We start from the raw sequence: 57,671 nt of genomic DNA on the forward strand, positions 1-57,671 counted from the left end.
TCGACACCGGCTCCTCGCCCGCCCAGGGCGAGCAGATCCGCCGCAGCGCCGAGGAGGTGGCCGGGGTGCCGGTGGTCACGGTGGCGCTGACCCACGCGCACTACGACCACGTCGGCGGACTGGGCGCCTTCGCCGACCTGCCGATCCACGCCCACCTGGACCTGGCCCGGCACCTGGCGGACCCCGCGCTCGCGGCCGACCTGGCACCGTACGGGGTCGACCCGGCCGACCTGCCGCGGCCCGACCGCACGTTCGGGGTGGTCCGGGCGGTGTCCCTGGGCGACCGCGTGGTGGAGCTGATCAGCGTCGGGGCCGCGCACACCGACCATGACGTGATCGCGGTGGTCGCGGATGTGAAGTGCATCTTCGCCGGGGACGTGGTCGAGCCGGCCGGACCCGAGTTCGGGCCCGACGCCGATCCGGAGCGCTGGCCGGCCTCGCTGGACAACCTGATCGGGCTGATGCTGCGCCCCGGCTGGACAGCGCTGCCGGGCCACGGGGAGGCGATGACGATGTCCGAGATCACCCTGCAGCGCGGCTGGATCGCCTCGATCCTGGGCGAGGTCACCAACCTGGTCTCCGACGGGGTCCGGTACGAGGACGCCGAGCAGCGCGGGGACTGGCCGTTCCCGTGGGAGCGGATCGCGCCCGGTGTCCGGACCGCCTACGACCGACTGGCCGAACGCGGGTTCGCCCCGCGCGACCAGCTGCCGATCATCCGCAAGGACCTGCGCCAGGACTGAGCGGACTCACTCCGCCTGGGCGGGGGTGGGCCGGATCCCGAGCCGGTCACCCAGCGCCGTACGGACCGCCGCGGTGACCTGCGGGGTGGCGCCGACCACCATCCCGAAGCCGTCCATGCCGGGGACGTAGGGCGAACCGTCGGTCAGGACCGCCGAACCGCCCTGCTCCTCCACCATCAGGATCCCCGGCACGTGGTCCCAGGGGCGCGGGCGCCCGTACACCAGGAAGTCGGCCGCTCCGGTCGCCATCCGCGGGTAGTCGATGCCGCAGCACAGGGCGCTGATCGAGATCGCCCCGAGGGCCGCGTCGGCCGGGCGCTGGCGGACCACGATCCGGGCCGAGTGGCCGGTCCAGTCGGCCGGGTCCGCAGCAGGCTCGCGGCGGCTGAGCCGGACGCCGTTGTGCGTGACACCGGCGCCGCGCTCGGCCACGTACGCACTGCCGTACTCGGGCTGCCAGATCCAGCCCCGGACCGTACGCCCGTCGCGGACCTCGCCGACCATGACGGCGTAGTCCTCCTTGCCGTTCACGAAATTCTTGGTGCCGTCGACCGGGTCGATGGTGAAGCCGTGGGCCGCCCCCAGCAACATGTCCGGCAGGGCCGGGTTGGCGGCGGTGGCCTCCTCGCCGATGATCACGGCATCGGGGTAGGCCTGCCCGAGGATCTCGGTGAGCAGCAGCTCCGACTCCCGGTCGGCGATGGTGACCAGGTCACCGGGCCCCTTCTCGGAGATCTCATCGCGAGCAAGTGCCCGGAAGCGCGGACGTATCACCTCGTCGGCGACCTCCTGGATGATCTCGAGGACCCGGTCGGTGGACAGCTCTCGTGCGGCCATGGGCCAACTCTTGCACATCGGTCCGGATCGGCGCCTCACCCCGGTCCGTCGGGGCGGCTCAGTCCTCGGGCACGATGTGGTCCTGGGTGACGAAGTCGATCAGCCGCTCGACCTCGCGCAGCAGGCCCGGGTCCAGGTCGTTCCAGTTGCCGACCCGGGACAGGATGTGCTGCCAGGCCCGGGCGATGTCGGCCTGGTCCTTGTGCGGCCACCCCAGCGCGGCGCAGACCCCGTGCTTCCAGTCGGTGCCCTTGGGGATCCTCGGCCACTCCTTGAGGCCGACCCGGGCCGGTTTCACGGCCTCCCAGATGTCGATGTACTGGTGGCCGGTGACCAGCACGTGGTCGCCCCACGGGCCGGCGGCGACCTTCTCCACGATCCGGGACTCCTTGGTACCGGGGATCAGGTGGTCGACGAGCACGCCGAGCCGGCGGCCCTTCTCCGGACCGAACTCCTCCACGATCGCGGGCAGGTCATCCATGCCGCCCATGAACTCCACCACGACGCCGACGTGGCGCAGGTCGTCGCCCCAGACCTTCTCCACCAGCTCGGCATCGTGGCGGCCCTCCACGTAGATCCGGCTGGGCAGCGCGACCTTGGCCGGTTCGACCGGCCCGACCCGCGAGCCCGACCGGGTGTGGGTCTGCCGGGTGGTACGCGCCGGGACCTTCAGGGTGACCGGTTCGCCCTCGAGCAGGAATCCCGGCCCGAGCGGGAAGGACCGGCGCCGACCCTTGCGGTCCTCCAGGATCACCAGGCCGTTCTCCCAGCGGATGATCGCACCGACGAAGCCGCTGGCGGGATCCTCGACCACCAGCCCTACTTTCACCACCTCGTCGCGAGTGACCTTCTTGTTCCCGCGCTGCCAGCCCGGGGAGAGGACATCGTTGGAATATCTGCTGGGGGGCATGGCCCCGACGATAGGACGCGCGGTCCGTGGTCGCGGGGCGCGACACGCCCTCAGTCGAGCAGGTCGCGGACGATCCCGTCGGTCAGCAGCCGGCCCCGCAGGGTCAGCACCAGGCGGTCGCCGGTCACCTCGGCCAGGCCCCGCACCACAAGGTCGGGCACCCGACGCTGCTCGGTGGCGGTCAGCACCTCCAGCGCCAACCCCTCGGACAGCCGCAACTCCAATAGCACCCGTTCCACCCGGATCTGGTCGTCGGTCAGCACCTCCCGACCCTGGGCGGGCGTGATCCCCGTCGCCAAGGCGCGGGCGTACGCGGCGGGGTGCTTGCGGTTCCAGAACCTCACGCCGCCGACGTGGCTGTGCGCCCCGGGCCCGATGCCCCACCAGTTCGCGGCCTGCCAGTAGCCCAGGTTGTGCCGGCACCGGTCGCCCGGCGTACGGGCCCAGTTGCTCACCTCGTACCAGGACAGGCCTGCGGCGGTCAGCTCCTCCTCGGCGACCAGGTACTTGTCGGCCAGGTCGTCGTCATCGGTCATCGCAATCTCCCCGCGCCGCACCCGCGCAGCGAACCGGGTGCCCTCCTCCACGATCAGCGCGTACGCCGACACGTGGTCCGGCCCGGCCGCCAGCGCCGTCCGCAGGCTCCTCCGCCACGAGTCGACGCTCTCCCCCGGCGTGCCGTAGATCAGGTCCAGCGACACATGCTCAAACCCAGCCGACCGGGCCAGCCCAACCATCTGTCCGGCCCGGCCCGGGGTGTGCACCCGGTCCAGCAGCGCCAGCACCGACTCGTCGGCGGACTGCATCCCGAACGAGATCCGATTGAACCCCCCGGCGGCGAGCTCGGCCAGGCCGTCGGCGTCGATCGACTCCGGGTTGGACTCGGTGGTCACCTCGGCATCCGGCGCCAGGCCAAAGCGGTCGCGCACCCGGTCGAGGAAGCGGACCAGGTCACCGGGTGGCAGCAGGGTCGGGGTCCCGCCGCCGACGAAGACGGTCGAGACTTCCGGCGCGTCGGACCCGAGCACGCGGGCGGCCAGGTCCAGCTCGGCCAGCGCCGCGTCGACGTACGTGTCACGGCCGGCGCCCGGATCGGGACCGAGCTGGTCGGCGGTGTAGGTGTTGAAGTCGCAGTAACCGCAGCGAGTGGTACAGAACGGCACGTGCAGGTATATCTCGAGGGGGCGGGAGGCTACGTCGGCCAGGGCCGACGCGGGCAGGGCGCCGTCAGCCGGCACGGGCTCGCCGTCCGGGAGGGTCGATGGCATGGATTCAGCGTCCTTTCCTCATCGCGGACTATTGTGCCCCGGGAGTCCGCCTCGTGGGATATTTGACCGTTGGAGCACCCATCCCACTGAGCGCTCCCACCCCGTCAACCAAGGAGAAACGTGTCCGATCACCCGATCCGCGTCGCTATCGTCGGCGTCGGCAACTGTGCTTCGTCACTGGTCCAGGGCGTGCACTTCTACCGAGATGCCGATCCGAACGAGAGCGTCCCCGGCCTCATGCACGTCAAGTTCGGCGACTACCACGTCAACGACGTGGAGTTCGTCGCCGCCTTCGACGTCGATGCCGAGAAGGTGGGTCTCGACCTGGCCGAGGCGATCAGCGCCGGCCAGAACAACACCCTGCAGTTCGCCGAGGTCCCCACCAGCGGAGTCACCGTCCAGCGCGGCCACACCCTGGACGGTCTGGGCAAGTACTACCGCGAGACCATCACCGAGTCCGACGCCGAGCCGGTCGACGTGGTCGCCGCGCTCAAGGCCGCCAAGGTCGACGTGCTGGTGTCCTACCTGCCGGTCGGCTCGGAGGAGGCGGACCGCTTCTACGCACAGTGCGCCATTGACGCTCGGTGTGCGTTCGTCAACGCGCTGCCGGTCTTCATCGCCGGTACCCCCGAATGGGCCAAGAAGTTCGAGGACGCCGGCCTGCCGATCATCGGTGACGACATCAAGTCCCAGGTCGGCGCGACGATCACCCACCGCGTGATGGCCCGCCTGTTCGAGGAGCGTGGCTACACCGTCGACCGTACGTACCAGCTGAACGTCGGCGGCAACATGGACTTCAAGAACATGCTCGAGCGCGACCGCCTGGAGTCCAAGAAGATCTCCAAGACCCAGGCCGTGACCTCCAACGTCGACCACGTGTTCGCCGCCAAGGACGTGCACATCGGCCCGTCCGACTACGTCGGCTGGCTGGAGGACCGCAAGTTCGCGTTCGTCCGCCTGGAGGGCCACGGCTTCGGCAACGCGCCGATCAGCCTGGAGTACAAGCTCGAGGTGTGGGACTCCCCCAACTCGGCAGGCGTGATCATCGATGCCATCCGTGCGGCGAAGATCGGGCTGGACCGCGGCATCGGCGGCCCGCTGCTGTCGGCGGCGAGCTACCTGATGAAGTCCCCGCCGGAGCAGCGCCCCGACGACATCGCCCGGGCCAACCTCGAGGCGTACATCATCGGCGAGTTCGAGCGCTGAGCCAGCACCACCCAAGGCAGCAGGAGGCGGTCATCCGTTAGGTCCGGGTGGCCGCCTCCTGGCGTTCCGGACGGGCTCAGTGCCGCGTGAGGACCTCGGCGTACAACTCGGCCGTACGGTCGGCGGTGGTGGCCCAGGTCATCGCCCCGGCCCGCTCCGCAGCGGCCCGACCGAGCCTGCGCCGCAGCGCCGGGTCGCGGACCAGACCGCCCAGGGCGCGGGCCCAGGCCTCGGGGGTGCGGTCGGCGACGAGGACCCCGGTTGTCCCGTCCAGGACGGCCTCGGTCAGGCCGTCGATCCGGCTGGCCACCACCGGGGTGGCGCAGCCCTGGGCCTCGAGGGCCACCAGCCCGAAGGTCTCCGAGGACGAGGGCACCGCGACGATGTCGGCGGCACCCATCCGCGCGGCGAGCTCCCCGGCGGGCTGGGCGTGCACGAACCGGATCCGGGACTCCAGCCCGTACTGGCTGACCCGGGACCGCAGCCGGCCCAGGTAGTCGGGGTCGCCGTTGCCGATGATGGTGGCGTGCACCGGGAGACCCTCGCGGACCAGCAGCCGGATCGCCTCGACCAGGAGCCCGGGACCCTTCAGCGGCTGCAGGCGCGCGGCCATCAGGACCTCGACCGGCCGAGGATCGACCGGCTCGGCGCCCTCGGCACCCTGCGCCAGATCCGTCGCTGCTGCGTCACGGGGATCGGGCATCGGCGGGTGGTGGACGGTGGGGTCGATGCCCGGGGTGATCACGCGCAGCTGCTCGGGGCGGGCACCGTACAGCTCGACCATCTGCCGGGCCTCGGTCGCCGTGTTGACCACGACGGCGTCGGATCCCTCGACGACCTGGTGCTCCCCGTCGATCCGGAAGTCCGGCTCGGGGTCCTCCCCGACCGAGGCGCGCAGGTTCTTGACGTGGGCGGTGGTGTGCAGGCTGGTCACCAGCGGGGCGCCCAGCCCTTCGGCGACCTGCAGCCCGGCCAGCCCGGACAGCCAGTAGTGCGCATGGACCAGTTGCCCCTCGGCGCCGCCGGCCGCCGCGACCACGGCCTCGGCGAAGGCATCGATGTGGTGGCGCAGGTCGTTCTTGCCGACCGCCCCCGGCCGGGTACCAGGCAGGGCCACGTGGCGTACGTCCAGGCCCTCGGCCACGTTGACGTGGTCCGGTTCGTTCCCGGTGCGCCGCGCGGTCCAAACGGTCACCGGGATGCCGGCCCCGGCGAGTTCACGGGAGAGGTGGGCGACGTAGACGTTCATCCCGCCCGCATCACCGACCCCCGGCTGGGCCAGCGGCGAGGTGTGCATCGACAGCAGGTGGACGTGCTGCGGGCGGGCAGGCATGTAGGCATGGTAGCCGGGGCGTCTGGCGCCCCGGCTCCATGCCGACATCCGCGGTCAGGGGGTGGTGGACCCTGTCGTACCGCCGGGAGTGGTGCCGCCGGTCGTCGTACCGCCGGTGGTCGTGCCGCCGGTAGTGGTGCCGCCGATGGTCCCGGTCGAGCCGGAGCTCGTGCCGGTCGACCCGGAGCTGGTGCCGGTGGACGCTGCCGGGGCAGGCGCCGTGGAGCTGGTGCCGGTACCGGGGCCGGTGCTGGCGGCGACGCTCGGGCTCGGGACGCTGGTCGGGATCGCGCTCAGCGCGGGGCTGGGCGTGGCCTCCCCTGCGGTGGTGGTTCCGCCGGTGGTGTCCGTGCCGGTCGTGGCGGTACCGCCCGGGGTCGTGCCGGTGCCACCGTTGCTGGTGGTGGTGTCCGTACGGGTGGCGTTGCGCTGGGAGGTGCCGGCCAGCTCACTCGTGCCGGGGGTGATCGCGGCAGCCGTGCTGCGCTCGATGCCCACCATGATGCCGAGGCCGAGCACGGTCCCGATCAGGGCGGTGACCATGGTCCAGCCGATCAGCTTGCGGCTGACCTTGACCCTGGTCCACAGCGGACCGGTCGAGTCGGGGCCACCGGGGGCCACGGTCGCGCCGGTACGGATCCCCGCAGCTACCTTCGGGTTCCGTACCCGGACCGCGACGTACTTCAGCCGGTGGGTGGCCCGGCGCAGCGCGTTGTCGTACAGGTTCAGCGCCAGGGTGGTGATGATGCTGGCGAGGGCGGCGCCGATCACCGTCCCGGCGACACCGAGCTGGCCACCGAGCAGGGTCGAGGTCGCCGCGGCGCCGGCACCCGCCAGCACCGTCGCCATCTGCGGCAGCGTCCAGCGGGGAGTGTCGGGCTTGTCGTCGCCGCCGGGGTCGGACGCGTTGTCGGCGTGCTTCTTGCCGGCGTCAGGGCCTGCGTACGACTTCCCGTCGCGTGCCGGGAAGGGGCGATCGGCAGGGACCTCGCCGAACGCCGCGAGGGCGGGCAGGGAGACCGAGGTCTGGTCGGGGTCATCAGAGGAACGTTGGTGCGTGGTGAGGGGTGAGGAAATGGTGCGCTCCGTCCGTCACGGGGGAAGAAAGGGGACAGGACCGCCCTTGGCCCTGTCTCCACCGTGCCACGAGAAGGCCCAGGAACGAAGTCGTGTGCCTCTAATTTCACCCCTGCCTCAGGGCAGCGCCGGGCCTACTTGTCCTTCTTGTCGGCCTCGGTGGTGGAGAGCGCGGCGACGAAGGCCTCCTGCGGGACCTCGACCCGACCGATGGTCTTCATCCGCTTCTTGCCCTCCTTCTGCTTCTCCAGCAGCTTGCGCTTGCGGCTGATGTCGCCGCCGTAGCACTTGGCGAGCACGTCCTTGCGGATCGCGCGGATGGTCTCGCGGGCGATGACGCGCGCCCCGATGGCGGCCTGGATCGGCACCTCGAACTGCTGGCGAGGGATGAGCTCCTTGAGCTTGGAGGACATCATCGTGCCGTACGAGTAGGCATTGTCCTTGTGCACGATCGCGGAGAACGCGTCGACGGGCTCACCCTGAAGGAGGATGTCGACCTTGACCAGGTCGGCGTCCTGTTCGCCCGACTCGTGGTAGTCCAGCGAGGCGTAGCCCTTGGTCCGCGACTTCAGCTGGTCGAAGAAGTCGAAGACGATCTCGGCCAGCGGCATCGTGTAGCGGATCTCGACGCGGTCCGAGGACAGGTAGTCCATCGCCTGCTGGATCCCGCGCTTGGCCTGGCACAGCTCCAGGATGGTGCCGATGAACTCGGCCGGCGCCAGGATCGTCGCGTCGACGATGGGCTCGAACACCTGGGCGATCTTCCCGCCGGTCGGGTACTCCGACGGGTTGGTCACGGTGAGCTCCTCACCGTTCTCCATCACCACTCGGTAGACGACGTTGGGGGCGGTCGAGATCAGGTCCAGGCCGAACTCCCGCTCGAGGCGCTCGCGGACGATCTCCATGTGCAGCAGGCCGAGGAACCCGACCCTGAAGCCGAACCCGAGGGCGGTGGACGTCTCCGGCTCGTAGACCAGCGCCGCGTCGTTGAGCTGCAGCTTGTCCAGCGCCTCGCGCAGCTCCGGGTAGTCGGATGCGTCGATCGGGTAGAGGCCCGAGTAGACCATCGGGTTGGGGTGGGCGTAGCCCGACAGCGCCTCGGTCGCCGGCCGGATGGCCGCGGTCACGGTGTCACCGACGCGGGACTGGCGGACGTCCTTCACCCCGGTGATCAGGTAGCCGACCTCTCCGACGCCCAGGGCGGTGCCCTTGGTCGGCTCGGGGGCGATCACGCCGATCTCCAGCAGCTCGTGGGTCGTCCCGTTGGACATCATCTGGATCTTGTCGCGGGCGCGCAGCTCGCCGTCGACGACTCGTACGTACGTGACGACACCGCGGTAGACGTCGTAGACGGAGTCGAAGATCAGGGCCCGGGCGGGGGCGTCGGCGACGCCCTTCGGAGCGGGGACGTGCTGGACGATGTGGTCGAGCAGTTCGGGGACACCGACGCCGGTCTTCGCCGAGACGCGCAGCACGTCGCCGGGATCGCAGCCGATGATGCCGGCCAGCTCCTCGGCGTACTTGTCCGGCTCGGCGCCGGGCAGGTCGATCTTGTTCAGCACCGGGATGATCTCGAGGTCGGCGTTGAGCGCCAGGTAGAGGTTCGCCAGGGTCTGGGCCTCGATCCCCTGCGCGGCGTCGACCAGCAGCAGGGCACCCTCGCAGGCCTCCAGGGACCGGGACACCTCGTAGGTGAAGTCGACGTGGCCGGGGGTGTCGATCATGTTCAGGGCGTACATCTGCCCGTCCACGACCCACGGCAGGCGTACGGCCTGGGACTTGATCGTGATGCCGCGCTCGCGCTCGATGTCCATCCGGTCCAGGTACTGCGCGCGCATGTTGCGGTCGTCCACCAGCTTGGTGAGCTGCAGCATCCGGTCGGCGAGGGTGGACTTGCCGTGGTCGATGTGCGCGATGATGGAGAAGTTGCGCAGCAGGGACGGATCGGTCCGGCCGGGCTCGAGAACGCTGTCTGACACGGTGTGGTGGGCTCTCCTGGGCGAGGTACGTACGGGCGACGCCCAGTCTCTCACGCCCGGACGTCCGGCAGCGATTCCCGACCGGATCCGGCTCGAGCGCGGAGCCGTCGAGGCCCGGTCGAGCCATCGATGGGGCTTCGGAATCACTCCGGCGTGGCCCCACCGGGGGCCGTCCGCCGCTGTTTTTGCGGATTGTCGGGTCACTGCTAACATATTTGCTTGCGTTGTGTTCCGGAAGTTCGGGACACCCACACAGATCCTAAACGTCCGAGAGTACAGAGGCCTGCCCCGTGGCAAACATCAAGTCCCAGCAGAAGCGCATCAAGACGAACGAGAAGTCGCGTCAGCGCAACAAGGCGGTCAAGTCCGCTCTGCGCACCTACACCCGTCGCTTCAATGAGGCTCTCGAGGCCGGCGAGACCGACAAGGCCCAGACCGCCGCTCGCGTCGCGCTGCGCCACCTGGACAAGGCTGTGTCCAAGGGCGTCATCCACAAGAACCAGGCCGCCAACCGCAAGTCCTCGATCGCCAAGAAGGTCGCTGCCCTGGTCTGATGCCGTCGCCGCTCTCCGAGCGCGACCCGGCACGTCGTGGCCCCTCTCGCCCGACTGACCAAGACACACCGACGCCTGGCGTCAACCGTTCGACATACGCCGCAGCGCCCCGATCCTCGGAGGTCGGGGCGCTCGTCGTCGTTCTCGGGGACATCCCCCTCTTGCCCCTTATTGGCAGACTGGACCGCATGAGCATGCCCGGCGGTTACCAACCAGTCCCCCGTACGCGCACCACGGTCGCCAGGCGACCGGACGTGACGCCGGTCGGTGCGGCCAAGTTCATGACTGCTGCCCTCGCCCTGCTGTGGCTGCTGGAACTGGTCGACATGATGAGCGCCGGCTACCTGGACAACTTCGCGATCCATGCCCGGGATCCCCAGGGGCTGGTCTACATCTTCACCGCTCCCCTGCTGCACTTCGGCTGGCAGCACCTGGTCTCGAACTCGGTGCCCTTCTTCGTCCTCGGCTGGCTGGTGCTGATCTCGGGCCGGACCCGCTTCATCGTCGCGACGCTGCTCAGCGTGGTCGTCTCCGGCCTGTTCGCCTGGGGCCTCACCCCGTACGGCGCGTACGTCGCCGGCGCGAGCGGGCTGATCTTCGGCTGGTTCGCCTATCTGCTGGTCCGCGGGCTGTGGACCCGCGACTGGCGCCAGATCCTGATCGCCGTCGCACTCGTCGTGGTCTACGGCGGCATGGTGTGGGGCGTCCTGCCGACCGATTCGGGCATCTCCTGGCAGGCCCACCTCGGCGGTGCTGTCGGCGGCGTGACCGCCGCCGGACTGATGCACCGGCGCGACTGAGCCCGGCCCCCGGGCCCCTACCGTGCCCGCCCCGGGAGCGGCCGAAAAGCATGATTCCGGCGTCGTGGCGCGGTATTCTTGGTAGTTACCCAGCGCAAACTCAGCGGAGGATTCGATGTCCGTCACGCAGACGCAGCCAGCCGCCCCCAGGAATCCGAGTAGGCACGAGGCCCGCAAGGTCGCCGAGGCCGCCCGCGAGACCGAATGGACAAAGCCCAGCTTCGGTAAGGAACTCTTCCTCGGTCGGCTCCGTCTCGACCTGATCGACCCGTGGCCGGCCCCCGATCCGCAGGCTGCCGCGAAGGGCGAGGCCTTCCTGGCCAGGGCGGCCGAGCTGGTCGAGCGGATCGACGGCCGCCGGATCGAGCGCGAGGCGAAGATCCCCGACGAGTTGTTCGCCGAACTCGCCGAGCTCGGGGCGTTCGGGATGAAGGTTTCCGAGAAGTACGGCGGCGTGGGTCTCAACCAGCTCTACTACAACCGGGCCCTGATGCTGTTCTCCTCGGCCAGCCCGGCAGTCGCCGCGCTGCTGTCCGCCCACCAGTCGATCGGGGTGCCCGAACCGGTGAAGCAGTTTGGCACCCCCGAGCAGAAGGAGCGGTTCCTTCCCCGGGTGGCCGCCGGTGAGGTGTCGGCGTTCCTGCTGACCGAGCCCGACGTCGGCTCCGACCCGGCCCGGCTCGCCACGTCGGCCGAGCCCACCTCGGAGGGGAACTACCGGATCAACGGCATCAAGCTGTGGGCGACCAACGGGACCATCGCGGGACTGTTCGTGGTGATGGCCCGAGTCCCGGCGACGGCCGTCACCAAGGGCGGTATCACTGCCTTCGTGGTGGAGTCCGAGACCCCAGGCATCACCATCGAGAACCGCAACATGTTCATGGGCCTGCGCGGCCTGGAGAACGCCGTGATCCGCTTCGACAACGTCGAGGTCCCCGCCGAGAACATCCTCGGGGCCGTCGGACGGGGCCTGAAGATCTCGTTGACCACGCTGAACACCGGCCGGCTCTCGCTGCCCGCCACCTGCGTGGGCGCCGCCAAGTGGTCCCTCAACGTCGCCCGCGGCTGGTCCACCGACCGGGTCCAGTGGGGGCAGCGGATCGGCGACCACGAGGCGATCGCCACCAAGCTGGCCTACATCACCGCCACCACGTACGCGCTGGAGTCCATGCTCGACCTGGCCTGCATGCTCGCCGACGACAACCGTAACGACATCCGGATCGAGGCGGCGCTGCTGAAGCTGTACGCCTCCGAGACCGCCTGGCGGGTGTGCGACGAGGTGGTCCAGATCCGCGGCGGGCGCGGCTACGAGACCGCCGAGTCGCTGGAGGCCCGCGGTGAGCGGGCCGCGGAGGTGGAGCAGCTGCTCCGCGACATCCGGATCAACCGGATCTTCGAGGGCTCCTCGCAGATCATGCACCTGCTGATCGCCCGCGAGGCCGTCGACGCCCACCTGGAGGTCGCCGGCGACATCATCGACCCGGAGGCCGACACCGCCGCCAAGGCGCGGGCGGTGGCCCGGGCCGCGGGCTTCTACGCCGCCTGGCTCCCCACCCTCGCTGTCGGGGCGGGCACCATGCCCGGGTCGTACGCCGACTTCGGTCCGCTGGCCGAGCACGTCCGCTGGATCGAGCGGGCCTCGCGGCGCCTGGCCCGGTCGATCTTCGCCGGGATGGCCCGCTGGCAGGGAGGAATGGAGCACCGGGAGGCGTTCCTGGGCCGCGCGGTCGACATCGGCGCCGAACTGTTCGCCATGTCCGCGTGCTGCGTCCGTGCCAAGGCCGAGCGCGAGATCTTCCCCGAAGGGGTCGAACTGGCCGATGCGTTCTGTGACCAGGCCCGGGTGCGGGTGGATGCCCTGTTCACCTCCCTGTGGCACAACTCGGACGCTGTGGACCGGCGGCTGGCCAAGCGCATGCTGGACGGTCGCTACACCGAGCTCGAGCGGGGCGTCCGCCACATCAAGCAGGACCTGCCCTGGGTCAGCCCGTGGCGGCTGGGACCGTCCCAGCGCCCGGATGTCCGCCGCCGTATCCCGCGGCCCGGAGCGGCGGCCAAGCCCACCGCATCGACACCGGTGGAGTGATCGGCACCGACCACGGAGCTGCCGACCCCGGAGCTGGTGGGTGGTCGGTGCATACGGTGGGCGGCGCCGTGGTCAGGGCCGGCTGGCGAGCCGGCTGATCTGCAGCACCATCGTCTCGAGGGCGTGGTCGGGGTCGTCGGCGGCGCCCTTGACGTCGGCATCGGCACGGGCGACGATCCGGACCGCCCGAGCCAGCCGGAGGTCGTCCCATCGCTGCAGCTGCTGACGCAGCGTCCGCAACTTCCAGGGGGGCACCCCGATATCGGCGGCGACCTCGCCGTCGTTCCCCCGCCCGCGGATCGAGCTGAGCCGGCCCAGGCCGCGGATACCGGATGCCATCGCGCTGGTGATCAGCACCGGCGCGGTGCCCGAGGAGAGCGCCCAGCGCAGCTCGGTCAGGGCCTTGGAGGTCTGTCCCTCCAGCGCGGCGTCGGCGATGGTGAAGCCCTTCACCTCGGCGCGTCCCTGGAAGAATCCCTGTACCAGCTCGGCCCGGATCGTCCCGTCCTCGGAGTCCTCGGCGAGCTGGCGGACCGCCCCGGCGAGCGCTCGCAGGTCGACGCCGACGGCATCCACCAGCTGCTGGGCCACGAACCGGTCCAGTCGCGCCGAGCACAGCCGTGCCTCGTGCTCGACGAAACCGACCAGCTCCCGGGGCTTGAGCGGCGTCGCCGGGAAGATCGGGACCCTGGCCTTCTTGAGCTTGTCGACCAGTCCCTTGCCCTTGTTCCCGCCGCGGTGCACCAGGACGAGGGCGATCTCGGGGGCCGGGTCGGCGGCAGCGGAGGCCACCGCCCTTGCCAGTGAGTCGGAGGCGTCGGCGAGGTCATCGACGACCAGCACCGACCGGGTGGCGAACAGCGATCCCGAGGTCATCTGCAGCAGGTCACCGCCGTCCAGGGTCGTCGCGGACGTCTGGGCCACCTCGACCGTCGGGTCCTCGGCACGACACGCAGCCACCAGGTCCTCGATCGCCCGATCGGCGAGCAGACCCTCGGACCCGTGGACCAGCACGACCTTCCCGTACGGGGAGCCGATGTCCTTGATCTGGGGTTGTCCGGAAGTGGCCACGCCCCCACTATGGCAGGCGGCACCGACACCGCGCCGGGCGTCCGCCGGCCGTCACCGGGTTCCATGGGCGCCGGGTTCCATGGGCGCCGGGTTCCATGGGCACCGGGTTCCATGGGCACCGCGGTCAATGGGCACCGGTCGTCCGGCACCGCTGCTCAGTGCAGCTGACGACCAGGTCGCCCCGCTCGTCGGTCCGCACTATTGCCATCCCGAGCCCGGTGAGCGTCTGCAGCGTCTGGCGGTGCGGGTGGCCGTACGTGTTGTCCCGTCCGACGCTGACCAGGGCCATCCGGGCCCCGGTGGCGCGCAGGAAGGCCTCCGACTGGTCGCGGGAGCCGTGGTGCGGGACGACCAGGAACGTGGCTGCGACGTCCGCGCCCGAGCGCAGCAGCCGGTCCTGCCCCTCGGCCTGCAGGTCCCCGGGCAGCAGCACGGTCGCGCCGTCCACCGTCGCGCGCCCGACCAGGCTGCCGTCGTTCTCGTCGGCGGTGTCCTTTGACGCGGGCGCCCCGGGACGTGGCGCCAGGGTCTGCCAGGTAACCGCGCCCACCCGGATGACGTCGCCCTCGGCGCTGGTCAGCTGCGGTACGCCATCGGTGTCGGGACGGTGGCCGGGGGCAGTCAGCACCGCATCGACCGGGAGCCGCTGCAGGACGTCGCCGAGGGCCCCGGCATGGTCGGCGTGCAGGTGGCTGAGGACCAGCAGGGGGATCCGGTGGATGCCCAGTCCGCGCAGGCACCGCAGCACGGCGGCCGGGTCGCCCCCGGTGTCGACCAGGACCGCCTGGCCCGGTGCTGCAGCCAGCACGATCACGTTGCCCTGGCCGACGTCGCAGACGGCGAGGTCCCAGTCCCGTGGCGGCCAGCCGGGCTGGGCCGGCCCGCGCAGGACCAGTGCCAGCAGCACCAGCCCGAGGGCCACGGAGAGCCAGCGGCGGGCCAGCACCGCCGGGACGGCGATCACCCCTGCCGCTGTCGCCGCCACCAGCAGCACCACCCCGGCCGTTCCGGGGGGCCACCAGAGGGTGGCTCCGGGTGCCGCGGCGGAGACCTCGGCGACCGCCACGATCCCCCGGGCTGCGAGGGCGGCCGGGAAGGCGACGAGTTCGGCGCCCAGCGGCCAGAGGGTGCCCAGTCCGGCGGCGGCGAACCCGCAGACCGTGGCGGGGCCGACCAGCGGGCCGACGGCCATGTTGGCGAGCAGGCCGACGGCGCTGATGTCTCCCGACAGCACCACCGCGACCGGGCCGGTCGCGAGCTGCGCCGCCAGCGGGACGGTGACGGCCTCGGCCAACCACCGCGGCGCCCACCGGCCCATCGCCTCGGACCACCGGGTCGCCCACAGTACGATCCCCGCGGTCGCCGAGGTGGACAGCACAAACCCGGCCGAGCGGGCCAGCCACGGATCCAGCATCAGCAGCACGATGACGGCGACGGCGAGCGAGCGCAGCCCCTTGCGCCGGCCGTCCGAGGCCCCGGCCATCAGCGCGGTCAGCCCGACCACGCCCATGGCGGTGGCCCGCAGCACGCTCGGCTCGGTGCTGCACAGGGCGACGAACACGATGACCCCGGACGCGGTCACGGCGTGCAGCACCCGTCCTCGTACGCCGAGGAGCTTCGCCGCGGTCAGCAGGAAGGCGAGCAGCAGGGTGAGGTTGCTGCCCGAGACCGCCATCACGTGCAGCAGCCCGGAGGCCCGGAAAGCCTCCTCCATCTCCTGGTCCACCCCGCTGGTGTCGCCGACGACCAGCGCCGGCACCAGGGCGCGCGCGGGTGGGGCCCGGTCCGCGACGGCGTCGCGCAGGCCCTGGTGGGTCGCCTCCACCACCCGCTGGTCCCACCGCGGGCCGTCGACCAGCTGCGGTGGACCGGTCGCACGCAGGATGGCGGCGAGATCCGAGCCCGGGTCAGCGGCTGCCAGGGTGCCGCGGACGGCGACCCTGGCACCCGCTATCGCCTCCTGCCAGCCCGGTGCGTCGGTGGCAGACACGGTGACCAGCACCGGTGCCCTGGTGGTGGTGCGCCGGCCCTCCGCGGAGACCTGCTCGACCCGGGCCCGGACCCACAGTTGTCCCCCGCGGGTGTCGGTGCCGTCACTGGGGCCGTACGGGGCGACGGTGACCGGATCGTTGAGCAGGACCATCTCGACCCCGACACGGGCGCGGTCCTCGGCCAGCCGGTGGACGGTGCCGGAGGTGACCGGCACCGCGTGCAGGACACCGACCAGCAGGGCGCCGAGCAGCGCCACGCAGCCGGGGAGCCAGGCCCAGCGCCGACGCCGCAGCGCGGCGCCCACCACCAGGAGCGCCACGGTCGCGGCCACCAGCACCGCCCGCTGGTCGCCGCCGGTACCGAGCCAGGCCCCGGCCCAGGCCGCCAGGGCCGGGACGACCAGCCGCAGGTCAGTCGGGCCGGGGTGATCAGAGGCCGGCACGGGGAGCGATCTCGGCATAGGTCTTCGGGCCGATCCCCGGTACGTCCATCAACTGATCGACGGTGGCGAATCCCCCGTTCTGCTCCCGCCAGGTGATGATCTTCTGGGCGGTGGCCGGACCGACACCCGGCAGTTCCTCCAGCTCCAGCGCCGAGGCGGTGTTGAGGTTGATGGTTCCCCCGGACGCGGCGGCCCCGGACGCCGGTCCGGGTCGAGGCCCGCTCGGCCCGGGCGTCGCGCTCCCGCCGCCGGTACCGGGGCCTCCCCCGGCCGCGGTTGCGTCCGGCCCGCGGACCTGGCCGCCGGGCTTCGAGGTGGAGCCGATCACGACCTGCTGTCCGTCCAGGAGCGGCTGGGCGAGGTTCAGGTCACCGGTGTCCGCCTTGGAGGTGAGTCCGCCGGCGGCGATGATGGCGTCGTCGACCCTCGCACCGGAGGCGAGGGTGACCAGGCCCGGTCGCTGCACCGGGCCGACCACGTGCACGGCCAGGGTCGCGGGTGCCGGCGTGCCCGAGGCGGGTCCCGGTGCCGGGGTTCCCGCGGCGGTCCACGGAGAGGCGGAGGCGCCCGGAGAAGCCTGACCGCCCGGAGAAGCCGGGGCACTCGGAGAAGCCGGGGCACTCGGAGAAGCCGGGCCGATCGGTGTTCCGCCGACGACTGCCGGGGTCGTCACCCCGGTGCCTGTCATCGCGGCGTCGCCGGCGATCTCCAGCGGCGAGGAGCGCAGCAGGACGAGTCCGGCAACCACCACGCCGACCAGGACGACCGCGCACAGCACCAACACCGTCTCGCGTCGCCAGGGTGTGGTGCCCAGGCGGGGCCCGGAGGCGTGCTCCCGGCCGGGATCACGACCACGCTCGGCGGGGTCGTCGATGTCTTCGGTGTCCTCGACGTCCTCCCAAGGCTCACCGGGGGTCGCGTCGAGCAGGCTGGCGAGCCGTCGGCGGGTGGCCTCGGGCGAGGGCTGGGGCAGCTGGCGAGCGCTCATGCTCGGAGCGTGGGACATCCGCCGTTCCCGGTGACTGCCCCGGGCGCCGGCTGTGGACAGTTCCTCGGCAGTCGGCTCGGGCTGTGGACGGACGAGGGCTGCGCGGCCCGTTCAATCAGGAAGCGGCGCGCTCGTCCTTCTCGGTCTCCGCCGGGGTGGTGGAGGAGGTCGGGCGGGAGGAGGTGGGGCGGGCAGAGATCCGGCAGGCGCCCGGCTCGCTGAACGGGAAGATCGAGACCTCGGAGGGCTCGCCGAGCCCGTCCAGCAGCGAGGCCACCACCCCGCGGTGCACGTTGCAGACCACGTCCGGGTGTAGGCGGGCGGCGGTGAGGAGCGGGCAACGCACCAGCCGCCACTCACCGTCCCCCGTATGCTCCGGAGCGAATCCCACCTCGGCGAGCTGTCGGTCCACCACCTGCTGGGCGGACAGGTCGGCCGGGGCGTCGGCCAACAGCTTGCGGCCCCAGCGCTCCCCCGCCCGGAAGGCGGCGGCCTGCGGGTCGTCGACAGACTCCAGCACCTGCTCGACCAGCACGTCCGCCAGGGCTGCGTACTGGCGCCCGATGGGCCACATCGGGCCGCCGGGCATGCAGCGGTACAACGTGGCCGGTCGGCCGCGGCCACGCGGGGCCTCCGTCGTCGCCTCGGCCAGGTGATCGGCCACCAGCCCCTCAAGGTGCTCACGCGTGGTGTTCACGTGCTGCCCGAGGGCGTTGGCGATCTGCTGGGCTCGCAGGGGCTGCCCATCCGCCTCGGCGAGCTGCGCCAGGACAGCCGCCCGGGCGCTCGACAACGGTGTTGCGACCGCTGCGGGCAGCGGCCCCATACGCGTATCCCCGTCGGGTTCCGGATTACTCACGTGATCATCGTACAAAACATGGCGAAATCCCGGTGAATCCTCCGCGAATCGAGGGTCGATCACGCCGGGACGATGCTGACCAGCTTGGGTGCCCGGACGATGACCTTCCGGACGCCGCGGCCGTCGAGCGTGCGCTGGACGTTCGGGTCGGCCAGCGCCAACGCCTCCAGGTCGGCATCGGTGATGTCGGGGGCGACCTCGAGCTTGGCCCGTACCTTGCCCTGGACCTGCACGACACACGTGACGGAGCTCACGACCAGCAGCGACGGGTCGGCGGTCGGCCAGGTCGACGAGGCGACCGACGGGGCGTGGCCCAGCGCGGCCCACATCTCCTCGGCGACGTACGGGGCGACCGTGCTGAGCGCCTGTGCGACGAACTCGGTGGCCTCCCGGACCGCCGGATCAGCGGCGCCGGCCCCGGAGTCGACGACTCGGCGGGTGGCGTTCACCAGCTCCATGACACGGGCCACGACCACGTTGAACCGCTGGTCGTCCAGCAGCTGGGTGACGTCCTGGATGGTCCGATGCGTGACGTGGCGCAGCCCGGCGTCACCGTCGGCCGGGTCGGTGCCCGGGGCGGAGGTGACGTCGTCGGCCAGCCGGAAGGCGCGGTGCAGGAACTTCAGGGAGCTGGCCGGGGACATGTCCGCCCAGTCGATGTCCTCATCGGGCGGCCCGGCAAAGACGACGGTCAGCCGGATCGCGTCGACGCCGAAGCGGTCGATCTGCTCGCCGAGGTCGACCCCGTTGCCGAGCGACTTCGACATCGCCTTGCCCTCGTTGATGACCTGGCCCTGGTTCAGCAGCCGCTTGAACGGCTCGGTGAAGGTGATCAGCCCCATGTCGTACAGCACCTTGGTGAAGAAGCGCGAGTACAGCAGGTGCAGGGTGGCATGCTCGACACCGCCGACGTACTGGTCGACGGGCATCCACCGGGCGACCTCGGCCTTGTCGAACGGGGCCTCGGTGTTGCCCGGGGAGCAGTACCGGAAGAAGTACCAGGACGAGTCGACGAAGGTGTCCATCGTGTCGGTGTCGCGCTCGGCGGGGCCACCGCAGGACGGGCAGGCGACCTCGCGCCACGCGGTGGCGGCCGGGCCGGCCAGCGGCGAGGTGCCCTTGTGGGCCAGGTCCTCACCGCGCAGGTCCGGGAGCTCGACCGGCAGCTGGTCGTCGGGCACGGCGACGTCGCCACAGACCGGGCAGTGGATGATCGGGATCGGTGCGCCCCAGAAGCGCTGGCGGCTGAGCAGCCAGTCGCGCAGCCGGTAGGTGATCGCGCGCTTGCCGCGGCCCGCCGCCTCGAGGCGGTCGATCATCGTCGAGACGCCGGAGACCTTGTCGGCCAGGCCGTCCAGGTCGCCGGAGTTGACGTACGTGCCGTCACCGCTGGTCGCCACGCCGGTCTCGGCGGGGTCGGCCTCGCCGGTGTCGACGACCATCCGTACCGGGATGTCGTAGGTGCGGGCGAAGTCGAGGTCGCGCTGGTCGTGTGCCGGCACCGCCATCACGGCGCCGGTGCCGTAGTCGGCCAGGACGTAGTCGGCGGCGTAGACGGGCAGCTTCACGTCGTTGACCGGGTTGGTCGCGTAGCGGCCCAGGAAGACGCCGGTCTTGGGGCGCTCGGTGGACTGGCGCTCGATGTCGGAGACGCGCTTGGTCGCCTCGAGGTACTCCTCGAAGGCGGCGCGCTGCTCCGGGGCGCAGATCCGGTCGGCCAGGTCGGACTCGGGAGCCACGACGAAGAAGGTGGCACCGAACAGCGTGTCGGGGCGGGTGGTGAAGACGGTCACGGGACCGTCATGCCCCTCGATGTCGAAGTCGACGTAGGCACCCTCGGAGCGACCGATCCAGTTGCGCTGCATCGCCAGCACCCGGTCGGGCCAGTGGCCCTCGAGCTGGCCCATGTCGTCCAGCAGGCGCTGGGCGTACTCGGTGGTCCGGAAGTACCACTGGTTCAGCTTGCGCTTGGTGACGGCCGCGCCGCACCGCTCGCAGTGGCCCTGGACGACCTGCTCGTTGGCCAGCACGGTCTGGTCGTTGGGGCACCAGTTGACCAGCGAGTCCTTGCGGTAGGCCAGGCCCCGCTCGAAGAAGCGCAGGAACAGCCACTGGGTCCAGCGGTAGTACTCGGCGTCCGAGGTGTGCAGCCGCCGGCTCCAGTCGATGCTGAGCCCGTAGCGCTTGAACGAGCGGGCCTGGGTCTCGATGTTGGTGTACGTCCACTCCGCCGGGTGGGCGTTGCGCTTGATCGCGGCGTTCTCGGCGGGCAGCCCGAAGGAGTCCCAGCCGATCGGGTGCATGACGTCGTAGCCGCGCATCTTCCAGTAGCGCGCCACGACGTCACCCATCACGAACGCCTCGGCGTGGCCCATGTGCAGGTCACCGGAGGGATAGGGGAACATGTCGAGGACGTAGCGACGCTCCTGCGAACCGTCGTCACGCGGGACGAAGGTCCGGTCCTGCTCCCAGAACGCCTGCCAGCGTTCCTGGGCGGCTACCGCATCGTACAAAGTTGTCTCCTCAGGCACCCGGCGATTCTAGCCCACCGACTGTTCCTCCTCGTCCTCCTGCCCGAGCTGGGACGCCGGCCCGAGCGGACCGAAGTCGTCCAGGCTCTCCCGTCGCATCCGGTGCCATTCGTCCGGGTGTAGCCCCAGCTCCACCACCCCGTCGAGCAGGCGGACCAGCCCGTGCTCGGGGCAGCGCCGTTCGGCCTCCTCCAGGCACAGGCAGACCAGCGCGCCGTCTCCTCGCGCCCAGGCTGCGACCCCGACCAGGCACAGCGGTGCCACGGCGGCCAGGTCATCGGTGTTGCGGGCGGCGGCCGCCCAGACGTCGGCCCACAGGGGCGCGCTCAGCCGGTGGATGCGCAGGGTGGCGACGTCGCGGGCGTGTGGGTCGGTGGCCAGTGCCGTCAGGATTGCCAGGTCGCGCGGCTGGGGCACCCGGCCGCCGGCCTCGACCTGGCGCAGCCGGGCATCCATCTCCATGGCCACCTCCAGCGGGGGCCGGCCGCGCAGCCACAGCAGCATCGCCAGCAGCGTGTCGTCGTACTCCTCCCCCGGATCATCGCTGCCGGGCAGGATGGCCGCCCGCAGGTCCTCGCGGTCCGCCAGCGCCGGCAGTCCGCCGACGACGGCCTGGGCGGCGGCGGGGTCACTCAGCACGGCCTCGTAGTCGAAGCCCTCCGGCGGGCAGCAGGTGGTGTCGCGGCAGGTGACCGAGCGGTAGCGGCCGGCGGCGACGTGGACGGCGTCCATCACGTCCGGGGCCGTGTCGCGGACCAGCCCGTCGGCCTCGATCGCGATGGAGAGCCCCTCCAGGCGCTCGCCGACGATCGGGTCGGGGACCTCCGTGTAGGCGACGAGGAGGACCGCTGTGGCCTCCGTGCGCTCCAGCTGCTCGCGGACGAACTGCTCGACCCCCTCGGGGTCGTCGACCAGGCGGGAGATGTCGAGGCGGAGCGTCACCAGGACGCGGGGGCCCTCGAAGAGAACGGTGACCAGGGACTGCTGGGGGTGGAAGCCGAGGAGGTACGGGACGGTCGCGAGGATGCCCTGCAGTCCGTGGGTGGAGATGGTGAGCTGTTCGGGTTCGCCGGCGGCGAGGGAGTGCTGATCCATGCTCGCAGGGTGGGCCGCGGCTTCTTCCGGACGGCCGACCGGGCGCCGGGCTGTGGACGGGCAGGCCAGCCGCCCCGGGGCTGTGGACGGCTAGGCTCGCTTCGTGAGCAGACCGGGTGCATCTGCCTATCGCGTGCGAACCGCGATGGCAGCCGTCCTCGTCGGCGCGGCTGCGCTGGGCGCGGCGCTGTTCACCACGCAGCAGCCCCCGGACCGCTCGCCCCTCCCCTCGCCGACGCCCACCGTCACGGCCTCTCCCGAGGTCCTGGTCCCGTTCCGGGCCCTGGTCGACTACGTCTCCTCGGAGGGCTCGGGCAGGTTCGCGGCCACCGGCCACGGCCGGATCGGCGGCACCACGGTGGTGGATCTCGAGCTCACGGCACGGACCGGTCGACAGACCTACACGCTGGTGGCGTACGACCAGCGCGGCGGGCGCCACACGGCCGAGCCGATGGACGCGTCGACGCCCTCGCCTGCCTCGGGGACGATCGTGGCCGGGCAGACGGTGCGCGGGCGGGTCGGCTTCAACGCGCCGCCGGGGCCCCTGGTGGTCGCGTTGGTCAACGACCGGGGCGAGGACGTCGCCGCGCTGCACATCCCGTGACATCGGCGGGCAGCAGACATGCCGTGACATCGGCGGGGACCAGACATCCCGTGATGTGGCCGCCCCGCGCCTTCCGCGACGCCGGCGATCGCCGAACGCACGGCTTGCCGCAGGCTCAGGCCTCGTACTTGTGCTTCGGCGGTTCGGGGACCGGCTTGGTGGCGAGCGCCTCGCGGCGACGCTGGATCGCGCGTCGCACCAGCCACACCACCCCGGCGACCAGCGCCAGGGCGAGAATGATGTACACGACGGTGGAGAACCGGTCCATCCAGTCGGTCACTGCGCGCCAGTTGTCGCCCAGCAGGTAGCCCGCCACGACCAGCACGGTGTTCCAGATTGCGCTGCCGAGGGCGGTGTAGAGGCCGAACTTCAGCAGCGGCATCTGGTCGATGCCGGCGGGGATGGAGATCAGCGAGCGGACGCCGGGTACCAGGCGTCCGATCAGGATGGCGACGGAGCCGTGCCGGGTGAACCAGTCGATGGACTTGTCGACGTCGCGGGCGTCCACCAGCGGCATCCGGTCGGCGATCCAGCGCAGGCGCGCGGCCCCGACCGCCCAGCCGAGCCAGTAGAGGATCGCGGCCCCGGCCAGCGAGCCGGCGGTCGCCCACAGGATCGCCGCGACGACGCCGTACGGTGCGTCCGGGCCGGCGGCGGTGAAGCCGGCCAGCGGCAGGATCACCTCGCTGGGGATCGGAGGGAAGACGTTCTCGAGCAGGACTGCCAGGAACACGCCGGGACCACCGATGGCCTGCATCAGATTCGTGATCCACTCGACGATCGTGTCAATCCAACCCATGTACAGCCTCCGTTAGCAGAAATCGATGGTGAGCGACGCGCGACGACGTCAGTAGACGACGACGCGGGTCGACATCACGTCGACCTCGGCGAACATCTTGGCCAGGGCTGCCTTGTCCCGGACGTTGACGCAGCCGTGGGAGTTGCCGGCGTAGCCGCGGGCCGCGAAGTCGGAGGAGAAGTGGACGGCCTGGCCGCCGGAGAAGAACATGGCGTACGGCATCTGTGAGCCGAACAGGTTGGAGGTCCAGTCGACCTCCTTGCGGAAGACCAGGAAGTTGCCCTCGCGGGTGCGCCGCTCGGGGTCGCTCTCCTTGCCGAAACGTACGTCCATGGTGGAGACGATCTTGCCGTCCTGCATGAAGTAGAGCTTGTTGGCGGCCTTGGAGATGCACATCACCTCGCCGTAGCCGCAGCGCGGATCGGTCGCCGGCTGGGCGGCCTCGGTCTTGGTCGGCTCGGCCGTCTTGGTCGCCTGGGCCTTCTTCGCCGCCTCGGCCTTCTTGGCGGCGTCCGCCTTCTTCTTGTCCTCGGCAGCCTTGGCCGCCGCGGCGTCCGCATTGACGGTCGCGTCCATCGTCGCCTCCGCCGAGGGGGTGGCGGACGGCGTGGGGGTCGACTTCGGCGTCGGCTTGGGCGTCGGGCTGAAGGCCACCAGCTTCATCGGCTCGCGGCTCAGCTCCGGGGTCGGCGAGGCCGACGGGGAGACGCTCGGGGTGGCGAAGGCGACGGCGGCAGGCGCCTCACTCGTCCGCTCGGCGGGGACCGCCTGGGTGGTCTTGGGAGCGCATCCGCCGACCGCCAGGGTCACGATGGCGGCACAGCTGGCCAGTACTGCAGAACGACGCAACCTCATGGAACCCCCAGTTCGAAACGGACGTGCGGGTGCCAGCATAAACTGCTCAGGTCATCCTCAACCAACTGTGTGCAGCTTGTTGAATCGCAGGAAGCCGTCGATTCCCGTCCGGCTAGGGGTGATCCAGGACCTCGTCGACGGCCTGCTGCAGGCGTGTCCGCAGCGGTGCGGCCCGGTCGTGGAAGCCCCGTTGGGCCGTCACGTACGTGGCACGCCCGGCCGGTGTCTCGACCGGGACCGGGTCGAGTCCCAGGCCGGTGACATCGTACGGACTGGCCGCCATGTCCAGGTTGCGGATGTCGCGGGCCAGCTCGAAACAGGCCAGCACCAGGGCGGAGTCGACCAGGGGTGAGAGCTTGTAGGCGATCCGGTAGAGGTCCATGTTGGCGTGCAGGCAGCCGGGCTGCTCCAGGTCGAGTTGGTCGGCCCGGGTCAGCTGCCGCTCGTTCAGGGGACGTCCGCTGGGGGTGAAGAAGCGGAACGCGTCGAAGTGGCTGCAGTGCACCCCGAGGTGCTCCACCAGCCGGTCGGTGCCCTGCTGGCCGAGCCGCAGCGGTAGCGGATGGCGGTGCTCGCGCACCCCGTGCACCATCGCCCACTCATGCATCCCGAAGCACCCGAACCGGCCCGGACGCTGCGCGACGGCGACGAGCAGGTCACGACTGCGTACGAGGGTGGCGCGTCGCTGCCGGAGGACCGCCTCGGTGTCGACGGTCGCTCCCCCGTCGGTGGCCCGGTAGTCGCGTTGGGCCAGCACCTCGCTGACGTCCCCGGCCAGGACGACGCCGTGGCCCGGATGCCACCGCCGCAGTTGCGCGGGCCGGAACGTGTAGTACTGCCACAGGAAGTCGTCGACCGGATGGGTGATCCCGCGCTCGGCGCGCCAGCGATGGTCGGCCAGCAGGTCGTCGACGTACGCCTCGTGGGTGGCCCGTCGCTCGCGCCACTGCGCCTCCGGAAGGATGCGGGGCGGCTGGGTCACCGTCGCATTCTAGAGCGATCCGGGCCGCCGGACCGGCGCCGCCGGTGCTGACCGAGAGGGAGGCCTGAGCCCTCACGTCGCCGGACCATCCCAGCCGTCGACGATCGGCAGGGCCATCCGGGCCGGCTCGAGGGCGTCGCAGGTGAGCTTGTGGGCGGCGGTGACCTCGGTGTGGCCGTGGGCGCGGACCGAACCGATCCCGGCGACCTGCAGGTCGACCGTCCAGTGCTCGGGCGTGCCGGCCTGGGCCCGGGCTGTGACGGCGGACCAGGCCAGCGGTCCCCAGCGTTCGTGCGCGGCCACGACGGCGGCCTGGATCGGCGGGGTGTACCCGGTGGGCCCGCGCAGGTGGGCCGGGTCGACCCGGCCGGCCAGGTGCGCTCCGACCACCGGCTCGACGTCGTCCGGGTCCAGTCCGCCGTAGCAGGCACCGTCGGGCAGCACCACCAGGTTGCCGGCGAAGCGGTCCCCGCCGGTGTGCGTGCACTCCCAGGTCGCGGCCGGCCAGCGTTCGGCAGCTGCCGCGGCGACCGGCCGGCCGCGGACGGCACAGCAGCGGTCCTTGCGACCGTGGGCACAGACCAGCAGGAGCTCCGGCTCGCCGGGTCGCGTCACCGACTGGCCCGGTGGCGTCGCCTGCTGGCCGGGGATGCCAGGCAGCGACATGGGCTGGCCGGCAGCCGCGGTCGGGAGCGGGTCGAGCAGCGTACGGGCCGCCTCGAGCAGGTCCGCGTCGCTCCGGCGGTCCCCCCAGCGGACCGGGACGGTGGCCGCGCGGTCGACAATCCCCCACCCCGGCGGCTCGTCCCGGGGCGCCCGGCCCGGACGGCGGACCAGCATCAACCGGGCCCCGGCCCGGGCCAGCAGGGGTTCGAGGAGTTCCTTGGTGCGCGGGTCGGCGTGCAGGCCCTGCCAGGCGGTGGGCCCCCAGTCGCCGGCCTGGCCGACCAGGAACCATCGCCGAGCCGGCGGCGCGGTCCCGACCCACCGATCTCCGCGCAGCCGGGCGGCGTCCGAGCACCGCAGCTCGCTCATCGGAGGCCGCTCATCGGAGTTCGCTCATCGGAGTTCGCTCATCGGAGTTCGCTCATCCCAGCACCTCGACCAGGCCGTGGCGGACCAGCGCGGCGACCGCGGCCAGCGGCGTGCCGGGCAGGTCGGCGACCGTACGTAGCTGTCCGTCGAGCAGCTGGTCCAGGACCGTGGCCTCGGCGGCGTCGAGCCGGATGGTCCCGGCGCGGCCGGTCGCGACGGCACCGGAGGGGCCGGGCGCGAGGTGGAGCTGGAGGTGGCGGCGCAGTCGTACGCAGGCGTCCGGGGAAAGGGCGTCCGCGGCGGCGAGCTGGGCCAGCGGCGGTAGCGGCGCGGCGCGCTGGGCCGCCAAGGCCTGGCCGGCCAGGGCCGGGACGATGGCCTCGGCGTCGAGTCCTCGAATCGCCTCCAGCAGGGCGTCGCGGAGCTGGTCGACCTGGTCGCGCAGGCCGTCCGGGTCGGTGACGTCGACCCCGGCCGGGAGGTTGGCGCGGACCCGTGGGTCGCTGCGCAGTGATTCGCCGGCCGTCTCGAGCAGCGCGGAGGCCACGTGTCGCCCGGTCCAGGGGTGGATGCCGATGGTGAGGTGCAGGCTGGTTCCGCCGCAGGCGCGCGCCGAGTGGACGAACCCGCGGGGCAGGTAGAGCACGTCGCCGGCTGCCAGGACGGCTTCCAGCAGGGGCGGGCCCTGAGCGGCGGTCCGGACGCTGTCGGCGCGGTCGTTCCATGGCTCGTCGCGGTGCGGATGCTCCAGCACCGGCGGGTGGATGATCCAGTGCTTGGTGCCGTGCACCTGCAGGACGAACACGTCGTGCACGTCGTAGTGGGCATCGAAGCCCTGGCTGTCGGCAGGGGTGATGTAGCAGTTCACCTGGGTGGGGTGGCCGAGGTCGGCGGCCAGGTCCTGCGCGAAGCGGGTCATCGGCGGCCAGGTCCGGTGCAGGGCCTGCAGCACGATGCTGGTCCCGGCGCCGAAGAGGCGGCGGACCTTGTCGGGATCGACCTGGTCGGCGATCCCGGCGCCGACGCCGCCGGGTGAGGTGAAGTCCGAGTCCGGCAGGGTGGTCCCCTGCCGGGCCATCCGCAGGAACGGGGTCCGCAGCCCCCGGTGGGTCAGCAACTCGTCGGCCGCCGCCAGACCGAACAGGTCGGTGAAGGTGTCATCGGAGCGTTCCTGCGCGCGGACCAGGAGCGGGCCCCGTCCCCACACCCGCTCGGCGAAGGCCTCCGGTCCTTGGGGGACCAGACGGCCCAGCGCCGAGCGGGGGTGGGTCGGTGTCATCAGACTGTCGGTGTCATCGCAGGGGGTGGAGTGGTCGCAGGGTTGGGTCAGCGCGCCGAACCATCGGCGCCACCATCAGCACCACCATCGGCCCCACCATCAGCGCCCGCATCACCGGCACCGCCATCGGCACCACCATCGGCACCACCGTCAGCGCCCGCGTCAGCGCCCGCATCAGCGGCACCACCGTCGGCTCCGGCGGCTCCCGCACCGCCATCGGCACCTCCGTCGGCGCCTCCCGCGCCTCCATCGGCACCACTGTCTGCGCCTCCGTCAGCACCAGCATCACCCCGGGAACCGGCGTCCCCGGCACCCCACTCACCGACCGAGCCGCCGACGTCTGCACCACTGTCGGCACCACCATCGGCCCCGCCGTCACCGCCCTGTGCGGTCACGTTCTCCTCGAAGGGACTGTCTTCCGCCATCGGAAACTCCTCAGGTCTGGCGCCGGCGCATCGCCGGCGCGCATTGTCGGACTAGGTCCTCCCAGTCTTGCCAGCTGTGACCCACGACACAAGGCCTTGCCGGGGGCCACTCAGTAGCGAAGCACCCCGATGAGCGTCTCGGGTGAGCTGGCCGGCATCGGCAGCACCCGTCCGCCGCCGCGCAGCGTGGCCTGGATGGCCCGGTCGACCAGGTCGTCCTCCGGCCCGTTGCCGTTGGCACCCTCGGTGCTCGCGCCCACCAACAGGGCCTCGACCCGCGCACCTTCGGCGGCCAGGAGCACACCCTGGGGGTCCTCCTCCAGCCGGTTGCCGGCGCGCAGCTCGGCGATCCGCTCCGATCGCCGCTGCGTCTCCTTTGTCGCGTACTCCTGTAGGACCGGGCGGGCCCGGTCGAGCAGTTCGGTCGGGGTCATGCCGTCGGCACTGCCGTGGACGATGACGTCGGTCATGCCCGGGTAGGCGCAGATTTGGCGGAAGGAGGCGGCCGTCTTCTCCGTGGCTGCCAGCACCAGCGGCATGGCCGGCTGGCAGCGCCCCAGTCGTTCCTCCACCCCACGAGCGACCTCGCGCAGGAACGACTCGCGCAGCGCATCCTGCTCCCCGGAGTCACCGTGGCCGAACATGACCCCACCGGGGGTCGGCGCGGTGTACTGCTGGTCGCGACCGCGGTCGTACTCCTCGACCGAGGTGGGGATGGCCCCTCGGTCGAGCTCGTCGATGGAATCGGGGGTGACCCGGAACAGGCGGATCTGCTTCTGGGCGAGCTGCAGCAGGTAGTACGTGCCCTCCGGCCGCAGCGCGGGCACCACCGGGCGCAGCCGCGGAACCTGCCCGATCGTCACCGAGGGCGACGGTTCGAGCGGCAGCCGGAAGGTGTGCATCCCGTGGTCGGAGATGTAGAGCGCCAGCCCGTCACCCTGTCGCTGCCAGAACCCCGCATCGTCGACCAGGGCGCTGGCAGGGGCGAGCCGGTCGGTGGAGACCCCTCGCTCCTTCAGCCTGGTCGAGGCCTCCTTGAGCAGGTTGGCCAGCTGCGTGCTCCCGGCACGCGTGTCGGGCGCTCTGCGAAGCGTCGGCAGGAGCACCGAGACCCATAGGTCGGTCGGTTCCGCCTTCACGAAGTCGAGATCCAGGTCAGCTGTCACGGTCATCGTCCCTTCCTCCGTTGGATGGTTCTGACCACCGTACCGCCGAGGATCGCCAGTGTCAGGAAGCCCGGAGGCCCACCCGCGTCCCGCTTCCCGGTCCACCTCGGCGACGGTGTCGGCGACGATCTGGAGTGCCCCGGCCAGGGCTCCCGGGTCGGCATTCCCGTACGCCAGCACCACCCCGGTGCTCCCCGGGGTTCCCGACCAGCCATCGGCCAGGTCGCCGACCAGGACCCCGTGGTCGGCGCAGGCCGCGAGGATGGCGGCGGCCCGGGCGGCGGGGCGTTCGACCACCAGCAGCCGGCCCTGGTCGACCGCGCCGGGGATCCGTCCCAGCACGTCGGTGACCAGCCGGTGGGCCGCGGCGAGGCGGCGCCGGGAGCGCTGCAGCCGGCGTCGCAGCCCACCGTCGGCGAGGTAGCCGGCCACCGCCCGTTGCAGGGTGGGCGCGACCGGGCAGCCCAGGTCGGCCCGGACCCGCGCGACCGGTTCGACCAGCTCCGGCGGCAGCAGCAGGTAGCCCGTGCCGACGTCGCGGGACAGCACGGCCGAGAACGTCCCCAGGTGCACCACCGGCGTCCCGGCGGCCAGGCCGTAGAGCGCCGGCAGCGGCGGACCGAGGTAGCGGAACTCGCTGTCATAGTCGTCCTCGACGACCAGGGTGCCGTGGGTGGCGGCCCAGTCCAGCAGCTCGGTCCGCCGGCTGGCCGGCATCACCGACCCGTACGGGTACTGGTGGTTGGGGGTCACGAGCACGATCCGTGGCAGGTCCGCGGCCTGGCCGGGGACGACCACGCCGGAGGCATCGACCGGCAGCGGGACCGTACGCACCCCCCGCCGGGCCAGGGTGCGGCGCAGCCCGGGGAACCCGGGATCCTCCACCCCCACGCGCAGCTCGTGGCCCGACCCGGCCAGCGCGGTGAGCAGCAGCGCCAAGCCCTCCCGCGACCCGGCGGTCACCACGATGCGGGCAGGGTCGACGACCAGGCCGCGCATCAGGCGCAGGTGTTCGGCGATGGCCCGCCGCAGCTGCGGGTCCCCGATCGGGTCGACCGGACGGTAGCCGTGGCCATGGGCCGGGTCGGCAGCCCTGCGCCAGGCCGATCGCCAGGCCGGGTCGTCCAGCGGGGAGTCGCTGTCGTGGCCGGGGACCAGGTCGAGGGCGTCCGGGGCCGGCGACGGCGGTTCGGGTGGGGTGCCGGCCGGCGGACCGGCGGCGGTCGGCGTGCCCGGCCTGAGCCGGGGGTGGACCAGCATGCCCGAGCGCGGCCGGGACTGCAAGTAGCCCTCGGCCAGCAGCTGGTCATAGGCCGCCTCGACGGTCCCCCGCGAGATCCGGAGCGTGGCGGCCAGCGTCCGACTGGAGGGCATCGGCTCCCCCGGTCGCAACGTCCCGGCGGCCACGTCGGCGCGGACCGCCGCGGCGACCTGGGCGGGCAGGGTGAGCCCGGAGCGCGGGTCGAGGACCGGCGCCCAGTCACGTACGGCACGGGTCATGCGGCCCACCGTAGCAACTGGCCCATCAGATTCGGTGAGATCTGGATCTTTGCTGGGCCAGTTGGTGGGACCATGATGGGCGACCGTACGTATCCGCTCTCTCCTGACGAGGCACCCATGACCGACACCCTCTCCCCGACGACGACCATCGCCGACGACCGCACCCCCGAGGACCGCGCCATCGTCAACCGTGGCCTTGCCCAGATGCTCAAGGGCGGTGTGATCATGGACGTGGTCACCCCCGAGCAGGCCAAGATCGCCGAGGAGGCCGGCGCCGTCGCGGTGATGGCGCTGGAGCGCGTCCCCGCCGACATCCGCGCCCAGGGCGGCGTGGCCCGGATGAGCGACCCGGACCTGATCGAGGCGATCATCGAGACCGTCTCCATCCCGGTGATGGCCAAGGCCCGGATCGGCCACTTCGTCGAGGCGCAGGTGCTGCAGGCCCTCAAGGTCGACTACATCGACGAGTCCGAGGTGCTCTCCCCCGCCGACTACGTCAACCACATCGACAAGACCCGCTTCGAGGTGCCGTTCGTCTGTGGCGCGACCAACCTGGGCGAGGCGCTGCGCCGGATCACCGAGGGCGCCTCGATGATCCGCTCCAAGGGCGAGGCCGGCACCGGTGACGTCTCCGAGGCGATGAAGCACATCCGTACGATCACCGGCGAGATCCGCGGGCTGGCCGCCAAGTCCGACGACGAGCTCTACGTCGCAGCCAAGGAGCTGCAGGCCCCCTACGAGCTGGTGCGCCAGATCGCCCGCGAGGGCAAGCTGCCGGTCGTGATGTTCGTCGCCGGCGGCATCGCCACCCCCGCCGACGCCGCGATGATGATGCAGCTGGGCGCCGACGGCGTGTTCGTCGGCTCGGGCATCTTCAAGTCCGGCGACCCGGTCAAGCGCGCCGCCGCGATCGTCCGGGCGACCACCCACTTCAACGACCCCGAGGTCATCGCCGACGCCTCCCGCGGCCTCGGCGAGGCCATGGTCGGGATCAACGTCGCCGACGTCCCGGCCCCGCACCGTCTCGCGGAGCGCGGCTGGTGACGACGATCGGAGTGGTCGCCCTGCAGGGGGCGGTGAGCGAGCACGTCGCGATGCTCACCGGCCTCGGGGCGACCGTCCGCCAGATCCGTACGCCCGACGGGCTGGACGGCCTCGACGGGCTGGTGCTGCCCGGCGGGGAGAGCACCGCGATGGCACGGGCTGCGGCCAAGGTCGGCCTGTTCGAGCAGGTCCGCGAACGGCGGGAGTCCGGACTGCCGATCTTCGGCACCTGTGCCGGGCTGATCCTGCTCGCCGAACGGGTCGAGGACGGCGAGGCGCTCGCGGGGTTCGCGACCGTCGGCGGGCTCGACATCACCGCACGGCGCAACGCGTTCGGTGGGCAGCTGGCCTCGTTCAGGGCCGGACTGGACGTGCAGGGTGTCGAGGGGCCGGCCTTCCCGGCCGTCTTCATCCGCGCTCCCCAGGTCGTGGCGGTGGAGGCCTCGGTGCAGGTGCTGGCCCGGACCTCTGCCGACGGCCCGATCGTCGCGGTCCGCCAGGGCGGCCTGCTGGCCACCTCGTTCCACCCGGAGCTGACGGCCGATGACAGGTTGCACCGGCTGTTCCTGTCGATATGTCGAGGGTGATGTACTGCGCATGTCGCCGCACGGGCTGACGCCGGGACCCATTCCGGTCGCAGCCCCCACGCGGATGCGTGGGGGCTGGGGTAATTACTGGGGGTATGCCTGATGGCACCCCCGATTGGCATGCAACCTACGGATCCGTAGCCTTGGTGGTATGGCAACAGCTGCTGCACTTCGGGCACTGAGGTCGGGTGTTCGACGCGCCGCAGGCTTGATCGTGACCCCCCTCGTCCCGGCCGACTACCTGGACATCTTCGACCCCCTGCGGGCCGGCGCCGATCTGCGTGCCCGCGTCCTGTCCGTCACGCCGGAGACCGGCGGGGCCACCACGATCACCCTTCGCCCGGGACGCTCCTGGCGCGGCCACCGGCCCGGTCAGTACATCCGGATCGGTGTCGACGTCGACGGCGTACGCCGCTGGCGCGCCTACTCCCTCACCCAGCGCACCGCCTCTGCGGACGGGACGCTCAGCATCACCGTCCGTACCCTCCCGGGCGGGCTGGTCAGCAACCACGTCCGCGAGGGACTGGCCGTCGGCAGCATGGTGATGCTGGACCAGGCGGCCGGTGACTTCGTGCAGCCGGCCACCGTCCCGGACAAGGTGCTGTTCGTCACCGCCGGTAGCGGCATCACCCCGGTGATCGGCATGCTGCGCAACCACGACTTCCCCGACGCCGTGCTGGTGCACTCCGCTCCGACCGCCGCCGACATGCTCTTCCACGACGAGCTGGCGGCGCTGCAGGCCGAGGGGCGACTGCACCTGGTCACCCGGTTCACCTCCGAGGAGGGCATCCTGCCTGCCGAGCGGATCGGCGACGTGGTCCCGGACTGGCAGCAGCGCGAGGCCTGGGTCTGCGGCCCGGTCGGCCTGCTCGACGACGCCGAGGCGCACTGGGAGTCGGCCGGGCTGGCCGAACTCCTGCACACCGAACGGTTCCGCCCGGTCGTTGCGGCCACCGGCGAGGGTGGTCTGGTGACGTTCACCCGCACGGACCTGGTCATCGACACCGCCGGGGACCGACCGCTGCTGGACTCGGGTGAGGATGCCGGGGTGCTGATGCCCTCCGGCTGCCGGATGGGGATCTGCTTCAACTGTGTCTCCCCGCTGACGTCGGGCAGTGTCCGTGACCTGCGCACCGGCGAACTGACCACTGCCGAGCCGGAGGATCCGGTGATGGTGCAGACCTGCGTGTCTGCTGCCGCCGGCCCCTGCTCCATCGATCTCTGAACCCCCGAGGACTCCCCATGAGCCAGCGCTCCACCACCACGGCCCGTCCCGTCGCCCTGCCCAACATCCCGGCCCTGCCGGAGGAGCGGCACCTCGCCAGCACCAGCCGGCCGGACCCGATCGCCCACCTCTCCACCGAGGACATCGAGCAGATCGGCCGCGAGCTCGACGCGATGCGCGACGAGGTGCTCAGCACCCGCGGCGCCCGTGACGCGGCGTACGTACGGCGGATCATCCGCACCCAGCGCATCCTGGAGATGAGCAGCCGGACCGTGCTGCTGGCCAGCCGGTACTGGCCGGCCTGGGTCGTCGGCACCGCCGGCCTGAGCGCCTCCAAGATCCTGGAGAACATGGAACTGGGCCACAACACCCTGCACGGCCAGTGGGACTGGATGCGCGACCCCAAGATCCACTCCACCACGTGGCAGTGGGACATGGCCTCCCCGCCGGCCCAGTGGCAGCGCTCGCACAACGCCGGCCACCACAAGTACACGAACATCATCGGGCTGGACGAGGACCTCGGCTACGGCCTGATCCGGGTCGACCCGAACCAGCCGTGGAAGCTGAGCCACGTGTTCGGGCCGGTGCTGAACATGTTCAACGCCGCGCTGTTCCAGTACGGGATCGCCGCGTACGACCTGGACATCGAGGGCTACCAGAACGGCAAGCGCGACAAGAAGGCCTTCCGTGCCGACCTGTCCGCCCTGCTCACCCGGGTACGCAAGAACGCCACCCGCGACTACGTGCTCTACCCGCTGCTGAGTGGCCCCTCCGCGCTGCCGACGCTGGCGGCCAACGCCACCGCCAACCTGGTCCGCAACCTGTGGGCACACAGCGTGATCTTCTGCGGCCACTTCCCCTCCGGGATCCAGACGTTCGAGGCCGACTCGATCGACGACGAGACCCGCGGCGAATGGTACGTGCGGCAGATGCTCGGCTCGGGCAACATCTCCGGCAGCCCGCTGCTGCACCTGATGACCGGCAACCTGTCCTTCCAGATCGAACACCACCTGTTCCCCGACCTGCCGAGCAACCGGTACTCCGAGCTCGCCCCGCGGGTGCAGGAGCTGATGGAGCGCTACGGCCTCACGTACGTCACCGGCCCGCTCCCCAAGCAGGTCGCCTCCGCCTGGGCCAAGATCTTCCGCTACTCGCTGCCCAACGCCGATGGCGAGGAGACCCGGGTCAAGCAGCTCCGGGACGCCCTGGCCGACCAGCTGCGCGGGATCGGCGACAAGGTCCGGGAGCGTGCGGGGGCGCGTACGCCTTCGTTGGGGGCGCTCACGGCCTGAGCCGGGGTTTCGCCGCAAAGGTCGGGCTGTTCGAGGAGCTGCATGACCGGGTGGCGCTGGCTCTTCCGGCGTTGGGGCCGGCGGTCCGCCCAGGCGACGGAGGACAGACTGGGCTGGATCGACGGGCTGGCCTCAAAGACGCGACTTGGGGCCGCGGTCCCGGACTTCCGCCGCCACGGTGGTCCGGCTACAGCAGCCAGACAGCGGCGATCCAGGCGCCAAGGGCCATCATCGGGCCGTACGGGTACTCGGTCTTCCGATCCCCCCGGCGGGAGATGATGACGCCCAGTCCGAGGACCCCGCCCAGGATCGCCGCCAGCAGGGTCCCCCAGACCAGATGTACCCAGCCGAACCAGCCGAGCCATGCACCGAGGAGGCCGGCGAACTTCACGTCGCCCAAGTAGATCCCACTGGGGAAGACGAGGGCGTTGATCAGGTAGAACACCAGCAGCACCAGCCCGGCCAGCAACGCCCGACCGAATCTGGGCCACTGGCCGGTGCCCGCCGCCGCGATCAGCAGGGCACCGAGGAACACCGGGTACGCCAACACCATGATCGGGTCGGGCAGCCGCAGCACTGCCAGGTCGCAGCAGATCAGCACCCCGCAGGCGACACCGAGCAACCAGAAGGAAGCGATCTCCCACCACGTCCCGGAGAGGTTGACCGCCGCGCCGGCCAGCACGGCGGCGACGAATCCGACGACTCCGCTGTGCAGCCATCGGCTGGTCGAGTAGCAAACACGCCGGCCCCATCCCGACAGCCACCAGCCGGCACCGAAGGCGGCCACCGCGCCGACAAGGACGTACGGCCAGGCGCCGACAAGCTGCCCGTGGACGACGAGGGGCAGGACCGCGGTGATCACCTGAAGGCGTCGATGATGTTGAGCGCCACGGGACCGAGGATCACGATGAACACGATCGGCATGATGCAGAACACCAGCGGGAAGATCACCTTCACCGGGATCCGCTGAGCCTTCTCCTCCGCGGTCTGCCGACGGACGAGCCTCATCTCGGCGGCTTGGGTCCGGAGCACCTCGGTCAGCGCCAGTCCACTCTCCTCGGCCTGGATGATCGTCCGGATGAAGCGACGCAGGGTCGGCACCTTGGTCCGCTCCCCCAGAGCCAGGTAGGCCTCCCGGCGGGGCTGACCGACCTGCATGTCCTGCACGGTGCGGCGGAGTTCGCCGGAGAGCACGCCGTCACTGTTCTGCGACACCCGGACCAGCGCGGCTTCGAAGCCGAGCCCCGCCTCCACTGCGATGCTCATCTGGTCGAGGATGTCAGCCAGCTCGCGCCCCATGGTCTCCCGGCGCTCCACCCCGATGCCGTAGAGCCGGATCTCGGGGGCCGCGTACACGAGAGCCACCATCAGGAACCCCAGCACGACCGTACGCCCCGTGGGCGCCTGGACGACGTACAGGAGCATCAGCACGATGGCTATCACTGTGCTCCACAGCTTCACCGCCACGACGCGCTCGAGGGGCCAGGCTGCGGGCCGGCCGGCCTCCGACAGGAGCCGATCGAGGAGCCTGAGCTCCCCCTGGGGCACCCATCGGGTCCCCACGGCGCCGGGTGACAGGCCGCGCGACAGTCCGCCCTGCTGCCGGCCGGCCCCGGCACGGTCGGCGAGGCCACGCGTGAGGTTCCCCAGTGCCCGGGAGCGGGTCGGATCCGGTCCGGCAATGACGAGGTAGCTCAGCAACCCCAGGCCGGCGGCGGTGATGACGATCACCAACACCAGTGCGATGGTCATGCGCGCCTCCTAGTACTTCACCATGATGGACACCTTGAGCCAGATCGCTCCGAGGATCAGCAGGATGACGCCGAGGCCGATCATCAGCCACCCGATCGGGTTCTGCAGCATCGGGTCGAAGTAGTGGGGGTTCATCGTCGAGATGACGAGGAGGAGTCCGAACGGCAGGGCCATCAGGACCCAGCCGGACATCCGGCCCTCAGCACTCAGGGCATCCACCTGCCGACGCAGCGCCGCCCGTTCGCGCAGGGTGAAAGCTACTCCGTCCAGGACATCGGCGAGGTTGCCGCCCACTTCGCGGTTGATCGCGATGGCCTGGGCCACCCAGCCGAAGTCCGTGCTCTTCATCCGGTCCGCCATCGCCTCGAGAGCGTTGTTCATCGGTCGACCGACCCGCAGCTCGTTTCCGACCCGGACGAACTCGCTGCGCGCCGGCTCCTCGGCCTCGCTGGCCAGCACCTGCATGGCCTGCGGCAGGGAGGTCCCCGCTCGGAGGTTCGCGGCCATGGTCTGCAGGATCTCGCTGAGCTGGTCGGAGAACGCCTGCCGCCGCCGTGAGGTGCGCACCGAGACCACCAGCCGCGCGACCACCGGGACCAACACAGCGAGCAGGAGGCCGATCAACACGTTCGCGATGAGCAGTCCCACGGCGAAGACGATGACGGCGGCGCTGACGATCAGCAGCGCGAAGTCGCGCGGGTCGTACCGGATATCGGCCAGGTAGAGCATCTCCTGCAGCCCGTCGCTGCGCCCGGCCATCAGACGCCCGATTCTGTTGGACGCCGCCGTCGTCATCCGGGCGAGCGGCCCGGGACGGGGCGGGACATCGGGGCGGCGGCGAGCCATCGGGAGGTCGTAGCGGCGCGGAACCAGCGCGGCAAACACCAGCGCCACCGCGAGGACCAGAAGGGCGACACCCACCCACATCAGGACGGAGGAATCGAACACTGACATGAGTCCTACCGGGAGATGTATCCGCCGAAGACGGCGGGCGAGAGGGTGATGCCGAGCTCGTCGAACCGGTCCATGAAGCGGGGGCGTACGCCTGTGGGGCGTACGTGGCCCCGGAACCGGCCATCACGGTCGACACCGGCGGCGAAGTCGAAGTCGAAGATGTCCTGCAGGGTGATGGTCTGGCCCTCCATGCCGAGCACCTCGGTCACAGAGGTCACCCGCCGCGTGCCGTCCCGCAGCCGGGAGAGATGGACGATGAGGTCTACGGCCGAGGAGACCTGCTCGCGAACTGCCCGTAGCGGCAGTTCGATGCCGGACATCATCACCAGCGTCTCCAGGCGGGAGAGGGTGTCGCGCGGGGCGTTGGAGTGCACCGTCGACAGCGAGCCGTCGTGGCCGGTGTTCATCGCCTGGAGCATGTCCAGGGCCTCGGCGTCACGGACCTCGCCGACGACGATCCGGTCGGGGCGCATACGCAGCGAGTTGCGGACCAGGTCGCGGATAGAGACGGCGCCGCGGCCCTCGGAGTTCGCGTTGCGGGCCTCCAGCCGAACCACGTGGCGCTGCTGCAGCTGCAGCTCGACGGTGTCCTCGATCGTGATGATGCGCTCGTCCTCGGGGATGAACGAGGACAGCACGTTCAGCATCGTGGTCTTGCCGGTGCCGGTGCCGCCGGACACGATGATGTTGAGCCGGGCCCGGACGCAGGCCTCGAGTAGCTCGGCAGTCTCCGGGATGAGCGTGCCGAGCCCGATCATGTCCGGGACGGTCAGGACGTCAGTGGAGAACTTCCGGATCGTCAGGGTGGGACCGCTGACGGCGAGCCGGACTGTCGGAGATGGTCGACTCCTTGAGCCCCGACGACCGCCTGGCGATCATCACCTTCGACACCAAACCCCAAGTCCGGCAGGCGTTGACGACGATCGGGTCCGACCGGCAGTCCGCCCTCTCGTCACTTCCGAGCACTCCTGTGGGACAGGCCACGGACATCGGAACGGCGCTCAATGCCGCGGTTGACCTGATGGAGGGGGGTGACCTGCGGCAGCGTGGGGCCGTACTCCTGTTCACCGACGGCACGATCGATACGGCATCTAGCTCTCCGTACGCGACGGTCAACTCGGCCGGGTGGACCCAGCTACACCAGCGTGCCGCGGCCCTGCAGGGCCGCCACGACATCGCACCGTTGGCGATCGCCCTGACCTCGGACACCGATGCGGCTGTCCTCAAGCGGGTGTTCGCCAACGTTACCGACGTCCCCGCGAGTCGACTCGGCAACTACTTGCCACAGGTGTCCACCGATGTCATGAAGGCCGCCGCTGTCAAGAAGCTCCAGGACCAGCTCGCCGCGCCGGTGCAGGTCTCGGTTGAGGGTCCGCTGCGCGCGACCAGTGGCGCGGCCCCGCGTCGTACGACCCTGATCCTGCACAACGCCAACACTGCCGTGCCCGTCCGTGTCGACGGGCTAGCAGTCGAGGCCGACCCGGCATCCGGCATCACCGTGGGCGGGCTCCCGGAATCGGTGGACATCCCCGCCGCAGGTACGGTCACGGTCGAGGCCCAGGTCAGCACCACGGCCCCTCCAGGCACCACAGTCCCCCTTGCCGTTACCGGGACAGTGACCAGCCCCTGGCAGGCGGTGATCACAGGAGACCTCGGGTTGTCCTGGCAGTCCGTTCTCACAGCGTCCCCCATGACGCTTACAGCATCGAAGAGCGCCGTGGCGATCTGGAGCGACCTGGTTCAGAGCCGCAGCGCGCGAATCGGCGGTCTTGTCCTCCTCGCGCTAGTCGTCCTAGGCGGAGTCTGGGGCGTCTGGCTGGCGACCCGGCCGCGATTGGCGGGTTCCCTCACCGTGACCCGGGATGGCGCGGTGCTCGACGAGCGTCTGCTCCGTGGGCGCTCAATGTCCCTGGGCTTGGGTAAGGACATCGTCTCCGCACAGGTGACTCCCGTGAAGGACACCGAGGGAGAGCGCGGAGTGGTCGTCCAGGTGTCGGCCGGCACCGAACGCAAGTCAGGATCCCTTTTCGAAGGTGACAGTCTCACAGTCGGGGATCTGACGATTCGCTACACCACAGACCGCGCACGCATGCTGCAGCTCATCGGTACCGACTGATCTCCCTTCAGATTCGGCGTTCTGGGCAGAGCCGTTCCCACCCCGTCCCCGCAAGACCGACGACCTTTCGATGTTCTGCGCGTCACGTAGTGTCGACGGAGACCAGTCCGCACGAGCCGCGAGGAGCGGCTATATAGCAGACCGTCCCGAACCTCTGGTTCGACCAGAACGCTGAAGTAGCGGTCGCCTTCTACACCTCCGTGTTTCCCCAGGGCCGCACCATCTCGATCACGGACTTCCCACCGAGGGGCCTCCCCGACTTCCAGAAAGACTCTGCCAGAGCCGCCCGGGGCGGTGTCATAGCGTCGTAGCAACGGAGGGGGTTGTCGGTGGCGCAGCAGGGGCGGGCGTTGACGTTTGAGGATCGGGCCCAGATCGCGGTCGGGATCAAGCAGGGGCTGGGCGATCGGCAGATCGGTGAGTTGATCGGCCGGGACCGCAGCGTGGTGTGGCGTGAACGCGCCCGGAACTCGTGGAAGACCCGCGGGTACAAGCCGGTCGCGGCGGACGAGAAGGCGCGTCGGCGCCGGGCCCGTACCCAGGTGCATGCGGTCGATGCCGACCCGGCCTGGCCTGCCGGGTCCGGGCCGACCCGAAAGCGGTCCCGCACGCCACGCCAGATCGCGGGACGGTTGCGGTTGGAGGCCGATGACGCCAGCGTGGAGGCGATGAAGCACTCACCGGAGGCTGGAGGTCGCACGGTGTCCCATGAAGCGATCTACCGCTGGATCTACGCCCTACCCAAGGGGGAACTCGCCCGGGAGGGCATCCTGCTGCGTTCCAAACGCACCGCCATGAAGCGGCGCCGGCCGACCGGTGAGCGCACCGGTGGGCGGATCGTGGGCATGGTCTCCATCGATGACCGTCCCGCCGACGCGACCGATCGGCGGGTTTCCCAGCGCATGGGAGGGTGACCTGATCATCGGCGCGCACGGCAGGAGCGCTGCGGTGACGCTGGTGGAGCGACACTCCCGCTACGTGGTCATCCTGGGCCTGCCCGAGGGCAAGGACACCGCCGGTGTCGCGGACGTGTTGATCGACCGGGTCCACGACCTGCCGGCCCATCTGCGCGGGTCGCTGACCTGGGACCAGGGCACCGAGATGGCCCCACACTCTCGCCACGGATCTGCGGTCTACTTCGCCCACCCCAGATCGCCCTGGAAACGGCACTGCAACGAGAACACTGTGAGGGTTGGAGGTGCCGGGTCCGGGCTGATCCGGGAGTACCTGCCCGGCGGTGTCATCACGACCCACCAGCCCTACCTGAATGCGATCGCCGAAGAACTCAACGAACGCCCCCGAGCCGTTCTGGGCTACCTCACCCCACGCGAAGCCTTCGAACGCCTACTCGTTGATGACGCTGTTGCTTCCACGCCTTGACACTGCCCCCAAGGGCATCGAGATCACCAGCCACCAGCCCTACCTCGACGCCATCGCCGAGGAGCTCAACGACCGCCCACGACAGACCCTCGGATTCCTCACCCCCAGAGAAGTCTGCGGCCAACCAGCACGGTGGCGCCCTTGGACCGGGCGTCCTCTACGTGCCGGCTCACCTTGTCCAGCTGTTCGGGGCCGATCAGGGTGCCGAGATCGGAGTCCCAGTGCATCCCCGGGCGCAGCCGCATCCGCCGCACCCGCTCGACCAGCCTGCCCCGGAACCGGTCATACACCGCATCGGCCACGTACAGCCGCTCGGTCGCCACGCACAACTGGCCCGCGCTGACGAAGCACGATCGGACGGCACCTGCCGCCGCCCGGTCCGGGTCGGCATCGTCGAGGACGATCATCGGGTTCTTTCCGGCCAGTTCGAAGGTGGCCGGCAGCAGCCGCCCGGCAGCTTCCCGGGCCAGTCTGCGGCCGGTCTGGATCGACCCGGTGAAGCACACGGCATCGGCGCTGGCGAGGATCTTCTCCCCGATCCGCTCCGCGGGACCGGCGACGACCTGCCACAGGTCCGCCGGGATGCCTGCCTCCGCCAGCAGGCCGGCCCCGTACGCCGCGGACATCACCGTCAGCGAGGCCGGCTTGACCACCACCGCGTTGCCGGCGACCAGGGCCGCCAGGCCGTCGGCCATGGACAGGAAGAAGGGGTAGTTCCAGGGCGAGATGATCCCGACCACCCCGTACGGCACCGCGTTGACGACCACCCGCGTGAGCAGTGGCAGCACGCCGCGCACCCGCCGGGACGTCAGGTAGCGGGGCGCCAGCAGCCCGTAGTAGCGGGCAGTGGCCGCGACCGCGAAGACCTCCTCGAACGCCTCGACCGGGGTCTTGCCCGTCTCGGCGACGATCAGTTCGATCAGCTCTTCGCGGGCCGCCATCACCAGGTCGTGGAAGGCCAGCAGGCGGCGGGCCCGTTCGGGCGCCGGCACCTGTGACCACTGCTCCTGGGCAGCCCGGGCCCGGTCGAAGGCTGCCAAGACATCCTCCGCGCCGGACTGCGGGACCTGCGCGAGCGGTTCCCCGGTCAGCGGAGACAGCTTGGTGAGCGTCTCTCCCGAGGAGGCGGCGATTCGGCCGGCCCAGCCGTCCCTGCGCGTGGACACTGCTCAGTCCTTCGTCAGGGTCCAGTACGTGCTGTCCCCCAACTGCTCGGGGCGTAGCCCGGCAGCGGCCGCCTCCGCCCGCAAAGCCTCCGGGCACAGATGGCGGTATTCGTGCTCGGTGGTGTCGTCGACCAGTACCCGGTCACCGTCCAGGGTGCGGTAGGTGATCCGCCACAGCATCCGCTCATGGTCGATCACCTGTCCCTCGGTACGGCAGCGGTAGGTCAGGGCGCCGATCCGGGCGACGGTGAACTCGTACGGCTCGACGTCCTGGGGCCGGGCCGGGGGCTTGAGATCCAGCAGGACGACCCCGCCGACCGGCAGCCGCCGGGCCAGGTCGGCCAGCAACGCCGATCGCTGGGCGGCATCGAAGTGCCCCAGTACCCCGAACATCACGGCGCCCCCGATCCGGTCGGGCAGACGGGCCTCGGTGTAGGCCTGCGGCCAGACGGTGATCCGGTCGAACCACTCCGGGTGGTCGGCGACGCGGCCGAGGGCCAGGGCCCTCATCGGGGCGCTCGGTTCCAGTGCGAACACGGTGAGCTGCGGGTGGTGGTTCAGCATGGTGGCGAAGTTGCGTCCGGATCCGGCGCCCACCTCGAGCACGGGTCTGGCCTCCGGGCGGAACCTGTCGACCACCGTCCGCAACGCCGCCTGCTGCGCGGCCCGGTCATCGGCGTTGAAGAGGTCGTACGCGCCGGCCGTCACCTCATAGGGGTCCTGCACGCTGGCCTGCTCGGGCACGCTGTCGGAGTCCTGCACGGTGTCGGAGTCCTGCACGCTTGCCTGGTCGTCCGTGCTGTCGAGGTCGTCCACGCTGCCGCCCTCCTTGGCTCACCGACGGTCGGGGTCCGACTCCGGCTCGCCGCGGTCCGCAGGAGGGGAGTCAGGACGATTCTCCCATGCGGGCGACGAGTTGCCGATCGGCCACGACCTCCAGATCGGCGTCGAGTTCCTGGCGGGACAGCCGGGGGCCGAGCGCCCCGCACCCGGTGACGAGCACCGCCCCCAGCGCCAGGAGCGCCACGGGTGCCCCTTGATGCCCCAGCCACTGCTCCAGCGTCGGCAGGTAGTACGGGTAGAGGGCCGGCACCACGATCGACAGCGAGTAGGCCGTCCCGTACGCGGTGGCCCGGACCGTGGTCGGGAACCGCTCGTTGATGTAGGCCCCCACCGGTCCGTAGGCGGTCACCGTCACGATCTGGAGCGCGGCGGCAGCGAAGCCTGCGACCACCGCTGACCCTCCCGACCTGATGGTCAGCCACCACAACAGCGGGCCGCCGACGAGCCCGGCCAGGCCCCAGATGACGAAGAAGCGGCGCCGTCCCAGGGCGGTCGACCAGTGCCCGGCCAGGGCCATCACGACCGCTTGGCCGACCGAGGCGATCGCCATCGCGGTGGCGACCCCGGAGGCCGTCAGTCCGACGTCGGAGGCCAGCCGGCGGGCCAGCACGATGACCGTCATATTGGTCATGATCCACAGTCCCGACATCAGGCCGAAGACCTGCCAGAAGGGTCCGGCCCAGCGTCCGGCCAGCACGTCACGCAGTCCCGGGCGCACGCCCGTCGGGGTCGCCGCCACCACCTTGTGCTGCACCGGCGCGTCCGCCACGCGGCGCGAGTAGTAGACCAGCATCGCCACCGAGGCCAGGGCCCCGGCGAGGAACGACAGCCGCCAGCCCCAGGCCGCGTACGCCTCGGGTCCGAGCACGGTCAGCAGACCCAGGGTCACCAGCGCGATGGTGGCCTGCGCCGAGGGGGACATGGCCATGATCAGACCGGAGGCCTTGCCCCGCTCCCGGGGGCGCGACCATTCCATCGCCAGCGGGATGGCCGAGGTGTACTCCCCCGCCAGGAACACCCCGCCGACAAAGCGCAGCGCGATCACCAGCGCGATCGCCCACATTCCGATCTGCTCGTGGGTCGGGACCAGCGCGATACCGAGCGTGCATGCAGCCGTGCCGGCGATCGCGACCCGCGTGGTCGACGTACGACCGACGCGGTCGGAGATCCGACCGAAGATCATCGCGCCCAGTGGACGCCCGATCAGCGTCGCCATCACCACGTACGCGGCTGTCGCGCCGATGGCGCCGTGCCCTGCCAATGACGGCAGGGCCGGGGCGAGTGCGGTGACGGGCAGGAAGATGTCGAACTGGTCGACGAAGTTGCCCAGGATGCCGCCACGGACGGCGGCCCTGCTCGCCTGGGGCAGGTCCGGTGCGATCAGCGGGCGGTGCGCGGTCCCGCGGGTGCTCATGCGGCTGCCTCCGTACGAGCCCGTCGACCGCTCGGGCCGGACGGGGAGCCTTCTTCTAACGGTGGGATCACGATCATGGTGCTCGCTTCCTTCGCCGGCATGACCCGGCCAGGTTCGACGGTCCAGGCGGTGGCGGCCTGTTCTCAGTCCTCTGCCTGAGGGCTCCCGTGGGATGCGATCAGGATAGGCCGTTGGCGACCGGTGCTCGCCCGCGTCCCCGAAGTCGGAGTCGTACGGCATGGACCGCAAGCCCGCTGCGGGGTAACCATGGAAGGGCGATCGCCGACGCCTTAGGTCCAGGAGCCATCATGAGCGAACACGGCATCAGCCACCCGTCGGGCATCACCCCGGGCGAGCTTCCCGGCGACTCCACCGCTGGGCTGGCGGCCTACCTCTCGGCCGGGATCGGTGTGGTCTCGACCGCCGCCCTGGGCGCCATGTACGCGGTCGAGGTCCCGCGCGGCGGCCCGTACCGCTTCGGGGCGGTGAACGACTTCACCGGTGGGCTGTTCTTCGCCACGACCATCCCGGCGATCATCCAGGTCCACCGGCGGCTGCCGCGGAGCCGGGCGAGCCGGATAGGACTGGCGAGCGTCGTCACGGCCTCGGGGGCAGCATCCGCCAGCGGGATCCTGCTCGCGCTCAAGCTGATCCCCTTCGTCCCCTCCACCGTCGTGACGATGGCCGGGATCATCTCCCAGGCGGCCTGGGTCGCGCTCACCCAGCACCTCCTGCTGCGCCATCCCGGCTACCCGACCGGGCTTGCCCGCACCGGGCGCGGGATCGGTGTGACGATGGTGGCGGCACTGCCCGTGGTCGCCGCGGGGTACGCGGCGCAGTCCGCGCCGGGCCTGCAGAAAGTGCTGTACGGGGTCGGTGGCGGTGTCGGAGCCGTGGCGTACATCGGGTGGCCGTTGTGGCTGTTCGCCCTGGGACGGAACCTGCGCCAGGAATCCGACTAGCCGGGAATCCTGCCCTGACCCCACCCGCCTTACGCGATCGAACTCCTTGCCCTCAAGGGCACTGCCCTCAGGGGCACTGCGAGGCCGAGGGAGTCGGACCAGGAGTAGGAGTCGGCGAAGGGGACGTCGTGGGGGTGGGCGATGCAGTCGGCACCGGGCACGTCGTCGACGTGGCGGTGGGACTGGTCGTTGCGGTCGGACTGGTGGTGGCCGTCGGACTGGTCGTGGCGGTGGGACTCGTCGTTGCGGTCGGACTCGTCGTGGCCGAGGGGTTCGTCGTGGCCGTGGGGCTGGTCGTGGCCGTCGGACTCGTCGTCGCGGTCGGGCTCGTCGTGGCCGAGGGGCTGGCCTTCGCTGTCGGCGTGGAGGTCGCGGTCGGGGTACTGCTCGCCTTCGCTGTGGCAGAGGGGCTCGAGGTCGCGGTTGGGCTGGCGGACGGGCTGGCGCTCGGGGACGGCTTCGCGCTGGCGGAGGCGAGCGTCGAGGCGGTGGGGGTCGGGCTCAGCGGGGTCCGGGAGACGTACGCCGCGCCGAGCGGGATGGTAGGCAGGGAGGCGCCGGTCTCGAAGGCCCGCTTCCAGCCGAGCACCGTGGCCAAGTAGTCCAGGGAATAGTTGTACGACAGGATCGCCGCGCGCAGGCCGGCGTCGGTGGACAGGTCCCGTCCCCCGACGCACAGGTACCGGGCGGCGGAGGCTGCTGCGTCGTAGACGTTCTGCGGGTCGGCCTTGCCGTCCCCGTCACCGTCGGTCCCGTACGCCCGCCAGGTGCCGGGGATGAACTGCATCGGGCCGACCGCCCGGTCCCAGACCGGGTCGCCGTCCAGCGCCCCGCCGTCTGTGTCGTGGATGGCAGCGAAGCCTGCACCGTTGAGGACCGGCCCGTAGACCGCCGGAGTGGCCCGGTGGTCGGCGGTGATGGCCCGCCCTCGCAGCGACCCGGACTCCACCTGGCCGATCGCGGCGAGCAGGGAGACCGGCAGCTTGCACTGGGTCGGAGCCGACCGCACCGCGGCGGCGTACGCATCGGCGAGCACACCGGAGACCCCACCGCCCGCACCGGCCGGAGCCGTGAACTCCCGACTGGCGAACGTGGCGCTGGTCCCCGGGGCAGTCGGGAGCGTGACCTCGACCGTGCCCGTGGCCGGCGGGCGCGAACCGTTCGAGCCCGGGCCGGCGGCGAGCCTGTCGGCGGCCGTCAACGGACCGACCGCCAACGTACCGCCCGCCAGCAACGATTCACCCACCTGCGGCGCGGTGCCGGGGATCCGTACGGTCGCGCTGGCCGGCAGGGCCGATACCGGCTGCTGGGCGGCCGGAAGCAGTGGCATCGCCCCCCAGGTGAGGACGGACAGCATGACGATGCCGGCGCTGCCCCACCGTCGTCGGCCAGCCCGCAGCCCGGCCCGCGCCGAGTCCTTCATCACAGCTCCCCCGATCGCTGCACACTCGGAACGATGCCGGCAACAGGAGCGTCCTCCACGGGCCGGCTGCCATCGGACCGAAGCGCTCACCTACAGCGGGAACACATCCGCACGACGATGGTCGGAGCCCCAGGAACTTCGGCGCCTCCAGGCATCGATGAGATGGCGAAACCATAACCCCGGACTTCTGAGGACACGCCGGGTGATGCGTATTCACAGCAACTGATCTGCCCGTTGATGCCCACCGTGAGGTGTGTCACATCGGGTGCGGGCTGTGCTTGATTGAGAGTCTGGGATGGACCGAGGACGAGAGGACATCGCCATGTCACCCTACGAACCCATCGACGCCACCCTGTCCGCCGCGGACGCACCGCCGCCGGACAGTGACAAGAAGCCGGACGACCCGCCGAAACTCCACGCCCCCGCCTGGAAGTACGCGTTCCGACGCGCACTCCGGGAGTTCTCGACCGATGGCGGGACCGACCTGTCCGCCATGCTGACCTACTACACGGTGCTGTCGCTGGCCCCGGCCCTGCTGGCGGTCTTCTCGATCATCTCCCTGGTCCTGGCCAGCAATGCAGCCAGCGTCAGCACCCAGGCCGGTGAGCTGGTCGGCCGGTACCTGCCCGCCGACTACCGGGCGCCGGTGGTGGACCTGGTGAACAACGTCACGGCCTCGCCCGCCGGTGGAGTGGTCGCCCTGGTCATCAGCATCGCCGTCGCCCTGTGGTCCGCCTCCGCGTACGTGAAGGCGTTCTCCCGCTGCATGAACGTCATCTACGGCCGTGCGGAGGGCCGCGGGGCGGTGAAGCAGATCGGCACCATGCTGATGGTCACCCTGATCCTGCTCGTCGGCGTGGTCCTGATCCTGGTCTCGCTCGCCCTCAACCAGGCGTTGGTCTCCGGGGTGTTGGGCCCGATCGCGGGTCCGCTGGGGCTCGGCGGGGCGCTGGACTTCATGCTGCGGACCTTCCTGCCCGTGTGGGCCTGGGTGAAGTGGCCGGTCATCCTCGCGCTGGTGGTCGTGCTGGTGGCCGTGCTCTACTACTTCACCCCCAACATCCGCCAGCCGAAGTTCAGCTGGGTGAGCCTGGGGTCGATCGTGGCGATCGTGGGCATTGCGCTCGCCGCGGTGCTGCTGTCCATCTACCTGACCCGCTTCGCGGGCTACAGCTCGTACGGCGCGATCGGCAGCATGATGGCCCTGCTCTTCGCGCTGTGGGTGTTCAACATCATGCTGCTGCTGGGCGCCGAGGTGGACGCCGAGGTGGAGCGCGCCCGCGAGCTGCAGGCGGGCTTCGAGGCCGAGGGCAACATCCTGCTGCCCCCGCGCGCCACCGGGCGGGTGGAGAAGATGAAGGAGGTCCGGGACAAGCTCGAGGCCGAGGGCCGCGAGCTTCGTACGCCCGAGGACGACCAAGCGGGCGGACAGGCGGCCGACCAAGGGGCCGGACAGGCGCCGGGCCCGAACGGGTCCGGCCCGGCGACCGGCCCCCGCGACGCGGAGCGGCAGGGGGACGGTGCGCCTGCCAAGCTGCGGGCGGAGCAGGAACGGCGGTTCAACGACAGGTCGTGATCATCGCCGCCTGCCCGAGCGGGCGGCCGATCAGGCCGGCCGCCCCCCGGGCTGCGGGTCAGGCCGGCCGCCCCCCGGGCTGCGGGTCAGGCCGGCCGCCCCGCCGGGCTGCGGGTCAGCGACGGCCGCCCCGCCGGGCTGCGGGTCAGCGACGGATCGCGTACGACCACGTCCCCGAGGACCTCGTCGATCCGGGTCATCAGCTCGGCCGGGATGGTGACGTCCGACGCCTTGACGTTCTCGATGATCTGTTCGGGGCGGGAGGCACCGACCAGCGCGGCCGCGACATTGTCGTTCTGCAGTACCCACGCGATCGCCATCTGGGCCATCGAGATGCCCAGCTCGTCGGCGATGGGGCGCAGGTCCTGTACCCGTTCGACCAGGCCCTCGCGGTCGAGGAAGCGCCGGACGAAGTCCGCACCGCCCTTCTCGTCTGTCGCGCGACTGCCCGCCGGCAGCGGCGCCCCCGGCTTGTACTTGCCACTCAGTACGCCCTGGGCCATCGGCGACCAGACGATCTGCGATATCCCCAGCTCCTGGCAGGTCGGCACCACCTCGGGTTCGATCACCCGCCACAGCATGGAGTACTGCGGCTGGGAGCTGATGATCCGGAAGCCCATCTGCGTGGCGAGTTCCTGGCCTGCGCGGATCTGCTCGGCCGTCCATTCGGAGACCCCGATGTAGAGGGCCTTGCCCTGCCGCACCAGGTCACCGAAGGCCTGCATGGTCTCCTCCAGCGGCGTCTCCACGTCGAAGCGGTGGGCCTGGTAGAGGTCGACGTAGTCGGTGCCGAGGCGCCGCAACGAGCCGTGCGCGGACTCCATGATGTGCTTGCGGGAGAGCCCGCAGTCGTTGTGGCCCTTCGGGCCCGTGGGCCAGTAGACCTTGGTAAAGATCTCGAGCGACTCGCGCCGCTGGCCCTTGAGGGCCTCGCCGAGAACTTCTTCTGCCACGGTGTTGGCGTACACGTCGGCGGTGTCGAAGGTGGTGATGCCGACGTCCAGCGCGGCATGCACGCAGGCGGTCGCCGTGTCGTTCTCCACCTGGGAGCCGTGGGTGAGCCAGTTGCCGTACGTGATCTCGGAGATCTTCAGACCGGAATTGCCGAGGTAGCGGAACTTCATGCCTCCGACCCTAGACCTCTCCCCCACCACGACCGGTGGTGGCTGGCCGGACCCGTTCCGGGTTAGCGGCGCCCGAGGAGGAAGGGTGTGCTGAACTGAGGTCAAGAGGCGTACGCATGCAGGCCGTCGGGCACCTCGTCCCGGCTCCCAGCACCCGGCGCCCACGGACGAGAGGACACGACGTGTCATCCCACGAGTCGATCGACGCGACGCTGGCTGCCGTCGATGCTCCGGTCCCGACCGGGCAGGGCAGATCTGGTCACCGGCCGAGGCTCGGGCGCCCCGGCTGGGCGTACGCACTGAGGCGTGCCCTGAAGGAGTTCTCGGTGGACAATGGGCCCTACCTGTCCGCCATGTTGACGCACTTCACCGTGCTCTCCTTGTCCCCCATCCTGCTGGCGATCTTCTCCGTCGCCTCGCTGATCCTGACCCGTAATGCCGAGACCGTGGCCTCGCTGGTGGCGGACCTGACGACGCGGTACGTGCCCGCCGACTACCGGGGCCTGGTGGTGGGCCTGGTCAGCATGATCACGGGTTCGGCCACCGGCGGTGCGATCGCGCTGTTGATCGCCCTCGCCACCGCGGTGTGGTCCGCATCCGGCTACGTCACGGCGTTTTCCCACTGCTTGAACACCCTCTACGGCCGCGCGGAGGGTCGTGGCATGTTGCGGCTGACCGTCACCATGTTGCTGGTATCGCTGGTGACACTGTCAGGGGTCGTGCTCATCCTGCTCTCGCTCGCCCTGAACGCACCCCTGGTCTCCGGCCTGCTGGGCCCCGTCGCCGAGCCGCTGGGCCTGACCGCGCAGCTGGACTTCCTGCTGACGACCTTCCTGCCGATCTGGGCCTGGGTGAAATGGCTCGTCGTCCTCGTGCTGGTGATCGCGCTCGTGGCGGTGCTCTTCTACTTCACCCCCAATGTTCAAAAGCCGAGGTTCACCTGGCTCAGCCCCGGCTCCGTCGTGGCCATCATCGGTATCGCGGCAGCCGGCGGGCTGCTGTGGACGTACCTGACCCGGTTCGCCGGCTACAGCCTGTACGGGGCCGTCAGCGCCGGGATCGCCCTCTTGTTCGCACTCTGGCTCATCAACACGATGCTGCTGCTGGGTGCCGAGGTCGACGTAGAACTCGAGCGCGCCCGCGAGCTCCAGGCCGGGATCGAAGCCGAGAGCATGATCCAGCTGCCGCCACGGAGCACCGCCAAGGCGGAGAAGATGAAGCAGTCCCGGGACCGACTGGAGTCGAGAGGCCGCGAGCTGCGCCTCTCCCACCCCCAGGGCGATCCTACGGACGACTCGGACGCCTCGCCGCCCACCGGGACAGAAGGATCGGACCAGGGCGGGACACGACGGGAGTCCTCCGAGGACAGCGCGGAAGCCTAGCGCTCTCGCCCGGACCCTGACCCTGACCCTGACCCTGACCCTGATCGACGGTATTTTCCGGGCATGACCAGCGAGAACACAGACACGAGTCTGGCCGCCTCCGCCCCCGGCAGCCCGTGGCACGCCGTCGGCGACTATTCCTTTGACTGGCCCGAAGTGACGCTCCCCTTCCAGCGGGAGTGGGCAGCGGCCATCGATTCCGACTTCCCCGCCGATGGCGACATCACCTGCGACCCGCGCACCTTCATGCCGCTGGAGAACGCGATCGTCGCACGACTGGCGGTCAGCGCAGCGGATCCCGAGGCAGCCCGGCTCGCGCTGGACGCCGCCGCGTCGCGCTTCTACCTCGTCGACGTCGAGGGGCGTGAGTACACCTCCGATGAGCTCGACGAGGCTGCGGCGGAAGACGAGGTCTACACGGTCAGCTACGTCTCTGACGCCGAGATCATCGACGGCACTGCGGTGATCACCAACATCGACACCGATGGCGAGCACCACCCCTGGATGTTCCGCACCTTCCTGCGCATCGTCGCCGAGGAACTACGCCGCGCCGGTGCGGTACCGGCACGCATCTCGCCCCCGCGGACCCCGGAGCTTCAGGAGTGGCTGGCCAGTCGAGGCACGGCCTTCCCCACAGATGCCGAACTGGCCCGCTGACGAGTCGAGTCAGTCGCCTCCGTCTCCCCGGACCCGATGGCCAAGGCTGACCGCCAATCTGGCGATCGCCTCCTCGGGGGTCGGGACCTCACCGAACACCTGGCCCTGCCGGGTGGTGTCGGCAACGTACCTGCCGGTGTCGAACCACGCCACCATGGCGCGCATGTCCGCGTTCATCGCCGGGCGATCCGGAGCGGTCTCGCTGGTCGTCCCCGGGACGCCGGGAGCACCGCCCACCGCGATGTCCAGACCGGTGAGTCGGGAGGCGATCCGGGCGATCTCCTCGACGCTGACCGGCCGGGTCCACCCGATGTCGATGCGTTCTCCCTCGACGCCGGCGGCATCGACGGCCTCGGCCAGGTAGCGGGCGAGGTCAGCGGTGAGGACGTACGTCATCAGCGCTTGCGGAGAGTTCATCGAGACGAGGTGACCGGAGGCGAAAGGATCTCCGAAGCGGGTGAAGTTGTCCAGGAACGCGCCGGGCCGCAGGCCCACGAACGAAACCCCGAGCGCCTCGAGCGCGTCCTCTGCCAGCTTCTTGTGCCAGAAGTGCGGGACGTCCGGGGTCTGGTCGCAGGTGAGGATGCTGGTGAGGACGAACCGCCGGACGCCGGCGCGACTGGCGGCCTTCGCGAGGTTCGCCTGCCCGACGGTGTCGACCTCGAGGGCGTTGGGCAGTCGGCGGGTGTAGCCCGCTGCCGTGGTGACCACCGCATCGACGCCGGTCATGGCGGTCACGAGGGAGTCGAGGTCGAGCATGTCGCCCCGGGCGATCTCGACGCCCGCCGACTCGAGGCCGCTCGCGTCGGTCGCGGGCCGTACGAGGGCGCGTACGTGCTTGCCTCGGGCCAACAACTCCCGGACGACCTGGCCCCCGACGTAGCCGGTGGCCCCGACAACGAGCACGCGCTGGTTCTCGCTCATGATGAGGTCCTTCCTGGCAGCACTCCGGTGCGGAGGTCGGATGCCCGGGCAGTCGGTGCCACTCCCCATTGTGCTTCGCCACCAGAATGCGGGGCTGCACTGGCCGCTCCAAGCCGATGGGCCATGCCTGTCCGAACCATCCGGCTCAGCACAATGTCACTGAAGAAGTCCTTCAGTGACATTGTGGTGGAGCACATGTCACAAAAGATCCATTGCCAGGCAGTTCTCGCGGTCAACCACGGGTCAGGACGTCCAAAACGCGCGGCGCGTAGAAGCGTCGCTTGTACGCTTCAGGAGCAAGGACACGAGGAGACCCAGCTCTAGGCCGAGGACCTCACGGGGCCCGGGGAACGGGGAACAATACTGGTGGGCCTCGTCTCGACGTCTTTGAACAATCGGTACCTCTTGGACAGCATCGAGCGGCACGTGCGCTTCGATGCTGCCGGCGGGTCGGCGACGCTCCGTACACCGCGAGGCCAAGAGCGAACCAACGAGCCGACCCGGTCAGCGCACGCGCTGCGGCGACGGATCACTGCGGACATACGTCGTAAGATCGTCCGCGAGTACTGCGAGGGCGCTTCAAGCCGGATGCTTGAACGCAAGTACGGTATGTCGAAGGCTTCAGTTATTAAGATTGTTCGTGACGCGGGAGTGAAACCGCGACCGCCTCATAGCCGAAAGACGAATCCGTTGTAATAGAAATACATATCGCACCACGGGCTTCATTATCGCATAAACGGGCAAGTCGCGCCAAAGCAGATTGGGGGCGCAAGAGCCTCGAGGCTCACAAGATTCAAAGAAGCCCCTTACTTCGGGCCACTACATCGAGCAGCATTTGGGGAACATCGCCGCCAGCTTGAAGCGTCGCCGTTCGGTACGCAAGTTGATTCTTCGACAGGAGGACGCCACTCCCGCCTTCGATCTCCCTACAGGATTCCTCCCACTCAGCCCAGTTCTGCGTCATAAAGGCCTCGAGATGATCGCCAAAGATGGCAACCGATTCACCAACGCACTCGGCCGGAAAATCCTCCTCTGTGAGCGCGAAATACTTCATGATTTTACGGTTCGATGCGGCGTGGCCCTCACGCTCCTTCCCGATCTTTGACAGACTCTTGCCCTTCGCGCGCGCACGTTCTTCGTATCCAGAATCAGCATCGAAGAGTGCATAAGTTGGGATGCCAAGCTCGGCAAGGATTGAATGAACGAGAGGGATTGACGCCTTTCCACCAACCGTCACGATAGACAAGCCACTCGCTTCGAGCGATCCCACCCCCGACTTGTCGGCGATGCCGCCGATTACAGCGGCCTCTGTTGTACCTTCGACAAGCAACGCACGGTGCGCGAAGAGCGCGATTGCGAGTTGATTTGTAACAATTCCGTCAAGTTGGCGATCCACCGTGGCGGCGTCCAATACTCCATCAAGACGCGTCTTCACAGCTTCGAGAGTTGCCGAATAGACGCGCACAACAGGGTTATCGTCCGCCGAGCGAGAAAGGCGGCGTACCTGATCGAAATGCTTCGGCTCTAGAAAGTACGCACTGTGAGTAGCGTACATTACCTGAATGCGCTTGCTTTCGTCCTCCGCCAGCTCTCTCAGCACCTTTGCGAACGTCTGCGCTTGAATGGGGTGCTGAAACAGCTCCGGTTCTTCGATCGCGAGACATATGACTCCGTCTGTCGATGCAGCGCCGGACTGGGCGAGTAGCTGCAGCGCGGAGATAAGAAGCGTCCGTTGAAACCCGTGACCCTGGCGTTCAACTGCAGTCTCAGTGGCTCCGTCTAGAACTGCAACCTCGAAGGTGGTTCTGGGCGCCTTCAGCTCAACTTCGGTAGGTGAGACCATGACAGCACGGCCGGGCGCATAGGTCGTCACCACCTCATTAAGTCGACCAGTCATATCCAGGAGTTGATCTTTGAACTTCTCCCGGTACACCTGTTGTTGCTTGCAGCGAGATTCTTCAACAATTCTGGCAATCTCGTCATCGGCTGCCGTGCGGTCGACAGACCGCTCGAGGATACGGCCGATGATGCTCGTCTTGCCATCGAGCGACTCCTCGCTCGCCCGAAGGTCTGCGGTTACGAGTACGAAGTCAAAGAGTCCACTCATCTTGCCGCCACTGTTAAACCCGAAGAAGTTCGTCTGCAGCGCCTCAGGTGCTTCTTCAAGCTGCTCGGCGTGTTGAGATTCCCACTCGGTCATCGCCTCATTAGCCGCGGTAGCGCTGGTCCAAGCTGGCAGCCCGAGCGCCGCATTCTCGCTGCGGAGAGCGGTGTACTCTCTCCTCTTCTCTCCAGCCGACTTCTGCTCCCGCACCGCATTGAACGGCTTATAACTCTTCGAGTTGGCACTCAAGGTCTCTGTACCATCGGGGGTACGGCGCTTCCATGCCGTGAATGTTTCGACGCCAGGAGGTGCATACTTCCCGAGCTCCTCACGGTCCTTATCGGTGAGGTCACAGAACGTCACCTCAACCTCAATATCTTCTTCAGTTGCCCCAAACGAGCAGTCCTTGTCGTTGAGACATCCGGGTCTTCCATTAAAGTACCAGTCAAGCGCTCGCAGAACTGTGGATTTGCCCGCACCATTAGGGCCAATGAAGGTCGTAACTGAATCGAACTGGATGGCCACATCCTTAAGAGCTCGAAAATTCTTTATTCTAGCAGACTGGATCTTCATTCAGCACTCCACGCGTACTTGTCCACGACTAATCTCTGACCTCAAATTGCGCAAGCCCGAAGAATCGATCAAAGAAGGCTCCCAGCTTCGAGAGCACTCGTTGCTTCTTCTCGCCATGTCCACCCTTTGCTGAGAAACGCGAGGCAGCCGGCAAGATGCGCTTGATGGCCGTCCCCGAGGTCTGTATGGTGCCGTCGCGGAAGGCTGTGTCGATGAACGCGCGCGTCTTCTCGGGGCGCAAGTTCTCCGACGCGATGATCTCCTTGAGCTCGGCCTCGCGTCGGGCGGCGATGAAGGCTCGCCACTCCTTGTCGATCTCGCCGCTAGCAGAGACGGAGTCGACGAAGGCCTCGATGAGGTCTTTCTTGTTCCTGAGGCTTGGGCTAGCGTCCACAGCCCGGGTGATCTCGGCGCGGATCTCCTTGTCTTCGCCGTCGCCGCGCTCGTTACGGTACTTCTGCACCAGCATGAGGATGTAGTCGACGTTGATCTCGACCTGCTTGATGAGCTCGATCTCGAAGACGACGTCGTCGTTGATCGACTCCTTCTCGGTGTCCTGGTCGCGGCGGAACTCGGCGTACAGGTCCAAGTAGACGCTGCGGTAGTCCTGTGCCTGACGGTCGGTCAGGATCGCGTTGCCAGTGAAGTCGTCGAACGCGGTCAGGATGTTCTGCAATCGGAGGATCGTGCCGAAGAGCGCGATGAACGCCTTCTGGTCCGCCTCCCCGACGATCGGTGTCCCGAGCGGGTAGGTCTGGAGCAGCTCGGTCACCTTCTCGGCGTACTGGTCGAAGTACTCACCGTACGGCTTGAGTAGGACGACCCCGCCAGCTTCCTTGTTGCCGAAGAGGGCAATCGCGTCGTTGGCCTCCTCCTCGAGGTCGCGGAACGACACGATGTTGCCGTAGGTCTTGACTGAATTGAGGATGCGGTTCGTGCGCGAGTACGCCTGGATCAGGCCGTGGGCGCGCAGGTTCTTATCGACGAACAGCGTGTTGAGTGTGGTGGCGTCGAAGCCAGTGAGGAACATGTTCACGACGATGACGAGGTCGATCTCGCGCTGCTTGAGCCGCAGGGAGAGGTCCTTGTAGTAGTTCTGGAACTTGTCGGCAGAGGTGTCGAAGCTTGTCCCGAACATGTCGTTGTAGTCCTGGATCGCGTCCTCGAGGAACGTCCGGGCGTCCATCGTCAGTGACGAGGTGTCGAAGCCTTCTTCGTCGAGCGCGCCCTCCTCGACGGCGTCGTTCACGCCGTAGGAGAAGATCAGCCCGACCTTCAGCTTCCGGTCGGACGGGAGATCCTGCTGCTGGATTTGGAAGTGGTTGTAGTACATCCGCGCCGCTTGGATCGAGGCGGTCGCGAACAGGGCGTTGAAGCCGCGCACTCGCTTGTCCCCCAGTGAGTAGTGCTCGGCGCGCTTGGTCTTCTGGTCGAAGTGCTCCAAGGTGTAGGCGACGATCTGGCTGATGCGCTCCGGGGCCAGAAGCGCCCGTTCGGTGTCGATGGCCGACACCTGCTTGTCGGTGATGCCCTCGGGAAGCTTGACAGTGTTGACGTAGTCGATGCGGAACGGCAGCACGTTCTTGTCGGTGATGGCGTTCACGATCGTGTAGGTGTGGAGCTTCTGCCCGAAGGCCTGCTCGGTGGTCTTCAAGAGCGGGCTACCACCAGTGCCGGCGTTCACTGCGAAGATCGGCGTGCCTGTGAACCCGAAGAGGTTGTAGCGCTTGAAGGCCTTCGTGATCGCGGTGTGCATGTCGCCGAACTGAGAACGGTGACACTCGTCGAAGATGATGACGACGTGGCCCGAGTAGATCCGGTGGCCCTTGTTCGCCTTGATGAACGTGGCGAGCTTCTGGATCGTCGTGATGATGATCTTGGCCTTCGGGTCCTCAAGCTGCCGCTTCAGCACCGCCGTTGACGTGTTGGAGTTGGCCGCGCCCTTCTCGAACCGGTCGTACTCGCGCATCGTCTGGTAGTCGAGGTCCTTGCGGTCTACGACAAACAACACCTTGTCCACGCTCGGAAGCTTGGAGGCGAGCTGGGCACTCTTGAAGCTCGTCAGTGTCTTGCCTGATCCGGTGGTGTGCCAGACGTAGCCGCCCGCTTCGATCGTGCCGAGCTGCTTGTAGTTGGTCGAGATATCGATCTTCTGCAAGATCCGCTCGGTCGCGACGATCTGGTAAGGCCGCATCACGAGGAGCATACGATCCGCAGTCAGGACGCAGTACTTCGTGAGGATGTTGAGGAGCGCGTGCTTGGCGAAGAAGGTCCGCGCGAACGCGGTCAGGTCTTGGATGGGCTTGTTCTGCGCGTCGGCCCACCACGAGGTGAACTCGAACGAGTTCGATGTCTTCTTCGCGCGCTTGGCGCCGGCCGCGTCGACGAGGTGCTGGCGACGGGTCGTGTTCGAGTAGTACTTCGTCAGCGTCCCGTTACTGATGACGAACAGCTGCACGTACTCGAAGAGCCCTGAGCCCGCCCAGAAGCTGTCACGCTGGTACCGGTCGATCTGGTTGAACGCTTCCCGGATGTCTACGCCACGGCGCTTGAGCTCGATGTGCACCATCGGCAGGCCGTTCACTAGCACGGTCACGTCATAGCGGTTGGCGTACTTGGCCCCGCCCTCGCCCTGGCCAATCTCGTACTGGTTGATGACCTGCAGCCGGTTGTTGTGGATGTTGACCTTGTCGATCAACATGACGTTCTTCTTTGAGCCGTCGTCGCGCTGGAGGAGCTGGACATGGTCCTCCTGGA

At 69.7% G+C, this 57,671-nt stretch carries 47 protein-coding genes and 2 pseudogenes (2 of these 49 cut by a window edge); 18 read left to right on the forward strand and 31 right to left on the reverse strand.

Annotation, left to right across the window (positions count from 1 at the left end):
* On the forward strand, window positions 1–743 hold the 3' portion of the coding sequence (locus GA0111570_RS09785; protein ID WP_175557431.1) for an MBL fold metallo-hydrolase. 142 nt of this gene lie to the left of the window's left edge; the window shows 743 of its 885 coding nt (coding positions 143–885); its start codon lies off the left edge, out of view; its stop codon occupies window positions 741–743.
* 6 nt (window positions 744–749) lie between these two features.
* Here GA0111570_RS09785 and GA0111570_RS09790 read toward each other — a convergent pair whose 3' ends face one another.
* From GA0111570_RS09790 to hemW, 3 genes are read right to left on the reverse strand one after another with little or no spacing between them, the layout of a single operon-like run.
* Window positions 750–1,580: an inositol monophosphatase family protein gene (locus GA0111570_RS09790; protein WP_092609980.1), complete on the reverse strand. Its 831-nt coding sequence runs from the start codon at window positions 1,578–1,580 to the stop codon at window positions 750–752.
* A gap of 58 nt (window positions 1,581–1,638) precedes the next feature.
* The gene (locus GA0111570_RS09795) at window positions 1,639–2,490 is read right to left on the reverse strand and encodes a DUF3097 domain-containing protein (protein ID WP_092609983.1); all 852 of its coding nucleotides are present in this window, start codon (window positions 2,488–2,490) and stop codon (window positions 1,639–1,641) included.
* A gap of 50 nt (window positions 2,491–2,540) precedes the next feature.
* Window positions 2,541–3,758 carry a radical SAM family heme chaperone HemW gene (gene hemW / locus GA0111570_RS09800; RefSeq protein WP_092609985.1) on the reverse strand — a complete coding sequence of 406 codons (1,218 nt, stop codon included), beginning with the start codon at window positions 3,756–3,758 and terminating at the stop codon, window positions 2,541–2,543.
* 120 nt (window positions 3,759–3,878) lie between these two features.
* Here hemW and GA0111570_RS09805 point away from each other — a divergent pair, with 120 nt between their 5' ends.
* Window positions 3,879–4,964, forward strand: coding sequence for an inositol-3-phosphate synthase (locus GA0111570_RS09805; protein WP_092609989.1), 1,086 nt, complete (start codon window positions 3,879–3,881; stop codon window positions 4,962–4,964).
* Window positions 4,965–5,040: 76 nt separating this feature from the next.
* Here the strand turns inward: GA0111570_RS09805 and GA0111570_RS09810 are convergent, their stop codons facing one another.
* From GA0111570_RS09810 to lepA, 3 genes are all read right to left on the reverse strand, one after another.
* The gene (locus GA0111570_RS09810) at window positions 5,041–6,297 is read right to left on the reverse strand and encodes a glycosyltransferase (RefSeq protein WP_175557432.1); all 1,257 of its coding nucleotides are present in this window, start codon (window positions 6,295–6,297) and stop codon (window positions 5,041–5,043) included.
* A gap of 54 nt (window positions 6,298–6,351) precedes the next feature.
* Window positions 6,352–7,146, reverse strand: coding sequence for a hypothetical protein (locus tag GA0111570_RS09815; protein ID WP_092609995.1), 795 nt, complete (start codon window positions 7,144–7,146; stop codon window positions 6,352–6,354).
* 362 nt (window positions 7,147–7,508) lie between these two features.
* Window positions 7,509–9,353 carry a translation elongation factor 4 gene (lepA, locus tag GA0111570_RS09820; protein ID WP_092609998.1) on the reverse strand — a complete coding sequence of 615 codons (1,845 nt, stop codon included), beginning with the start codon at window positions 9,351–9,353 and terminating at the stop codon, window positions 7,509–7,511.
* A 290-nt stretch (window positions 9,354–9,643) separates the two neighbouring features.
* Between lepA and rpsT the strand changes: the two genes are divergently transcribed.
* The 3 genes from rpsT (at window position 9,644) to GA0111570_RS09835 (ending at window position 12,793) form a co-directional block, all read left to right on the forward strand.
* A complete protein-coding gene (gene rpsT / locus GA0111570_RS09825; protein WP_092610001.1) occupies window positions 9,644–9,907 on the forward strand; it encodes a 30S ribosomal protein S20 in 264 nt (87 codons plus the stop codon).
* A gap of 281 nt (window positions 9,908–10,188) precedes the next feature.
* Window positions 10,189–10,707 carry a rhomboid family intramembrane serine protease gene (locus GA0111570_RS09830; RefSeq protein WP_092610253.1) on the forward strand — a complete coding sequence of 173 codons (519 nt, stop codon included), beginning with the start codon at window positions 10,189–10,191 and terminating at the stop codon, window positions 10,705–10,707.
* A gap of 115 nt (window positions 10,708–10,822) precedes the next feature.
* Entirely contained in the window at window positions 10,823–12,793 is a 1,971-nt protein-coding gene (locus tag GA0111570_RS09835) for an acyl-CoA dehydrogenase family protein (RefSeq protein ID WP_092610004.1), read from the forward strand.
* Between the two features lie 72 nt (window positions 12,794–12,865).
* Here the strand turns inward: GA0111570_RS09835 and holA are convergent, their stop codons facing one another.
* The 6 genes from holA to GA0111570_RS09865 all read right to left on the reverse strand — a co-directional run bounded on the left by holA (window position 12,866) and on the right by GA0111570_RS09865 (window position 21,771).
* A complete protein-coding gene (holA, locus tag GA0111570_RS09840; protein ID WP_092610007.1) occupies window positions 12,866–13,864 on the reverse strand; it encodes a DNA polymerase III subunit delta in 999 nt (332 codons plus the stop codon).
* Between the two features lie 124 nt (window positions 13,865–13,988).
* Window positions 13,989–16,298, reverse strand: a complete 2,310-nt coding sequence (locus GA0111570_RS09845; RefSeq protein WP_092610010.1) for a ComEC/Rec2 family competence protein — start codon at window positions 16,296–16,298, stop codon at window positions 13,989–13,991.
* Window positions 16,285–17,286, reverse strand: a complete 1,002-nt coding sequence (locus tag GA0111570_RS09850) for a ComEA family DNA-binding protein (RefSeq protein ID WP_175557433.1) — start codon at window positions 17,284–17,286, stop codon at window positions 16,285–16,287. Before GA0111570_RS09850 ends, GA0111570_RS09845 begins: the two co-directional genes overlap by 14 nt.
* A 115-nt stretch (window positions 17,287–17,401) precedes the next feature.
* Entirely contained in the window at window positions 17,402–18,145 is a 744-nt protein-coding gene (locus GA0111570_RS09855) for a helix-turn-helix transcriptional regulator (RefSeq protein WP_139283205.1), read from the reverse strand.
* Window positions 18,146–18,204: 59 nt separating this feature from the next.
* Entirely contained in the window at window positions 18,205–20,676 is a 2,472-nt protein-coding gene (gene leuS, locus GA0111570_RS09860; RefSeq protein WP_092610018.1) for a leucine--tRNA ligase, read from the reverse strand.
* Window positions 20,677–20,685: 9 nt separating this feature from the next.
* Window positions 20,686–21,771, reverse strand: a complete 1,086-nt coding sequence (locus tag GA0111570_RS09865; RefSeq protein ID WP_092610036.1) for a DUF4192 domain-containing protein — start codon at window positions 21,769–21,771, stop codon at window positions 20,686–20,688.
* Between the two features lie 103 nt (window positions 21,772–21,874).
* On the opposite strand from GA0111570_RS09865, the gene GA0111570_RS09870 reads away from it, so the two are divergent.
* Window positions 21,875–22,375: a hypothetical protein gene (locus GA0111570_RS09870; RefSeq protein WP_139283206.1), complete on the forward strand. Its 501-nt coding sequence runs from the start codon at window positions 21,875–21,877 to the stop codon at window positions 22,373–22,375.
* A 115-nt stretch (window positions 22,376–22,490) separates the two neighbouring features.
* On the opposite strand, the gene GA0111570_RS09875 is transcribed toward GA0111570_RS09870, so the two are convergent.
* From GA0111570_RS09875 to pdxR, 7 genes are all read right to left on the reverse strand, one after another.
* Complete coding sequence (locus GA0111570_RS09875; protein WP_092610042.1) at window positions 22,491–23,174, reverse strand: DedA family protein; 684 nt, start codon at window positions 23,172–23,174, stop codon at window positions 22,491–22,493.
* A 48-nt stretch (window positions 23,175–23,222) separates the two neighbouring features.
* Entirely contained in the window at window positions 23,223–24,029 is an 807-nt protein-coding gene (locus GA0111570_RS17675) for a L,D-transpeptidase family protein (protein WP_217634098.1), read from the reverse strand.
* A 112-nt stretch (window positions 24,030–24,141) separates the two neighbouring features.
* Complete coding sequence (locus GA0111570_RS09885; RefSeq protein WP_092610045.1) at window positions 24,142–25,011, reverse strand: 3-methyladenine DNA glycosylase; 870 nt, start codon at window positions 25,009–25,011, stop codon at window positions 24,142–24,144.
* A 72-nt stretch (window positions 25,012–25,083) separates the two neighbouring features.
* Window positions 25,084–26,046, reverse strand: coding sequence for a sucrase ferredoxin (locus GA0111570_RS09890; RefSeq protein ID WP_092610048.1), 963 nt, complete (start codon window positions 26,044–26,046; stop codon window positions 25,084–25,086).
* A gap of 52 nt (window positions 26,047–26,098) precedes the next feature.
* Entirely contained in the window at window positions 26,099–27,325 is a 1,227-nt protein-coding gene (locus tag GA0111570_RS09895; RefSeq protein WP_092610051.1) for a cupin domain-containing protein, read from the reverse strand.
* Window positions 27,326–27,338: 13 nt separating this feature from the next.
* Entirely contained in the window at window positions 27,339–27,614 is a 276-nt protein-coding gene (locus GA0111570_RS17680) for a hypothetical protein (protein WP_175557435.1), read from the reverse strand.
* Window positions 27,615–27,860: 246 nt separating this feature from the next.
* Complete coding sequence (gene pdxR / locus GA0111570_RS09905; RefSeq protein ID WP_092610057.1) at window positions 27,861–30,416, reverse strand: MocR-like pyridoxine biosynthesis transcription factor PdxR; 2,556 nt, start codon at window positions 30,414–30,416, stop codon at window positions 27,861–27,863.
* 117 nt (window positions 30,417–30,533) lie between these two features.
* On the opposite strand from pdxR, the gene pdxS reads away from it, so the two are divergent.
* The 4 genes from pdxS to GA0111570_RS09925 all read left to right on the forward strand — a co-directional run bounded on the left by pdxS (window position 30,534) and on the right by GA0111570_RS09925 (window position 34,564).
* Window positions 30,534–31,460 (forward strand): pyridoxal 5'-phosphate synthase lyase subunit PdxS, encoded by a 927-nt coding sequence (gene pdxS / locus GA0111570_RS09910; RefSeq protein ID WP_092610060.1) that lies wholly within the window; start codon window positions 30,534–30,536, stop codon window positions 31,458–31,460.
* Window positions 31,457–32,047 (forward strand): pyridoxal 5'-phosphate synthase glutaminase subunit PdxT, encoded by a 591-nt coding sequence (gene pdxT, locus GA0111570_RS09915; RefSeq protein ID WP_139283207.1) that lies wholly within the window; start codon window positions 31,457–31,459, stop codon window positions 32,045–32,047. Before pdxS ends, pdxT begins: the two co-directional genes overlap by 4 nt.
* A gap of 214 nt (window positions 32,048–32,261) precedes the next feature.
* The gene (locus GA0111570_RS09920; protein ID WP_217634099.1) at window positions 32,262–33,272 is read left to right on the forward strand and encodes a ferredoxin reductase; all 1,011 of its coding nucleotides are present in this window, start codon (window positions 32,262–32,264) and stop codon (window positions 33,270–33,272) included.
* Window positions 33,273–33,289: 17 nt separating this feature from the next.
* Window positions 33,290–34,564 carry a fatty acid desaturase family protein gene (locus GA0111570_RS09925; protein WP_092610069.1) on the forward strand — a complete coding sequence of 425 codons (1,275 nt, stop codon included), beginning with the start codon at window positions 33,290–33,292 and terminating at the stop codon, window positions 34,562–34,564.
* Window positions 34,565–34,751: 187 nt separating this feature from the next.
* On the opposite strand, the gene GA0111570_RS09930 is transcribed toward GA0111570_RS09925, so the two are convergent.
* From GA0111570_RS09930 to GA0111570_RS09945, 4 genes and pseudogenes are all read right to left on the reverse strand, one after another.
* A complete protein-coding gene (locus GA0111570_RS09930; RefSeq protein WP_217634100.1) occupies window positions 34,752–35,426 on the reverse strand; it encodes an A24 family peptidase in 675 nt (224 codons plus the stop codon).
* A complete protein-coding gene (locus GA0111570_RS09935) occupies window positions 35,423–36,316 on the reverse strand; it encodes a type II secretion system F family protein (RefSeq protein ID WP_092610071.1) in 894 nt (297 codons plus the stop codon). Before GA0111570_RS09935 ends, GA0111570_RS09930 begins: the two co-directional genes overlap by 4 nt.
* Window positions 36,317–36,325: 9 nt before the next feature.
* Entirely contained in the window at window positions 36,326–37,270 is a 945-nt protein-coding gene (locus tag GA0111570_RS09940; RefSeq protein WP_092610074.1) for a type II secretion system F family protein, read from the reverse strand.
* Window positions 37,271–37,275: 5 nt separating this feature from the next.
* Window positions 37,276–38,076 (reverse strand): annotated as a pseudogene (locus GA0111570_RS09945) (TadA family conjugal transfer-associated ATPase); the annotation flags it as partial.
* A 32-nt stretch (window positions 38,077–38,108) separates the two neighbouring features.
* Here GA0111570_RS09945 and GA0111570_RS09950 point away from each other — a divergent pair.
* From GA0111570_RS09950 to GA0111570_RS18065, 4 genes and pseudogenes are all read left to right on the forward strand, one after another.
* Window positions 38,109–39,386, forward strand: coding sequence for a vWA domain-containing protein (locus GA0111570_RS09950; RefSeq protein WP_092610079.1), 1,278 nt, complete (start codon window positions 38,109–38,111; stop codon window positions 39,384–39,386).
* A gap of 152 nt (window positions 39,387–39,538) precedes the next feature.
* Window positions 39,539–39,697, forward strand: a pseudogene (locus GA0111570_RS18420) (VOC family protein); the annotation flags it as partial.
* A 39-nt stretch (window positions 39,698–39,736) separates the two neighbouring features.
* The gene (locus GA0111570_RS18060) at window positions 39,737–40,300 is read left to right on the forward strand and encodes a helix-turn-helix domain-containing protein (protein WP_245703114.1); all 564 of its coding nucleotides are present in this window, start codon (window positions 39,737–39,739) and stop codon (window positions 40,298–40,300) included.
* Window positions 40,301–40,334: 34 nt separating this feature from the next.
* Window positions 40,335–40,766 (forward strand): IS30 family transposase, encoded by a 432-nt coding sequence (locus GA0111570_RS18065; RefSeq protein ID WP_245703115.1) that lies wholly within the window; start codon window positions 40,335–40,337, stop codon window positions 40,764–40,766.
* 98 nt (window positions 40,767–40,864) lie between these two features.
* Here the strand turns inward: GA0111570_RS18065 and GA0111570_RS09965 are convergent, their stop codons facing one another.
* From GA0111570_RS09965 to GA0111570_RS09975, 3 genes are all read right to left on the reverse strand, one after another.
* Window positions 40,865–41,932: an aldehyde dehydrogenase family protein gene (locus GA0111570_RS09965; RefSeq protein ID WP_092610085.1), complete on the reverse strand. Its 1,068-nt coding sequence runs from the start codon at window positions 41,930–41,932 to the stop codon at window positions 40,865–40,867.
* A gap of 3 nt (window positions 41,933–41,935) precedes the next feature.
* On the reverse strand, window positions 41,936–42,748 hold the full coding sequence (locus tag GA0111570_RS09970) for an SAM-dependent methyltransferase (RefSeq protein ID WP_245703116.1): 813 nt from the start codon (window positions 42,746–42,748) through the stop codon (window positions 41,936–41,938).
* A 70-nt stretch (window positions 42,749–42,818) separates the two neighbouring features.
* Window positions 42,819–44,189 carry an MFS transporter gene (locus tag GA0111570_RS09975; RefSeq protein ID WP_092610088.1) on the reverse strand — a complete coding sequence of 457 codons (1,371 nt, stop codon included), beginning with the start codon at window positions 44,187–44,189 and terminating at the stop codon, window positions 42,819–42,821.
* A 308-nt stretch (window positions 44,190–44,497) separates the two neighbouring features.
* On the opposite strand from GA0111570_RS09975, the gene GA0111570_RS09980 reads away from it, so the two are divergent.
* Window positions 44,498–45,151 (forward strand): hypothetical protein, encoded by a 654-nt coding sequence (locus GA0111570_RS09980; RefSeq protein ID WP_092610091.1) that lies wholly within the window; start codon window positions 44,498–44,500, stop codon window positions 45,149–45,151.
* A gap of 67 nt (window positions 45,152–45,218) precedes the next feature.
* Here the strand turns inward: GA0111570_RS09980 and GA0111570_RS09985 are convergent, their stop codons facing one another.
* Window positions 45,219–46,574, reverse strand: a complete 1,356-nt coding sequence (locus tag GA0111570_RS09985) for a lytic transglycosylase domain-containing protein (RefSeq protein WP_092610094.1) — start codon at window positions 46,572–46,574, stop codon at window positions 45,219–45,221.
* A 322-nt stretch (window positions 46,575–46,896) separates the two neighbouring features.
* On the opposite strand from GA0111570_RS09985, the gene GA0111570_RS09990 reads away from it, so the two are divergent.
* Window positions 46,897–48,150 (forward strand): YihY/virulence factor BrkB family protein, encoded by a 1,254-nt coding sequence (locus tag GA0111570_RS09990; protein ID WP_092610097.1) that lies wholly within the window; start codon window positions 46,897–46,899, stop codon window positions 48,148–48,150.
* Window positions 48,151–48,236: 86 nt separating this feature from the next.
* Here the strand turns inward: GA0111570_RS09990 and GA0111570_RS09995 are convergent, their stop codons facing one another.
* The gene (locus GA0111570_RS09995) at window positions 48,237–49,274 is read right to left on the reverse strand and encodes an aldo/keto reductase family protein (RefSeq protein ID WP_092610100.1); all 1,038 of its coding nucleotides are present in this window, start codon (window positions 49,272–49,274) and stop codon (window positions 48,237–48,239) included.
* Between the two features lie 182 nt (window positions 49,275–49,456).
* On the opposite strand from GA0111570_RS09995, the gene GA0111570_RS10000 reads away from it, so the two are divergent.
* Entirely contained in the window at window positions 49,457–50,656 is a 1,200-nt protein-coding gene (locus GA0111570_RS10000) for a YihY/virulence factor BrkB family protein (RefSeq protein ID WP_092610103.1), read from the forward strand.
* 63 nt (window positions 50,657–50,719) lie between these two features.
* The gene (locus tag GA0111570_RS10005; RefSeq protein ID WP_092610106.1) at window positions 50,720–51,313 is read left to right on the forward strand and encodes a hypothetical protein; all 594 of its coding nucleotides are present in this window, start codon (window positions 50,720–50,722) and stop codon (window positions 51,311–51,313) included.
* 9 nt (window positions 51,314–51,322) lie between these two features.
* On the opposite strand, the gene GA0111570_RS10010 is transcribed toward GA0111570_RS10005, so the two are convergent.
* The 3 genes from GA0111570_RS10010 to GA0111570_RS10020 all read right to left on the reverse strand — a co-directional run.
* Window positions 51,323–52,237, reverse strand: coding sequence for an SDR family oxidoreductase (locus GA0111570_RS10010; RefSeq protein ID WP_092610109.1), 915 nt, complete (start codon window positions 52,235–52,237; stop codon window positions 51,323–51,325).
* Between the two features lie 793 nt (window positions 52,238–53,030).
* Window positions 53,031–54,914: an ATP-dependent nuclease gene (locus GA0111570_RS10015; protein ID WP_092610112.1), complete on the reverse strand. Its 1,884-nt coding sequence runs from the start codon at window positions 54,912–54,914 to the stop codon at window positions 53,031–53,033.
* Window positions 54,915–54,942: 28 nt separating this feature from the next.
* Window positions 54,943–57,671 carry the 3' portion of a type I restriction endonuclease subunit R gene (locus GA0111570_RS10020; protein WP_092610115.1) on the reverse strand. The gene runs 319 nt beyond the window's last position, so the window shows 2,729 of its 3,048 coding nt (coding positions 320–3,048); its start codon lies off the right edge, out of view; it ends in the stop codon at window positions 54,943–54,945.

The sequence above is a fragment of the Raineyella antarctica genome (assembly GCF_900092135.1).
Classification (GTDB): Bacteria; Actinomycetota; Actinomycetes; order Propionibacteriales; family Propionibacteriaceae; genus Raineyella; species Raineyella antarctica.

Coding starts and splice junctions, on each gene's coding strand:
- hemW (WP_092609985.1), bottom strand. CDS start 3,758: ATGCCATCGACCCTCCCGGACGGCGAGCCCGTGCCGGCTGACGGCGCC.
- GA0111570_RS09980 (WP_092610091.1), top strand. CDS start 44,498: ATGAGCGAACACGGCATCAGCCACCCGTCGGGCATCACCCCGGGCGAG.
- GA0111570_RS09890 (WP_092610048.1), bottom strand. CDS start 26,046: ATGAGCGAGCTGCGGTGCTCGGACGCCGCCCGGCTGCGCGGAGATCGG.
- GA0111570_RS09950 (WP_092610079.1), top strand. CDS start 38,109: ATGGTCGACTCCTTGAGCCCCGACGACCGCCTGGCGATCATCACCTTC.
- GA0111570_RS09830 (WP_092610253.1), top strand. CDS start 10,189: ATGACTGCTGCCCTCGCCCTGCTGTGGCTGCTGGAACTGGTCGACATG.
- GA0111570_RS09925 (WP_092610069.1), top strand. CDS start 33,290: ATGAGCCAGCGCTCCACCACCACGGCCCGTCCCGTCGCCCTGCCCAAC.
- GA0111570_RS09995 (WP_092610100.1), bottom strand. CDS start 49,274: ATGAAGTTCCGCTACCTCGGCAATTCCGGTCTGAAGATCTCCGAGATC.
- pdxR (WP_092610057.1), bottom strand. CDS start 30,416: ATGACCCGTGCCGTACGTGACTGGGCGCCGGTCCTCGACCCGCGCTCC.
- GA0111570_RS09795 (WP_092609983.1), bottom strand. CDS start 2,490: ATGCCCCCCAGCAGATATTCCAACGATGTCCTCTCCCCGGGCTGGCAG.
- GA0111570_RS10015 (WP_092610112.1), bottom strand. CDS start 54,914: ATGAAGATCCAGTCTGCTAGAATAAAGAATTTTCGAGCTCTTAAGGAT.
- GA0111570_RS09850 (WP_175557433.1), bottom strand. CDS start 17,286: ATGAGCGCTCGCCAGCTGCCCCAGCCCTCGCCCGAGGCCACCCGCCGA.
- GA0111570_RS09975 (WP_092610088.1), bottom strand. CDS start 44,189: ATGAGCACCCGCGGGACCGCGCACCGCCCGCTGATCGCACCGGACCTG.
- GA0111570_RS09990 (WP_092610097.1), top strand. CDS start 46,897: ATGTCACCCTACGAACCCATCGACGCCACCCTGTCCGCCGCGGACGCA.
- GA0111570_RS09815 (WP_092609995.1), bottom strand. CDS start 7,146: ATGGCGACGGTGCTGGCGGGTGCCGGCGCCGCGGCGACCTCGACCCTG.
- GA0111570_RS09935 (WP_092610071.1), bottom strand. CDS start 36,316: ATGACCATCGCACTGGTGTTGGTGATCGTCATCACCGCCGCCGGCCTG.
- GA0111570_RS09940 (WP_092610074.1), bottom strand. CDS start 37,270: ATGTCAGTGTTCGATTCCTCCGTCCTGATGTGGGTGGGTGTCGCCCTT.
- GA0111570_RS09810 (WP_175557432.1), bottom strand. CDS start 6,297: ATGCCTGCCCGCCCGCAGCACGTCCACCTGCTGTCGATGCACACCTCG.
- GA0111570_RS09790 (WP_092609980.1), bottom strand. CDS start 1,580: ATGGCCGCACGAGAGCTGTCCACCGACCGGGTCCTCGAGATCATCCAG.
- GA0111570_RS09895 (WP_092610051.1), bottom strand. CDS start 27,325: ATGACACCGACCCACCCCCGCTCGGCGCTGGGCCGTCTGGTCCCCCAA.
- pdxS (WP_092610060.1), top strand. CDS start 30,534: ATGACCGACACCCTCTCCCCGACGACGACCATCGCCGACGACCGCACC.
- GA0111570_RS10010 (WP_092610109.1), bottom strand. CDS start 52,237: ATGAGCGAGAACCAGCGCGTGCTCGTTGTCGGGGCCACCGGCTACGTC.
- GA0111570_RS10005 (WP_092610106.1), top strand. CDS start 50,720: ATGACCAGCGAGAACACAGACACGAGTCTGGCCGCCTCCGCCCCCGGC.
- GA0111570_RS09835 (WP_092610004.1), top strand. CDS start 10,823: ATGTCCGTCACGCAGACGCAGCCAGCCGCCCCCAGGAATCCGAGTAGG.
- GA0111570_RS09875 (WP_092610042.1), bottom strand. CDS start 23,174: ATGGGTTGGATTGACACGATCGTCGAGTGGATCACGAATCTGATGCAG.
- GA0111570_RS17675 (WP_217634098.1), bottom strand. CDS start 24,029: ATGAGGTTGCGTCGTTCTGCAGTACTGGCCAGCTGTGCCGCCATCGTG.
- GA0111570_RS09865 (WP_092610036.1), bottom strand. CDS start 21,771: ATGGATCAGCACTCCCTCGCCGCCGGCGAACCCGAACAGCTCACCATC.
- GA0111570_RS09985 (WP_092610094.1), bottom strand. CDS start 46,574: ATGAAGGACTCGGCGCGGGCCGGGCTGCGGGCTGGCCGACGACGGTGG.